The sequence below is a fragment of the Streptomyces sp. NPDC023723 genome (genome assembly GCF_040639815.1).
Classification (GTDB): domain Bacteria; phylum Actinomycetota; class Actinomycetes; order Streptomycetales; family Streptomycetaceae; genus Streptomyces.
Genome location: NZ_JBFAAP010000013.1, coordinates 1 through 56,503, shown reverse-complemented (window position 1 = coordinate 56,503; position 56,503 = coordinate 1). Strand labels below are relative to the sequence as shown.

Genomic DNA, 56,503 nt, shown 5'->3' with positions numbered 1-56,503 from the left:
AGAGCGGTGGACCTCCAACAAGTGATTCCGTTGTTGCCTTTTGGTTACGCGACGGAATCCGATGGAACGGGTTGACCGGGTGTCGAGTCGGAGCGGAAAACGGGGGACGGAGTGTCAGTGGTGCGTGCCACAGTGGGGTGCATGGGAGAGGTGGCGGGGGCGTTGGACGGCAGGGAAGCGCTGGTCGCGGCGGTGCGGGCGGGGGCGCGGGTGAAGTACCTGTGGTTCTGGGGGCACCGCCCGGGTCCGGACGGGCGGGTCGGGGCGGGCTGCCTGAGTCAGTGGTGGCCGTCGCCGTTCACGGTGGGCGGGGTGGCGTACGCGAGCGCCGAGCACTGGATGATGGCCGGCAAGGCACGGCTGTTCGGGGACCCGGAGGCGGAGCGGCGGGTGCTGGCGGCGGGGCATCCCGCCGAGGCGAAGAAGGCGGGGCGGCTGGTGCGGGGCTTCGACGAGGCGATATGGGAACGGGAGCGGTTCGGGATCGTCGTCGAGGGCAGCGTCCACAAGTTCGCGACGGACACGGCGCTGCGGGAGTTTCTGCTGGGTACGGGGGACCGGGTGCTGGTGGAGGCCAGTCCCGTCGACCGGGTGTGGGGCATCGGCCTCGCGGCGACGGACGAGCGGGCGGGCGATCCGGAGCGGTGGCGGGGGGCGAACCTGCTGGGCTTCGCCCTGATGGAGGCGCGGGCGCGGCTGCGGGGTGGGGGGTTGCGGACCGTGCCGAGGTGAGGCCTGCGGCGGCCTGCGCGGGTGGGGCGGGGTGCGCGTAGCGCCTTCGGTTTGGTGGTGGGTCGGGGCCGGGGTGGGGGGTGTCCGTCCTCGGAACGGCGCGGAATCGGTCTCCTACGGGGCTCACCCGTGTCGACGCGCCAACCGCTGCGGGCGAACACCCCCCACCCCGTCCCCTTCCCGCCGTACGCGAGCGCGGGTACGTGCCCACTCGGCGACGGACGAGCACGGGTACTCGCCCACTCGGCGACGGACGAGCACGGGTACTCGCCCACTCGGCGGCGGACGAGCGCGGGTACGTTTCAACCGCAGGCAGCGGGCGGTACTTGGCCGCGTACCCACACCACCGCGGACAGCGCGTGACCGCCCAACTGCCGGCGGCGCGTGACCACCCAACCGCGGGCGACGCGTGACCACCCAACCGCGGGCGGCGCGTAGCCGCGTAACCGCGGGCAATCGTGCCGCCAGGGGCGGCACGGGTGGGCGCGGCGGCACCCGGCCAGCGCCGGGTCGCGTCACGCCCCCCGGCCCACCCCAACGCCGGTGCCCCGTCAGCGCGGGACCAGTGCCCCCGGCCCAACCCCCACGCTCGCCCCAACCCCGCAGACCTACCCGCTCGTGAAGATCAGGGTCGCGAATCCGACCCCCAACACAACCCCGAAAGAACCGCAGATGATGCCGGCCAGCGCCTGGCCGGAGTTGGTGGCCTCGCCCCTGCGCGCCTTCGCCCGGCCGACCGCCCCGAAGACGATGCCCAGCACCCCCGCCAGGATGGCGAACGGCCACATGCAGAAGCCGACGGCCGCGATGATCCCGAGGACGAGACCGGCCGTACCCATCCCGTTCTTCGGCGGCAGCGGCCCCAGGCCCTGCCAGCCGTAGTAGCCCTGCGGCTGCGGACCGACGCCGTAGCCGGGACCGGGACCGGGGCCGGGAGCGATGCCGGGACCGTGGCCCGGGTAGTGGTAGGCACCGGGGTAGCCGTAAGGGAGCCGACCGGGCCCGTCAGGGCTGACCGGCGGCGGGGGGACGACGGGACTTCCCTGGCCACCGTGCCCCTGCACCAGCCCCTGCGCCTGCCCCAGCCCCTGCGCGGGCGGCGCGAACGGGTTGGCCGGACCGGCGGGGCGCACGTCGGAAACCGGCGCGGCGAACGGATCGCCTCCCCCACCCGTATCCGTCCCGGCACCCGCGCCCGCCCCCGACGGCGTCGCCCACGGCTGCGACTGGGGCGGCGGCGCAGGAACCGCGTCGGAAGGCTGGTCCCCCAGGGTGGGTATGGAGGTGACCGTCTGATGGTCCGGCTCGGGGACGGACGGGGACGGCCACGGCGTCGACGCGGGCGGCGTCGCATCATCCGGCACGGGCACCGGCACCGGCGGCGGCCACACCTTGCCGCCCGCGCCCGGCACCGCGTCTCTTCGCCCCGCGCCGGGCGGCGCTGTCGGTCCGTGCGCGTCGGCTTCCGGCGGCTGCGCGTCGTCGGACATGCGCGGGTCCCCTCTGTTCGAACGTGCCGTCATGCTACGGCGCGTACCCGCCCGGCGGACCCCCGGCCTACGATGACCTCCGAGTCACCGATCAGCCGATCACCAGCGCCCCGCCGGACACCACCCGGCCGCCGGGCGCCCCGTTCCGGGGAGGAACCCTTGACCGAGAGCACCGAGAGCACCGAGCGCACCGAGCAAGCCGAGCGCACCGGACAGACCGGGAGCGGCGCGCAGCCGCAGGTCCCCGGTCCCGGCCCGCGCCCCGAGCACCTCGTCACCCCCGGCGTCCCGCGCGACCTGCGCTCCTTCATCGCCGGTCTGCCCAAGGCCGAACTGCACGTCCACCACGTCGGCTCCGCCTCTCCCCGGATCGTCGCCGAACTCGCCGCCCGGCACCGTGACTCCCAGGTCCCCGCCGACCCCGAGGCGCTGGCCGAGTACTTCACGTTCACCGACTTCGCCCACTTCATCAAGGTCTACCTCTCGGTCGTCGACCTGATCCGCACCCCGGAGGACGTCCGGCTGCTGACCTACGAGGTGGCCCGGGAACTGGCCCGGCAGCAGGTCCGGTACGCCGAGCTGACCCTGACCCCGTTCTCCTCCACCCGGCGCGGTATCGACGAGCGCGGCTTCATGGACGCGATCGAGGACGCCCGCAAGGCGGCCGAGGCCGAGTTCGGGACCGTACTGCGCTGGTGCTTCGACATTCCCGGTGAGGCGGGGACGGAAGCCGCCGAGGAGACCGTCCGGCTGGCCACCGACGACCGCGTCCGGCCCGAGGGGCTGGTCTCCTTCGGGCTCGGCGGGCCCGAGATCGGCGTCCCGCGCCCGCAGTTCAAGCCGTACTTCGACCGGGCCGTCGCCGCCGGGCTGCGCTCGGTGCCGCACGCCGGGGAGACCACCGGCCCGGAGACGGTGTGGGACGCGCTCACCTACCTGGGCGCCGAGCGGATCGGGCACGGCACCTCCTCGGCGCAGGACCCGAAGCTCCTCGCCCACCTCGCCGAGCACCGGATTCCGCTGGAGGTGTGCCCGACGTCGAACATCGCCACCCGCGCGGTGCGCACCCTGGACGAGCACCCGATCAAGGAGTTCGTGGACGCCGGAGTGCTGGTGACGGTCAACTCCGACGACCCGCCGATGTTCGGCACCGACCTGAACAACGAGTACGCGGTCGCCGCCCGGCTGCTGGACCTGGACGAGCGCGGTCTCGCCGAGCTGGCGAAGAACGCGGTGGACGTCTCCTTCCTCGACCCGGCGGGCAAGGCCCGGATCGGCGCGGAGATCGACGCCTACACCGCCACCTGGCTCACCCCATGACCGAGATGACCGAGGCGACCGGGGTGCCTGACGTGGCCGGGGTGACCGCCGTGGCGCATCGCGGTGACCCCTACCGGGTGCGCGAGAACACCCTCGCCTCGCTGCGCTCCGCGCTCGCCCGCGGCGCGGACGCGGTGGAGATCGACGTACGGCTGACCCGGGACGGCGTGCCGGTGCTGCTGCACGACGAGACGCTGACCCGGCTGTGGGAGCGGGACCGGCCGCTGTCCGCGCTCACGGCCGCCGAGGTACGGGAGTTGACGGACGGGCGGGTGCCCACGCTGGCCGAGGCGCTCGCGGCGGCCGGCGGGCACCGGCTGATGGTGGACCTGCCCGGCGCGCCCGGCGTCCGGGCGGTCCGGCGGATCGTGGACGTGGTGCGCGAGTGCGGTGCGGGCGACCGGGTGTACTACTGCGCGGGGGCCACCGCCATGCTCGCCGTGCGGGCGGCCGACCCGGCCGCCGAGATCGCGCTGACCTGGACGACCCTGGCGCCGCCCCGGCCCACCCTGCTGGCCGCCGTCCGGCCGCGCTGGCTCAACTACCGCTGGACGCTGGTGGACCGGGCGCTGTCCGAGCGGGTGCACCGGGACGGTTACCTGCTCTCCGTCTGGACGCCCGACACCCGCCGTGCCATGCGCCGGCTGATCGGTCTGGGCGTCGACTCGATCACCACCAACCGGGTCGACGTGCTGCACGCCGTGCGCGCGGCGCCCGGGCGGGCGCTCGAAGGAGCGCACGGCGCGTAAGGAACACGGGCCGGACGGGGTGCGCCCGGTGGGCCGTCGGTAATCGGACAAGGTGCGCGGGACGCGGGGATACGCCCGGGGCGGCACGGGCGACGTCGACGGCACCGGCGGGCGCGGGTACCGGCGATCTCCTGCGCCGGCAGGGAACCGGAACGTCCGCTCCGTATGTGGCTGGTTCGCGGTCCCGAGTCCTTGACCCTGAAATCGCCCGGTGGATACGTTCTGTCGCGAGTCGGACACACTGCGTGTTCGGCTCGGGATTTTCTACGGGTGGGGGGAACTGTGGATGTCGAGGTTCTCGGACATGTGGCGCTACGGGTGGGAGAGGACCGCAGGACACCGAGCGCCCCCAAGGCCCGACAGGTCCTGGCACTCCTGCTGGTCAACGCCAACCGGCTGGTCAGCACGGACGCGCTGATCGAGGAGCTGTGGGCCGAGCGGCCGCCGCGCAGCGCGCTGAGCGCCTTGCAGACGTATGTCTTCCAGGTGCGCCGGCTGCTCGGCGAACTGGTTCCCGGCACCCCGCCCAAGAAGATCCTCGTCACCACGCCGAACGGCTACGAGTTCCGGGCCGATCCGGCCCGGGTGGATCTCCAGCGGTACGAGCGGCACCGGCTGGCCGGGCAGCGGGCGTTCCACGGCGGGGACAACCTGACCGCCGTCGAGCAGTTCCGCGCGGCGCTGCACATCTTCTCCGGCCCGCCGCTGGCCAATGTGCGGCGCGGCACGCGGCTGGCGGCGGAGCTGGTGCGGCTGACGGAGAGCCGTACCGGCGTGCAGGAGACCCGGATCGAGGCGGAGCTCGAACTGGGCCGCCAGCACGAGGTACTCAGCGAGCTCAGCGGACTCGCCTCGCGGCATCCGCAGCACGAGGGGTTCCACCGGCAGTTGATGCTCGCGCTGTACCGGTGCGGCAGGCGCCCGCAGGCCCTGAAGGTGTACGACCGGCTGCGGCAGTCCCTGGTGGCCGAACTGGGGCTGGAGCCGTCGCGCGAACTGCGCACCCTCCAGCAGGCGATCCTGTGCGCGGACCCGGGACTGGACGCCGCCGGCGACCGCAGCCCGCTGCGGCCGGCGGTCCCGACCCGCTGACCGGGCCGCCACGGGCCGCCCCCGCCACCGCCGCGTCCGGTGGAACTGCGCATCGCCGGTCAACGTGTCCTCCTCGGTGCCGTCACCGACGACGGTGGCAGGCGGCGCTCGGCGCCGGGTGAAGGCGGGGGCAACCCGGGGGCAACCCGGGCGAGACCGGCCGCGGAGGCGGCGTTGCCCGTCCCACGAGCCGCCGGTGGTGGCCTGGTGGGCGACCCACGACGCGACGGAGGCCGGCGCCATGAACCTCGACGACGTCCCGCACCGCACCGCCGCACCGCGCTGGGCGACCTTGCGGGAACTCGTGACGGACGCGGCGTCCCGGTACGGGGACCGGGAGTTCCTGCGCTGCCCGGACCGGACGCTCTCCTTCCGGGCGGCCGACGCGTACGGTGCCGACCTGGCGCGGAAGCTGGCCGGGCACGGCGTCCGGCCCGGCGACCGGGTGGCGATCCTGCTGGGCAACAGTGCGGACTGGCCGCTGAGCTGGCTCGGCGTCGTCAAGGCCGGTGCCGTCGCGGTGCCGGTCGACGCCCGCTGCGGCGCCTTCGACCTGCGGCACGTCCTGCACGACTCCCGGGCCGCCCTGGTCCTGACCGCCCCCGGCCTGGCGGCGCTCGCCCACCGGGCGGCGGGCGGCCTCGGCCGGCCCTGCGCGGTCCGCACCCTGCCCGGCCTGGACGCCGACGGCCGCCGCGGCGACCTCCCCCGCCTGTCCGCCCGTACCGACGCCACGGTGGGCCTCCAGTACACCGCCGGCACCACGGGCTTCCCGAAGGCGTGTGTCCTCAGCCACGACTACTGGCTGCGCACGGCGTGGGGGATCGGCGCCGGAGCCGGACTGCGCCGCGCCGACGTGGTCCTGACCACGCAGTCCTTCGCGTACGCCGGTCCGCAGTGGCAGACCGTGATGTGCCTGATGGCCGGGGTGCCGCTGGTGGTCCTCGAACGTTTCTCGGCCGCCGGGTTCTGGGACTCGGTGCGCCGGCACGGGGCCACCGTGACCCATGTCGTGGGCGGCATGCCGACGCTGCTGTACAAGCAGCCGCCGCGCCCCGCCGACCGCGACCACGCCCTGCGGCTGGTGCTGTGCTCCGGCATCCGGCCCGAGCGGCACCGGGAGTACGAGGAGCGCTGGGGCGCCGCCTGGCGGGAGCTGTACGGGTCCACCGAGAGCGGGCTGGACCTGATCTCGCCGGTGGGCGAGGAGAGCGCCGTCGGCAGCGGGGCGCTGGGGCGGGCGCCGGCCGGCAAGCGGGTCGTCGTCGCGGACGAGCGCGGGGAGCGGGTGCCGCCGGGTGCGGCCGGGGAGATCCTGGTGCGCGGCAGGCCGATGATGAAGGGCTACTGGAACGGCGCGGAGGCCACCGCCCAGGTGTTCCGCGGCGGCTGGTACCACACCGGCGACCTGGGCGTCGCGGACCCGGCCGGACGGGTACGGCACGCCGGGCGGCTCACGGAGGTGATCCGGCGCGGCGGCGAGCAGATCGCCCCGGCCGAGGTGGAAGCGGTCCTGGAGGCGCATCCGGCGGTGCTGGCGGCGGCCGTCGTCGGCATCCCCGACCAGTTGTCCGGCGAACTGCCCAAGGCGTTCGTCCGGTTGCGGCCCGGCACCCCGCCCACCGCGCCGACGGCCCGGTCCCTGCTGGCGCACGCCCGCCGGCGGCTGGCCAGGCCCGAGGTCCCGGCCTACCTGGAGTTCGTCGGCTCCTTCCCCACCACGGCCTCGGCCCGGGTGCGCAAGCATCTGCTGCTGCGGCCCGGCGACGACCAGCGCGGCGGGGCGTTCAGCGCGGCGGCGGACGGGTGGGTGTGAACGCCGGGGCGCGGCCCGAGGTCACCGCCGACCTCGCGGTCACCGTCGTGAACCAGGTCGCCGTCGTCACCCTCGACCGGCCCGCGAAGCTCAACGCCCTGACCCGGGCGATGCGCCGGGACCTGGCGGCCCTGCTGCGCCACTACGGCGACGGGCGGCAGGTGCGGGGCGTGATCCTCACCGGGCGGGGGCGGGCCTTCTCCGCCGGACCGGAACTGCGCGAGGCGACCGGACCGGCCGCAATCCGGACGGCCCGGACGGGCCGGACTGCCGGGACCGCTGGGACGGCCGGGGCAGCCGGGGCAGCCGGGACCACTGGAACGGCCGGGACCACCGGCACCGCCGGACCACCCGGGACGGCCGGGACCACCGGACCACCCGGGACCACCGGAACCACCGGGACAGCCGGATCGGGATCGTCGACCCCGATGGACTTGTCCGCCGAGATGGACCTCTTCAACGCCGTCACCCTGGCCGCGCTGGCCGCCGAGGTCCCGGTGGTGGCCGCCGTGGGCGGTCTCGCCGTCGGCGGCGCGGCCGGACTGGCGCTGAGTCTCGACGCCCGCGTCGGCACCGCGCACGCGGCGTTCGCCTGGCCGGAGAACGGCCTCGGGCTGACCGTGTCCAACGCGGCCAGCCTGTTCCTGCCCCGGCTCACCGGCGGCGCCCAGGCGCTGCGCCTGGTCATGGAGGGCGCCCGGGTCGACGCCCTGCGGGCGTGGCGGCTCGGCCTGCTCGACGAGCTCGTCGGCCCCGACGACGACCTGGTTCCGGCCGCCGTCCGGCTGATCCACCGCTGGACGCCGCCGGGCTCGTCGGCCGCCGCCCACCTGCGGCTGCTGCGCCCGTCGCCGCACGCGGTGCGCCGGGCCATGCGCCGCGAGCGGGCCGCCCTCGCGCGGGCGGTCCCACCCGCGTGAGGACGCGCCGTTTCCCGGGCGGCGCCGCCGCTCATCCCTCCAGCGACGTCATCACATGCTTCACCCGCGTGTAGTCGTCGAACCCGTAGGCCGAGAGGTCCTTGCCGTACCCGGACTTCTTGAAGCCGCCGTGCGGCATCTCCGCGACCAGCGGGATGTGCGTGTTGATCCACACGCAGCCGAAGTCCAGCCGCCGGGACATCCGCATCGCCCGCCCGTGGTCCTTCGTCCACACCGAGGAGGCCAGCGCGTAGTCGACCCCGTTGGCCCACTCCACCGCCTGCTCCTCGTCCCGGAACGCCTGCACGGTGATGACCGGTCCGAAGACCTCGTGCTGCACGATCTCGTCGTCCTGCTTCAGCCCGGAGACGACGGTCGGCGCGTAGAAGAACCCCTTCTCGCCGACCCGGTGACCGCCCGCCTCGACCTTGGCGTGCGCGGGCAGCCGCTCGATGAAGCCGGTGACCTGCTGGAGCTGGTTCGGGTTGTTCAGCGGGCCGTACAGCACGTCCTCGTCGTCCGGCTGCCCGGTCTTCGTCTCGGCCGCCGCCTTCGCCAGCGCGGCCACGAACTCGTCGTGGATCGCCTCGTGCACCAGCACCCGGGTGGCCGCCGTGCAGTCCTGCCCGGCGTTGAAGAAGCCCGCCTCCGAGATGCCCGCGACGGCGCCCGCGATGTCGGTGTCCTCGAAGACCACGACCGGCGCCTTGCCGCCCAGCTCCAGGTGGACCCGCTTCAGGTCCCTGGACGCCGACTCGGCGACCGCCATGCCGGCCCGCACCGACCCGGTGATGGAGGCCATCGCCGGCGTCGGGTGCTCGACCATCAGGCGGCCGGTGTCGCGGTCGCCGCAGATGACGTTGAAGACGCCCTTGGGCAGGATCGCGCCGATGAGCTCGGCGATCAGGACGGTGGAGGCCGGAGTGGTGTCGGACGGCTTCAGCACCACCGTGTTGCCCGCCGCCAGCGCCGGCGCGAACTTCCACACGGCCATCATCATCGGGTAGTTCCACGGCGCGACCTGCGCGCAGACCCCGATCGGCTCGCGGCGCACGAAGGAGGTCAGGCCCTCCATGTACTCGCCGGCCCCGCGCCCCTCCAGCATCCGGGCCGCGCCCGCGAAGAAGCGGATCTGGTCGACCATCGGCGGGATCTCCTCGGTGCGGGTCAGCCCGATCGGCTTGCCCGTGTTCTCCACCTCGGCCGCGATCAGATCCTCGGCCCGCTCCTCGAACGCGTCCGCGATCTTGAGGAGGGCCTTCTGCCGCTCGGCCGGGGTGGTGTCCCGCCAGGCCGGGAAGGCCGCCGCGGCGGCCGCCATGGCCGCGTCCACGTCCGCCTGCCCGGACAGCGGCGCGGTCGCGTACGCCTCGCCCGTGGCGGGGTTGACCACCTCGGTGGTCCGTCCGTCGGCGGCGTCCCGGAACTCGCCACCCACGTAGTTGCGTAGCTTGCGCACTGCCGGCCCTCCAAGAACTGGATATGTCCAATGGCTGAGACACCCACACTAATCGGACGGCCGACGTTTTCAACACCCCCACTCCCCTACTGGTTGCGAAATCCGCAGACTGAGACCTCATAGACAACGGATTTCATCGATACGACCTTGCGGAACCGTCGATCCGTCGTGCACAGTGAAGCCGTGGCCAGTCGAAGCGCAGACCAGAAGGGCGCCCGCGAGTCCCGGACCGGCGGTCCCCAGTTGGACGCCGTCTCCCTCGCGATCGTCGAACAGCTCCAGGAGGACGGCCGCCGGCCGTACGCCGCCATCGGCAAGGCCGTCGGCCTGTCCGAGGCGGCCGTGCGCCAGCGCGTGCAGAAGCTGCTCGACCAGGGCGTGATGCAGATCGTCGCCGTCACCGACCCGCTCACCGTGGGCTTTCGCCGGCAGGCGATGGTGGGCGTCAACGTGGAGGGCGACGTGGAGTCGGTCGCCGACGCGCTGGCCGCGATGTCCGAGTGCGAGTACGTCGTGATGACCGCGGGCTCCTTCGACCTCATGGTGGAGATCGTCTGCGAGGACGACGACCACCTGCTGGACGTCATCAACAAACGCATCCGGGCCGTCCTCGGCGTGCGCTCCACCGAGAGCTTCGTTTACCTGAAGCTCAAGAAGCAGACCTACATGTGGGGAACCCGATAACCGTGACCACCGACAGCGCCAAGGATCTCAGCAAGGCCGCGTACGACCACCTGTGGATGCACTTCACCCGCATGTCGTCGTACGAGAACGCGCCCGTCCCCACCATCGTCCGTGGCGAGGGCACCCACATCTACGACGACAAGGGCAAGCGCTACCTCGACGGCCTCGCGGGCCTGTTCGTGGTCCAGGCCGGGCACGGCCGCACCGAGCTGGCCGAGACCGCCATGAAGCAGGCCCAGGAGCTGGCCTTCTTCCCCGTGTGGTCCTACGCCCACCCGAAGGCCGTGGAGCTGGCCGAGCGGCTGGCCCACGAGGCCCCCGGCGACCTGAACAAGGTCTTCTTCACCACCGGCGGCGGCGAGGCGGTGGAGACCGCCTGGAAGCTCGCCAAGCAGTACTTCAAGCTGATCGGCAAGCCGACCAAGTACAAGGTCATCTCCCGCGCGGTCGCCTACCACGGCACCCCGCAGGGCGCCCTGTCCATCACCGGCCTGCCCGCTCTGAAGGCGCCCTTCGAGCCGCTGGTGCCGGGCGCCCACAAGGTGCCGAACACCAACATCTACCGCGCCCCGATCCACGGCGACGACCCGGAGGCGTTCGGCCGCTGGGCGGCCGACCAGATCGAGCAGCAGATCCTGTTCGAGGGCCCGGAGACGGTCGCGGCCGTCTTCCTGGAGCCGGTGCAGAACGCGGGCGGCTGCTTCCCGCCGCCGCCCGGCTACTTCCAGCGGGTGCGCGAGATCTGCGACCAGTACGACGTGCTGCTCGTCTCGGACGAGGTCATCTGCGCCTTCGGCCGGCTCGGCACGACGTTCGCCTGCGACAAGTTCGGCTACGTCCCGGACATGATCACCTGCGCCAAGGGCATGACCTCGGGCTACTCCCCGATAGGCGCCTGCATCGTCTCCGACCGGCTGGCCGAGCCGTTCTACCAGGGCGACAACACCTTCCTGCACGGCTACACCTTCGGCGGCCACCCGGTCTCCGCGGCGGTCGGCGTCGCCAACCTCGACCTGTTCGAGCGCGAGGGCCTCAACCAGCACGTCCTGGACAACGAGGGCAACTTCCGCGCCACCCTGGAGAAGCTCCTCGACCTGCCGATCGTCGGCGACGTGCGCGGCAACGGCTTCTTCTACGGCATCGAACTGGTCAAGGACAAGCACACCAAGGAGTCCTTCACCGACGAGGAGACCGAGCGCGTCCTGTACGGCTTCCTGTCGAAGAAGCTGTTCGAGAACGGCCTGTACTGCCGCGCCGACGACCGCGGCGACCCGGTCGTCCAGCTCGCCCCGCCGCTGATCTCCAACCAGGAGACGTTCGACGAGATCGAGCAGATCCTGCGCGCGACCCTGACGGAGGCGTGGACGAAGCTCTGACGATCTTCCTTCTGGAAGATCATCTACGGCCCCGGTGCCGCCCGTTCGAGTGAGAAACGGCGGCCCGGGGCTGTGTGCTGTCCGCGGCCGCCGCGGTCAGTCCCTAGCGTGCCGGTGACGCGGAAACGGATCCAGAACGAGGTGTACGCGCATGGTGGCTCCGCCGGACAACGACGTGATCCGGGCCAGCGCCCTGCACTTCGCGCACCGCGACGGCTCCCCCGCGCTCCAGGGCGTCTCCCTCGGCGTCCGCAAGGGCGAGGTGCTCGCCGTGCGCGGCCCGCGCGGCAGCGGCAAGACCGCGCTGCTGCGCTGCCTGGCCGCACTGGCCCGGCCGCAGCGCGGCGAGGTCTGGTTCGACGGGGTCGCGGTGCACGAGCTGGGCGCGCTCGGCCGGGAGCGGCTGCGCCGCGACCGGTTCGGCTGGATCGACTCCGCCCCGGTACTGGTGCCCGAGCTGAACGTCTGGGAGAACGCCGCCCTGCCGCTGATGCTGCGCGGCACCGGCCGGCGCCGGGCCCGGCAGGCCGCCCTGGAGTGGCTGGAGCGCCTGGACGTCGCCGGGAAGGCCCGGCTGCGCCCGCCCGAGCTGCGGCAGGCGGAGCGGCAGCGGGTGTGCATCGCCCGCGCGCTCGCCGTCGTCCCCTCGGTGCTGTTCGCCGACGAACCGGCCGCGCCGCTGCACCGCGCCGAGAGCGCCCAGGTGCTGCGCACGCTGACCACGGCGGCCCGCTCGCACGGCGTCACCGTCGTGCTCGCCGACCAGGGCCCGCGCGACGCCGCCCTCGCCGACCGTACGGTGACGCTGCTGGACGGTCGCCGGGTGCGGACCCTGCACCTGCCCCCGGAGCCCGCGGCCGGCTCCGGTCCCGCCGCGACGGAAGGCCGGGCGGCGTGCTCGCTCTCCGCCTGACCCGCGCCGCGGGACTCGCCGTCCAACTGCGCCGGCTGCTGGTGGTGGCCGCCGCCGCGGGCACCTGCTTCCTGCTGCTGTGCTCGCTGGGCCACGCGCTGACCCACCCGGACACCGCCGGCGGCTCCGCCCTCCGGCTGGCCTGGTGCGCGGCGCCGCTGGCCGCCACGGTGTACCTGGCGGTGGCGGTGGCCCGTACCGACCCGGGCACCCGGCCGCGTACCGGACTGTCCGCGATCGGCCTCGGGCCCGGCCGGCTGATGGCCGTCTCGGCGGCCACCACGGCGGCGGCCGGCACCCTCGGTGCGCTCGTGGCGCTGCTGCTCTTCCTCCAGCTGCGCGGCGACCTGACCGGCCGGCCCGCCGGCGGCGCCCTCGCCGACACCTACGCCGTGGGTCTGCCGCTGCCGCTCCCGGCGGTCCTGACCCTGCTGGCGCTGGTCCCGGCGGCGGCGTCGGCGGCGGTGGCGGTGACACTGCGCCCGAGCGAGGGCCGACCCGCCCCGGCGGGCGGCACGGGACGGCGGTACGGCCGCTTCGGGGCGTACGGCCTGGCCGCGCGGGAGAGCTTCGGGACGTACGGCCGCTTCGGCGCCCGCCGGGCAGCGACGCCGGCCGGCAGCCCGGCCGCGACCATGACGGCCACAGCCACGGCCACCGCCACAGCCTCGGGCACGGCACCGGACACGGCATCGGGCACGGCATCGGACGCTGCGAGTGCCGCCCCCGCCGCCCTCCCCCGCCCCGCCACCGCCGGCCTCCCCTGGGGCGTCGCCGTGCTCGCCGCCGGGCTGGCCGCGGAGACGATGGCGGACCGGGCCGGCGGCACCGGCGGCCCCTCCGCCGGTGTCCTCGCCGGCTGGGCGCTGACCGCCCTCGGCCTGGCACTCGCCGGCCCCGGCCTCACCCAGCTGTGCGGGCGCCTGCTCCAGGCGGTCCGGCCGGGTGCGGTGCGGCTGCTGGCCGGGCGGGTCCTGATGGAGGAGGCGCACCGCATCGGCCGCCCCCTCGGCGTGGTCTGCGCGGTCGCCTCGGCGGCGTACGCGGCGACCGCGCTGCACGGCGCGGACGGGTCGTCGTTCGGCCCGCTCAGCACCCTCGGGGGCGTGCTGGTGGCGGGCTGCGCGGTGGCCACCTTGCTGACCACGGCCGTGGAGACCAAGCAGGCCCGCGCCGACGCGACCGCCGCGCTGCTGCGGCTCGGGGCACCGGCCACGGTGCTGCGCGGGGCCGCCGCCCTGCGCACCGCGGCGCTGCTCGCGGTGTTCGGCCCGCTGACCCTGGCGGTCGCGGAACTGGCGGCACTGCCGCTGACCCGTTCGTGACCCGCGACGCGCCCCGTTCGCAAAAAAGATCGAAGAAATCTCGTCCGCCCGCGATGAGTTCGGTCCCGGCCCCCGGTCTACCCCTGCGAACGACATGACACCGATGGGAGAGGCCCGCATGTACCAGCAGATGATCTTCGTGAACCTGGCCACCACCGACCTCGACGCCGCCAAAAGGTTCTTCACCGAGCTCGGGTACTCGATCAACGCCCAGTTCAGCGACGACTCGACCGCCTCCATCCCGCTCAGCGACACCATCGTGGTCATGCTGCACACCCCGCAGAAGTACGGCGTGTTCACGAAGAAGGACGTCATCGACTCCCGCAAGAGCAGCGAGGTGCTGCTCGCGCTGAGCGCCGAGAGCCGCGAGAAGGTCGACGAGCTGGTCGACAAGGCGGTCGCGGCCGGCGGCACGGTCACCGGCGAGACCCAGGACCACGGCTTCATGTACGGCCGCGCCTTCGACGACCTCGACGGCCACACCTGGGAGGTCGTGTGGATGGACCCGGCGGCGGTGGAGGGCTGAGCCCCGCCTCTAGCATGAGCGGGTGGATGACATATCGACGCCCGCTCAGCCGTACCACGCCGCCCACGACCGGGAGATCGAGTCCCTCGCCGAGTTCGACGAGGTGCTCGCCCGCGGCGGGAGCCTCGCGCACTACCGGGTCCAGGCCGTCGACCTGACGGACCGTACGGACCCGCTGCTGACCGCCGAGGCGGCCGGCGCCGTCTTCCTCGGCTGCCCGATGGAGGACGCGGCCGCCACCGCCGTACGCGCCGCCGGCGCCCTGGTGTTCCCGCCGGTGCCCGGTCTGCCCTTCGACCCGTACCGCGCGTTCGTCTACTCGCCCGACGAGCTGTACGCCTCCCTGGCCAAGGGCTACGAGGCGACGCCGGACGCGCTGGCCTACGCCTGGTTCCAGCGGACCAGGGCGGACGGCGACATCTTCGCCTCCATGCTGCGCGCCGTGCACGACGACGCCGTCTCCGACGCGGTCGACGAACTCCTCGTCGGCGCCGAGGTGGTGGGTGTCATGGGCGGGCACGCGATGGCGCGCGGCACCGAGGCGTACGCCGGCGCGGCGCGGCTCGGGCGCGAACTGGCCCGGGCCGGCTTCACCGTGGCCACCGGCGGCGGACCCGGCGCGATGGAGGCGGCCAACCTCGGCGCCTACGCCGCCCCGTTCGACGACTCGATGCTGGACGAGGCGCTGCCACTGCTCGCCGCGGCGCCCTCCTTCACGCCGTCCATCGGCGCGTGGGCGGGCGCCGCCTTCGCGGTCCGCGAGCGCTGGCCGGACGGCGGTCCCTCGGTCGGCATCCCGACCTGGTTCTACGGCCACGAACCGCCCAACGCCTTCGCCGCGCACATCGCCAAGTACTTCGCCAACGCCACCCGCGAGGACGGCCTGCTGGCCCGGTCCAACGCGGGGGTGGTCTTCCTGCCGGGCGCCGCCGGGACCGTACAGGAGGTCTTCGACAACGCGACGCCGAACTACTACGAGTCGCGCGGCGAACCCACCCCCATGGTGCTGGTGGACCGGGCGCACTGGACCGAGAAGCTGCCCGCGTGGCCGCTGCTGCGGGCGCTGGCCCGGGGGCGGTCGATGGAGTCGCGGATCGCGCTGGTCGACCGGATCGAGGAGGCGCCGGCCGCGCTGAAACTTATCCGAAGTTAATAAGAGGGCAAAGCCAACGGCCCACGGACGCATATGCGTTGACACTGCCGGTGCACTGCCAATAGACCTGTGAGTCTCCTGGGGCCACGGTGTCGCGGAAGCGTGAAGCAAGCGTGACGTGTGACCACCGGTCCCGGGCAACCCCCCGCATCCAGCATCCGGTAAAGGACCAACGTGCCCCTGCCCATACTCAGAAGTGCGGCGTCCCGCCGTAGCGTTCGTGCCCTCGGTGTGGCGACCGCCGCGGTCGCCCTGGCCGTCGGCGCCGCCGGCAACGCGCTCGCCTGCAACATCGGCGAGTTCAGCGCCGCCGCCACGTGCGACGGCACCAAGGGCGTCATCACCGTCACCGATGTGGACTCCGCCGGTGTCAAGGCGATCGTCACCGTCTTCCGCCAGACCGACGGCGGCGAGGAGAAGGTCGGCGAGCAGGAGGTGAAGGGCTCCAAGAACGGCGAGACCATCACCTTCGCCGAGGACTGGAAGCCGAGCGCGGAGTACCGCGTCCACGTCAAGGCCGCGCCGTACGTCGACGAGGACATCAAGCCGAGCCTCGTCACGCCGGCCACCGCCTGCGGCGGCGGCGAGGAGGAGGAGTCCCCGACTCCGACGCCGTCCGACTCGTCCTCGACCCCGGCCGAGGAGGAGTCCGAGACCCCGGCTCCGTCGACGCCGGCGGCCTCGGAGAGCGAGTCCACCGTTCCGGCGGCGGACACCGCGAGCAACGCGCCGTCGCCCGCGGCCGGTGACTCGAACCTCGCCGAGACCGGCGCCGACTCCAACACCGGCATGATCGCCGGGATCGCGGCCGCCCTGGTCGTGGTCGGCGGTGGCGCGGTGTTCTTCGGCATGCGCCGCCGTGGCGCGAAGGCCGAGAGCTGACGTCACGTCATTTCCTGGTGGTGGCCCGTCCCCCGCACCTGCTGCGGGGGACGGGCCACCGTCATGTCAGCCGGACTTCGCCGTGTCCGGCCGCGAGCGGACGGTCACCCGAGCACGATGATCTCCGCCACGTCGAACTCGACCCCGACCCGCTGCCCGACCTCGGGCGCGGCCCGCAGCGCGCAGGCCGCCTCCAGCCGGGGCGTCTCCGCGTCCCCCTCCGGCTGGAGGCGCACGGCGACATGGGTGCCCTTGAAGGTGCGGGCGGTGACCGTACAGGGCAGCCCCGCGTCGGCGGCGACCAGCCGGACACCGGCCGGGCGGACCAGTACCGGCCGGCCGCCCTGCGCGCTGCCCTCGGGCACCGGCACCTTGCCCCAGGGGGTGTCGGCGGCCGTCCCGGCGACGGTCGCCCCGACGACGTTGTCGAAGCCGAGGAACCGGGCGACGAACGCGTCGGCGGGCCGCTGCCACACCTGAAGCGGCGTGCCCTGCTGGGCGATCCGCCCGTCCCGCATCACCACCACCCGGTCGGCCAGCGCGAACGCCTCACCCTGGTCGTGCGTCACCGCCAGCACCGTGGTGCCCAACCGGCCGAACAGCTCCCGCAGTTCCACCACCAGCCGCTCCCGCAGCGAGCGGTCGAGCTGGCCGAGCGGCTCGTCCAGCATCAGCAGCCGGGGCCGGGCCGCCAGCGCCCGGGCCAGCGCGACACGCTGCTGCTCACCGCCGGACAGCGCGGCCACCGACCGCCGCCCGGCGTCCGGCAGCCCGACCAGCGCCAGCAGCTCCGCGACCCGCTCCTGCTGTTCGGCGCGCGCGGCACCCCGCATCCGGGGTCCGAAGGCGACGTTCCCGGCCACGTCCCGCTGCGGGAACAACTGGTGGTCCTGGAACATCAGGCCGACCTCGCGCCGGTGCGCGGGTACGCCGCTCTGGTCCCGCCCGTCGAGCAGCACCCGCCCGGCGGCCGGCACCTGGAGCCCGGCGACCACCCGCAGCAGCGTCGACTTGCCGCTGCCGCTGGGCCCGAGCACACACACCACCTCGTGCTCGGCCACCTCCAGGTCGACGGCGTCCAGTACGGCCCGCCCGCCGAAGCGGACGGTCACCTCGCGCAGGCTCAGCATGCTCAGAACTCCCCGCTCCGGTCGGTCCGCAGCCGCTCCAGCACCAGCAGGGCCACCGCGCACACCAGCATCAGAATCGTCGAAAGGGCCATCGCCTGGCCGTAGTTCAGGTCGCCGGGGCGGCCCAGCAGCCGGGCCACGGCCACCGGCAGCGTCGGACTGTCGGGCCGCGCGATGAACACCGTCGCGCCGAACTCCCCGAGCGACACCGCGAACGCGAACCCGGCCGCGACCAGCAGCGCCCGCCGCACCATCGGCAGGTCCACCTCCCGCCACACCCGCCAGGGCGACGCCCCGAGCACCGCCGCCGCCTCCCGCAGCCGCCCGTCCACCGCCCGCAGCACCGGCAGCATGGTCCGCACCACGAACGGCACCCCGACCAGCGCCTGTGCCAGCGGGACCAGGAGCCACGAGGAGCGCAGGTCCAGTGGCGGTTCGTCCAGCGCGATCAGGAACCCGAACCCGACCGTCACCGCCGACACCCCGAGCGGCAGCATCAGCAGCGCGTCGAAGCCGCGGACCAGACGGCCCGCGTCCCGCCGGGTCAGCGCGGTGGCCGCGAGCCCGCCGATCACCATGGCGATCGCGGTGGCGGCGACGGCGTACTCGAGCGAGTTGCCGATGGCGTCGATCGGCGGCACGAGGAAGGTGCCGCCGTCCTCGTGGGTGAGCGCCCGGTAGTAGCCGAAGCCGCCGTCGAGCGACCGCCGCACCAGCACCGCCAGCGGCAGCAGGACCAGTACGGCGACGGTGGCCAGCACCCCGGCCAGCAGCCCCCACTGCCCGGCCCCGCGCGGCCGGCGCGCGGTCGTCGAGGCGTCCACCAGCCGCAGCGCCGTCTCCCGCCGCCGTACCGTCCAGGCGTGCACGGCGAGGATCGCGGCGACCGCGCCGAACTGGACCAGGGTCAGCACGGCCGCCGTGGACAGGTCGAACAGCTGCGAGGTCTGCCGGTAGATCTCCACCTCCAGGGTGGCGAAGGCGGGCCCGCCGAGGATCTGCACGACACCGAAGGAGGTGAAGGTGAACAGGAACACCATCAGCGCGGCGGCGGCCACGGCGGGCGCCAGCGCCGGCAGCGTGACCCGCCGCCAGGCGGCGAACGGTGACGCCCCGAGCATCCGGGCGGCCTCCTCCTGCCGCGGGTCGAGCTGCGCCCACAGCCCGCCGACGGTACGGATCACGACGGCGTAGTTGAAGAAGACATGCGCCAGCAGGATCGCCCACACGGTGGTGTCCAGCCGGACGCCCCACAGGTCGTCGAGCAGCCCGCCGCGCCCGACCAGCGCCAGGAACGCCGTACCGACCACGACGGTCGGCAGCACGAACGGCACCGTGACCACGGCCCGCAGCGCCTGCTTGCCGGGGAAGTCCAGCCGGGCGAAGACGTACGCGCCCGGCAGCGCGACCAGCAGGGTGAGCGCGGTGGAGGCCAGCGCCTGCCAGGTGGTGAACCACAGCACGTGCCGGACGTCCGAGGCGGCGACCACCTCGGCGATCCGGCCGAGGTGCCAGCCGCCGTCGTCCTTCAGCCCGCGCGCCACGATCGCGGCCACCGGCCAGGCGAAGAAGACGGCGAAGAACGCCACCGGCATGGCCATCAGCCCGAGCCGCGCGGCGCTCCCCCGGCGCGCGGCCCTCACTGCAGTACGAGCGAGGTCCACGACTTGACCCAGTCGTCCCGGTTGGCGGCGATCTTCGCCGGTGCCATGGTCTCGGGGTCGGTGACGTCCGGCATGTTGTCCGTGTAGACAGCGGGCAGCTTCGCGTCACCGACAACCGGGTTGACGAACATGTTGAGCGGCATGTCCTCCTGGAACTTCTCGCTGAGCAGGAAGTCGAGGAACGCCTTGCCGCCCTCGGGGTTCTTCGCGTTGCTCAGCAGCCCCGCGAACTCGGTCTGCCGGAAGCAGGTGCCGGTCGCGACGCCGGTGGGCGCGGTCTTGGGCTGCGGGTCGGCGTAGACCACCTCGACCGGCGGCGAGGAGGCGTAGGACACGACCAGCGGCCGGTCCCCGCCGGCCTTCTTCCCACCGGCCGACCCGGAGAACTCCTCGTTGTACGCCTGCTCCCACCCGTCGACCACCTTGACGCCGTTGGCCCGGAGCTTCTTCCAGTACGCCGCCCAGCCGTCGTCCCCGTACGCGGCGGCGGTCCCGAGCAGGAACCCGAGCCCCGGCGACGACGTACCGGCGTTCTCGGTGACGAGCAGGTCCTTGTACGCGGGCTTGACCAGGTCGGCGAAGGAGGCCGGCGGATCGATCCCGTGCTCGCTGAAGTACGCCTTGTCGTAGTTGACGCAGATGTCGCCGTAGTCGACCGGCGTGACCCGGTGCCGGCCGGCGTCCAGCTGGTACTGCTCGTCGACCCGGTCCAGGCCGTTCGCCTCGTACGGCTGGAACAGCCCGTTGTCGAGGGCGCGGGAGAGCAGCGTGTTGTCGACGCCGAAGAAGACGTCGCCCTGCGGGTTGTCCTTGGTCAGGATCGCCTTGTTGACGGCCTGCCCGGCGTCGCCGTCCTCCAGGACCTTGACCTGGTACCCGGACTCCTTCTCGAACGCGGCGATGACGCTCTTCGACGCGGCCCACGAGTCATGGCTGACGAGCGTCACGGTCTTGCTGTCCCCGCCCGCCTCGTCGCCGGCCGACGACCCGCACGCGGACAGCGCGACCAGGCCCAGCCCGACGGCCGCCGCGGCCACGCTCTTCTTGGTGATGCTCACTGATTCCTCCTGGGACGTCCAGGAGAAGACGCGGCCCTGCCCGGGTTCCTCGCGGATCCCGGGCAGGGCGCAACAGCTCGAGTGATGACCGATCTCCCTACCCAGAATGACCTGGGCCAGGTTCGGAGGGTCTGCGGCCGGTGCCGCACTCTCAGCGCTGTGGCGCTCCCCTGTCGGAATATTAAGATGTGTTCTTACGTCGGTCAGGTTACCGCTCGCCGGCGGCGAGCTGGCCACACGCCCCGTCGATCTCCTGCCCGCGCGTGTCCCGGACCGTCACCGGCACCCCGTGCGCCGCGATGGCCTCGACGAACGCCTTCTCGTCCGCGGGCCGCGAGGCGGTCCACTTCGAGCCCGGGGTCGGGTTCAGCGGGATGAGGTTGACGTGTACCGGCTTGCCCTTGAGCAGCCGGCCGAGCCGGTCACCGCGCCAGGCCTGGTCGTTGATGTCCCGGATCAGCGCGTACTCGATGGACAGCCGGCGTCCGGACCGCGCGGAGTACTCGAACCCGGCGTCCAGCACCTCGCGCACCTTCCACCGGGTGTTCACCGGCACCAGGGTGTCGCGCAGCTCGTCGTCGGGGGCGTGCAGCGAGATGGCGAGCCGGCACTTGAAGCCCTCGTCGGAGAAGCGGTGGATGGCCGGCACCAGACCGACCGTCGACACGGTGATGCCCCGCTGCGACAGGCCCACACCGTCGGGCTCGGGGTCGGTCAGCCGCCGGATGGCGCCCACCACCCGGTTGTAGTTGGCGAGCGGCTCGCCCATCCCCATGAAGACGATGTTGCTCAGCCGCGCCGGCCCTCCCGGAACCTCTCCGTCCCTGAGCGCCCGCATGCCGTCCACGATCTGGTGCACGATCTCGGCGGTCGACAGGTTCCGGTCAAGACCGGCCTGTCCGGTGGCGCAGAACGGGCAGTTCATGCCGCAGCCCGCCTGCGAGCTGATGCACATGGTCACCCGGTCCGGGTAGCGCATGAGCACCGACTCGACGAGCGTGCCGTCGAACAGCCGCCACAGCGTCTTGCGGGTGGTCCCCTCGTCCGTCGACAGATGCCGTACGACGGTCATCAGCTCGGGCAGCAGCGCCTCGCGGAGCTTCTCCCGCGAACCGGCCGGGATGTCGGTCCACTGCTCCGGTTCGTGCGCGTACCGCGCGAAGTAGTGCTGCGAGAGCTGCTTGGCGCGGAACGCCTTCTCACCGGCCGCGGCGACCGCCTCCTTGCGCTCGGCGGGCGTGAGGTCGGCGAGATGCCGCGGCGGCTTCTTGGCTCCGCGCGGGGCGACGAAAGTGAGTTCTCCGGGTGCAGGCATAGCCCGTCCAGTGTCGCAGACGTACGAAGAGGAGCCCGCCACCCTGTGGACAACGGGCCCCTCGGTGCGCGAACCGCAGGTCAGCCCGAGCCGACGAAGATCACCAACAGCAGCCAGGCCACGGGAGCCGTCGGCAGCAAGGAGTCCAGCCGGTCCATGATGCCGCCGTGGCCCGGCAGCAGCGTGCCCATGTCCTTGATGCCGAGGTCGCGCTTGATCATCGACTCGCCGAGGTCGCCCAGGGTGGCGCTGACCGCGACGGCCAGGCCGAGGAGCAGGCCCTGCCACCAGGCGCCGCCGTCGATCAGGAAGTGCGTGCACAGCGCGCCCGCCGCCATCGCGAAGGTCACCGCGCCGACCAGGCCCTCGCGGGTCTTGCCGGGGCTGATGCGCGGCGCGAGCTTGGTCCGGCCGAAACGCCAGCCGACCGCGTAGGCGCCGGTGTCGCTGACGACGGTCAGTATCAGGAAGACCAGCACCCGCCACGGGCCGTCGTCGGCCGCGAGCATCATGGCGACGAACGTGGCCAGGAACGGCACGTAGAACGCCGCGAAGACACCCGCCGTGACGTCCCGCAGATAGTCCTGCGGCGGCCGCGTCATCCGCCACAGAAGGACGGCGAGCGCGGTGAGCGCCATGGCGATCCACGCGCCGTCGGCGCCCCGCACATACCCGGCGATCACCATCGCCGCGCCGCCGACCGCGAGCGGCACGAGCGGCGCGTGGATGCCCTTGCGCTCGTCCAGCCGCTTGGTCAGCTCCCACAGCCCGACCACGACGGCGACGACGATGACGCCCACGAAGACGGCCTTGACGAAGAACAGCGACGCGACGATCACCGCGCCGAGCCCGACCCCGACCCCTATGGCCGCACCCAGGTCGCGCCCCGCGCTCTTCTTCTGCGGCGGGGGCGCCGGCTGCGGGGCGGCAGGCATGGGCTCCGGATTCTGCGGCGCGGTCGGCGCGGTCGGGTCGCGGAACGAGGGACCGCCCTGCCGGCCGGCCCCCCGGTCGTCATCCTGGTCTGCGCCGAAGTCGGGTACGTCGTCGGGCACGATGGGCATGGGGCGAGTCTGCTGCGCGTACAGCGCATCGTAGGCGGGACCCGCCGGGGCAGCCCCCTGGACAGGTCCCTGCTCGGACGGCCCCCAGTACCCGGCTTGTGGCGGCGCCCCCCAGGAAGAGTCGTTCATCAGACCTCGAGCAGCTCCGCTTCCTTGTGCTTGAGGAGTTCGTCCACCTGCGCGACGTACTTCGCGGTGGTGTCGTCGAGCTCCTTCTCCGCGCGGCGGCCCTCGTCCTCGCCGACCTCGCCGTCCTTGACCAGCTTGTCGATGGCGTCCTTGGCCTTGCGGCGCACCGAGCGGATGGAGACCTTGGCGTCCTCGCCCTTGGCCTTGGCCACCTTGATGTACTCGCGGCGGCGCTCCTCGGTCAGCTCCGGGAACACCACGCGGATGATGTTGCCGTCGTTGCTCGGGTTGACGCCCAGGTCGGAGTCGCGGATCGCCTGCTCGATGTTGCGCAGGGCGGTCTTGTCGAACGGCGTGACCACGGCCATCCGCGGCTCGGGCACGGAGAACGAGGCCAGCTGGTTGATCGGCGTCGGCGCGCCGTAGTAGTCGGCCACGATCTTGTTGAACATCGCCGGGTGCGCCCGCCCGGTGCGGATCGCGGCGAAGTCCTCCTTGGCGACCACGACGGCCTTCTCCATCTTCTCCTCGGCTTCGAGGAGGCTCTCTTCGATCACCACTTGCTCCTGCGTGTCTTGAGTAGGCCCGGCTGCGGTTCCTCGTAGGGGCGGCGGCCGGCTGCGTCGCGTCTTCTTCCTGCACGGTTCCCGACCGGCAGGACATTGTCCATCCCCCGGCCCGGGGGTCAGTTGCGGTCGGACCCGTCGCCCACGAGCGTGCCGATCTTCTCACCCTTGACGGCCCGGGCGATATTGCCGGCCTTCAGGAGTTCGAAGACGACGATCGGGAGCTTGTTGTCACGGCAGAGCGTGACCGCCGTGGCGTCGGCGACCTTCAGGTCCCGGGTGATGACCTCGCCGTAGCCGAGGGCGTCGAACTTGACCGCGTCCGGGTTGGTCTTCGGGTCGGAGTCGTAGACCCCGTCCACCCCGTTCTTGCCCATGAGCAGCGCCTCGGCGTCGATCTCCAGGGCGCGCTGGGCGGCGGTGGTGTCGGTGGAGAAGTACGGCATGCCCATGCCGGCGCCGAAGATGACCACGCGGCCCTTCTCCAGGTGCCGCACGGCGCGCAGCGGGATGTAGGGCTCGGCGACCTGGCCCATGGTGATGGCGGTCTGCACCCGGCAGTCGACGCCCTCCTTCTCCAGGAAGTCCTGGAGGGCGAGGCAGTTCATCACGGTGCCGAGCATGCCCATGTAGTCGGAGCGGGCGCGGTCCATGCCGCGCACCTGGAGTTCGGCGCCGCGGAAGAAGTTCCCGCCGCCGATGACGATCGCGATCTGCGCGCCGTCCCGGACGACGGCCGCGATCTCGCGCGCGATGGCGTGCACCACGTCGGGGTCGACGCCCAGGCCCCCGCCGCCGGAGAACGCCTCTCCGGACAGCTTCAGCAGAAACCGGCCGCTCACTTTGCCGTCATCGCTCTTCTCGGCCTTGGTGGTGGTCATGGAGATCTCGCCTCTTTTACGTGGGTCACACATACGAAGGAGGCCATTGCCGGGGGGTGGGTTCATCCCTGCGCGGCAATGGCCTCCTCGTCAGATCTGCGGTCGTCCGCCACACGCGGGTGCGCGGACGACTGCTGCCGACCCTACCGGGGCCGGGCGTCCGTCGCGGTGCGGACTCAGATGCCGACCTTGATGCGCGAGAAGCGCTTCAGGCTGACACCGGCCTCGTCCAGGACCTTCTGGACCGACTTCTTGTTGTCCAGCGCGTACGGCTGGCCGAGCAGCGTGGCGTCCTTGAAGAAACCGTTGAGGCGACCCTCGACGATCTTCGGCAGGGCGGCCTCGGGCTTGCCCTCGGCGCGGGTGGTCTCCTCGGCGATGCGCCGCTCGGACTCGACGACCTCGGCCGGCACGTCGTCCTTGGAGAGGTACTTCGGCGCGAACGCGGCGATGTGCTGGGCGACACCCTTGGCGATCTCGGCGTTGGGCTTGTCCAGCTCGACGAGGACACCGATCTGCGGGGGCAGGTCGGGCATCGTGCGGTGCATGTAGGCGGTGACGTAGCCGTCGGTGAACTGCGCGAAGCGGTCCAGGACGATCTTCTCGCCGAGGTTGGCGTTGGCCTCGTCGACGTACGCCTGGACGGTCTTGCCGGCCTCGATCTCGGAGGCGAGCAGCGCCTCCAGGTCGGCCGGGGAGGTCTTGGCGACGTGCTCGGCGATCGCGGTGGCGACGGCCTGGAACTTGTCACCCTTGGCGACGAAGTCCGTCTCGCACTTCAGCTCGACGAGGACACCGGAGGAGTTGTCGTCGGCGATGATCGAGACGACCGCGCCGTTCTCGGCGGAGCGGCCCTCGCGCTTGGCGACGCCCTTCTGGCCCTTGATGCGGAGCGCCTCGACGGCCTTGTCGACGCTGCCCTCGGCCTCGTCCAGCGCCTTCTTGCAGTCCATCATGCCGGCGCCCGTGAGCTCACGGAGCTTCTTGACGTCGGCGGCGGTGTAGTTCGCCATGATTCAGGAATCTCTCTCGAAGTCTGAAGATCTACGGGCGGAACGGCGGGGGCTTCGTGGGCCCCCGCCGTTCAGAACCCGAAGGGTGTGAGGGGTCAGGCCTGCTCGGCGTCCGCGGCGGGGGCCTCGGTGGCCGGAGCCTCGGTGGCCTCGGCCGCGGGGGCCTCGGCGGCCGGGGCCTCCTCGGCGGCGGGCGCCTCTTCGGCCGGAGCCTCGGCAGCGGCCTCGGCCGGCTTCTCGGCGTCGGCGGCGGGCGCCTCCTCGGCCTTCTTCTCGCCCTCGAGCAGGTCGCGCTCCCACGCGGCCAGCGGCTCGCCCGCGGCCTTGTCGCCCTTGCCCTCGGTGGCGACACCGGAGCGGGAGATGAGGCCCTCGGCGACCGCGTCGGCGATCACCCGGGTGAGCAGCGTGACGGAGCGGATCGCGTCGTCGTTGCCGGGGATCTTGTAGTCGACCTCGTCGGGGTCGCAGTTGGTGTCGAGGATGGCGACGACCGGAATGTTGAGCTTCCGGGCCTCACCGACCGCGATGTGCTCCTTCTTGGTGTCCACGATCCAGACGGCGCTGGGCACCTTGGACATCTCGCGGATACCGCCGAGGGTCTTCTCCAGCTTGGCCTTCTCGCGCGAGAGCACGAGAAGCTCCTTCTTGGTCAGACCGGACGCGGCGACGTCCTCGAAGTCGATCTGCTCGAGCTCCTTGAGGCGCTGGAGGCGCTTGTAGACGGTCGAGAAGTTGGTGAGCATGCCGCCCAGCCAGCGCTGGTTGACGTAGGGCATGCCGACGCGGGTGGCCTGCTCGGCGATGGCCTCCTGCGCCTGCTTCTTCGTGCCGACGAACATGACCGTGCCGCCGTGGGCGACGGTCTCCTTGACGAACTCGTAGGCGCGATCGATGTACGACAGCGACTGGAGCAGGTCGATGATGTAGATGCCGTTGCGCTCGGTGAAGATGAAGCGCTTCATCTTCGGGTTCCAGCGACGGGTCTGGTGACCGAAGTGGACGCCGCTTTCCAGCAGCTCCCGCATCGTGACGACGGCCATGGCCGTATCTCCTTGAAGTTCTCGGTTGTGCCGCGGATGCCGGACGGCTTCCGCGCCTGACGCCCGCTGTGCGCCGTGCCACTGAGGACCGAGGGGCGCTGACACGAGGCTTGGTGCTGTCTCGTGCCGGGGCGTGCGAAGTCGACCCGGTGACCCGGGTCGCCACCAGAAGTGTACGGGACCCGGGGAGTACCGGGTGACGCCGCTGTCCACAACCGGTGAGTAGTCCACAGGCCCCGGCGGTGACCGGCCGTTCCGGGGACGGTTCTGGCATGCGAGCGAGACGACGGATGCCGCGCGGGCTGCCGCGACGGATGCCTGCGCGGGTGTGGTGGCGGTGGCTGTGGCCGGTGCCGGTGCTTCTCCTGTCCCTGCCGGGTCCTCGGGCGGCGGTACCGGGGGTGGTCACGGCGGCGTCCGACTCCGTGGTCGTCCCGGCCGTCGCCCGGACCTGGCCGACCGGCGGGCGGCCCGCCGTGCTGCGGGGCTGGTCGCCACCGGCGACGCCGTACGGGCCGGGCCACCGCGGGGTGGACCTGGCGGCCGCGCCCGGCGCCGCGGTACGGGCGGTGGCGGCGGGCCGGGTGACGTTCGCCGGGCGGGTGGCGGGCCGGGGCGTCGTCTCGGTGGAACTGCCGGGCACCGGCACGCCACCGCTGCGCACGACCTACGAACCGGTACGGGCCTCGGTGGCCAAGGGCGACGAGGTGGCGGCCGGCGACCCGGTCGGCACGGTGGAGACACCGGGCGCCCACTGCCCGGCCGGCTGCCTGCACTGGGGCCTGCGCCGCGCCGGCACCTACCTGAACCCACTGTCCCTGCTGCCCCCGTGGCTGCTGAACGGCCCCCCGCCCCGGCTGCTGCCGGTGCTGGGCGTACCGCCGCCCTGACCCGCGCCGGGCGGGCACCGGTGCCCGCACCCGTACGCCGAACCAGCCGTGCCAGGGCCCGCCGGAGCCGATCCCGCAGGTCAGGTCCGAGCGGTCCGGCAGGTTCTCGTACGCCGCGACGGTGATCCAGTCGGTACCGGGCGGGTTCATGGCCGCAGGGCGGTGGAGTGGTGGAAGGGAAGCCGACGCGGGTGTCACCACCGCCCACAGGAGACAGCACAGGCGGCACAGGGGGCGGCACAGGCGACGCGGGTGGCAGCACAGGCGGCGGCGCGGGTGGTACCGGGCCGCATCCGGCCCGCCCCGCCCTGGCCCGCCCCCGCCCTGGCCCGCCCCGGCCCGCCCCCGGAGCCCGTCAGCCCCGCACACCCCGCAGCACCATCGACACCGCCGCGTCCGTGATCACCGTCGGATCCTCCGCCGCGCCCAGCTCGATCCGCCGCACCGACGCGTCGACCACGCCCTGGAGCAGCATCGCCGCGAGCCGCGGCTCCCCGTGCCCCATCTCGCCGAGCGCCTCGACGATCATCGCGACCAGTCCGCCGTGCGCCGCCCGGATCTTCTCCCGGGCCCCGGCGTCCAGCTCGCTGGCCGAGATCGCGACCACGGCCCGGTGGCGCCGGTCACCGACCAGTTCCAGTTGCTTGCGCACATAGGCCTCGACCTTGGCGTCCGGGCGCTCGACGGCGGCCATCGCGGCCTCCACCTCGGCCGCCCAGACCGGGAAGTCGACCGCGCACAGCTCCTCCACGACCGCGGCCCGCGACCGGAAGTACTCGTACACGGAGGACCGCGCGAGACCCGTCCGCTCGGCGAGGGCGGGGAAGGTCAGCGCCTCCGTCCCGCCCTCGGACAGCAGGGAGCGTGCCGCGTCCAGCAGGGCGGCACGCTGCATCGACCGGTGCTCGGCCACAGAGGCCGCTCGAATCCTTGGCACGTCAACCACTTTACGGACGCACCGCCCCGGACGGGAGACGCCGCCCCCGTCCGGCCGAGCGGCGCCCCGGCCGGTCGCGGCGGAACCGGCCGGGTCAACGCCCGAATCCAGCCAGTTTCGCGCGCAGTTGCAACACCGATTTGGTGTGGATCTGGCTGACCCGGCTCTCGGTGACCCCCAGCACATTGCCGATCTCGGCGAGGGTGAGTCCCTCGTAGTAGTAGAGCGTGACGACGGTCTTCTCGCGCTCCGGGAGCGTGTTGATCGCCCGCGCCAGGAACCGGCGCAGTTCCCGGTCCTCGGCCACCTCCACCGGATTGTCGGCGGCGGTGTCCTCCAGCGTGTCCATGAGGCTGAGCCGGTCCCCGCCCTCCCCGCCGACGTGCAGCAGCTCCTCCAGCGCCACCACGTTGGCCAGCGACAACTGGCTGAAGACCGAGTGCAGTTCCTCGACCGCGATACCCATCTCGTCGGCCACCTCCCCCTCGGAGGGGGTCCGCCGCAGCCGGGCCTCCAGCGTGGCGTAGGCCCGCTCCACGTTCCGTGCCTTCTGCCGCACCGACCGCGGGATCCAGTCCAGCGCCCGCAGCTCGTCGATCATCGCGCCCCGGATCCGGGTGATCGCGTACGTCTCGAACTTGATCTCCCGGCCCAGGTCGAACTTCTCGATCGCGTCGATCAGCCCGAACACCCCGGACGACACGAAGTCCGCCTGCTCGACGTTGGGCGGCAGGCCCACGCTCACCCGGCCCGCCACGTACTTCACCAGGGGCGAGTAGTGCAGGATCAGCTGTTCCCGCAGCCGTTCGTCCCCCGTCGTCTTGTACGACCGCCACAGCTCGTCGAGCGTCGAGGGGGCGGGCGGCCGCACGCTGCCACCGTCGCGGGCGGCTGGGGGGACCGCCGCCCGTCCGGGCCCGGAGGTGTGCTGGGGCATTCGTCGCCTTGTGCCGTTCTGCCGTGTTCTGGTGCCGTCTGCGGACTGTCGGTCCGCTGTCTGGATGGCGCCTGTCTGCGTGGGGGTCTACAGGGAAGTCTTCGTGAGCGTAGCGTGACTGAGCTGTCGCGGTGCGCGAAGAGAGCGCCCCCGACGGTGCGCAGATACGTTCCGCTTGACGCTCTCCCGATACATCGTGATCGCACAGCGTGATCACTCGAATACCTCAACTACGGGAATTCCCAAGGGCGTAGGGGTTCCCCCGGACGGCCGAACACGCTCGGTCAGCACGGGTCGCGAGCGGCCCGGGCGGAGATCATCGCCTGGCGTGTCAACTTCCAGCCGTCGTCGTGTCGTTCGACGTAACCGAGTGCTCGAAGCTCGTACAGTCTCGCGATCGCGTCGTCCTGCGAGGTCTGGGCGCGGCGCGCGATCCCGGCGGGCGCCGCACTCCCGCGGGCCGGGAGCGCCGCCAGTACCTGCCGGGCGCCGGGCTCCAGCAGGTCGGTGGGGAGCACCGGGCCGCGCCGGTCTGGGGCCAGCTCGCCCATGTCACCGACCAGCTCGACGACCTCGGCGGCGTCGGTGACGAGGACGGCGTCGCCGCGCAGCAGCTCGTGGACACCGGCGGACAGGGCGCTGGTGGCGGGCCCGGGCACCCCCATGGTGTGCCGGCCCAGCCGCCCGGCCGCCCGGGCCGTGACGAGCGAGCCGCTGCGGTGGGCGGCCTCGACGACGACCGTGCCCCGGGTGAGCGCGGCGATCACCCGGTTGCGCAGGATGAACCTGCTCGGTGTCGGGTGCTCTCCGGGCGGCAGTTCCCCGGCCACCAGTCCCTGTTCGGCGATCCTTCTGATCAGCTCGGCGTGGCCGCGCGGGTAGGGCCGGTCGACGCCGCAGGCCAGCACGGCGACGGTGGCCCCGCCGGCCCCGAGGGCGCCCCGGTGGGCGGCGCCGTCCACGCCGTAGGCCCCGCCGGACACCACCACCCAGCCGCGCTCGGCGAGGCCGGCGGCGAGGGTGGCCGCCATGTGCGCCCCGTACGCGGTGCAGGCCCGGGCACCGACCAGGGCGACGGACCGCAGCGCCCACATCCGCAGGCTGGGCCGGCCCCGCACCCACAGCCCCAGCGGCCGGGCGTCCCCGAGGTCGTCGAGCTGCCCCGGCCACTCGGCCTGCCCCGGCGCGACGAACCGCACCCCCGCCGCCCCGGCGGTGTCCAGGTCACGGCGCGGGTCGGCCCGTTCGGCGCGGGCCCGCAGTCCCGCCCAGCGCCGGTCGGTCACGCCCGGCAGGAGCGGCCCGCCCGTCCGCAGCCGCCGAGCCACCTCCCGGACTCCGTGTTCGCGCACCCAGCGTCCGCCGGTCTCGTCGCCGGGTTCGACGACCCGGGTGAGGAAGACCCGGTCGAGCAGTTCCTCGCCCCACTCTGCTCCGGTCGCCCCGCCCCGCTCCTCGTCCGCGCTCACGTCATCGCCCCGATCGTCATGGGCGTGCCGCGCGGCACGCCGGTGCGCAGTTGCAGGGCCAGGGCCACGTCGCCGGCGTCCGGCCGGTCGTGTCCGACCAGGTCGGCCACGGTCCAGGCGACCCGCAGCACCCGGTCGAGACCGCGGGCGGTGAGGGCGCCCCGGTCCAGGCTGTGTTCCGCCTCGTCGAGCGCGCCGGGCACGGCGTACCAGCGGCGGCGCAGCTCGCGTCCGGGGACTTCGCTGTTGGTGCGCCAGGGGGTGCCGGCGAGGCGGGCCGCGGCCCGTTCCCTGGCCGACCGCACCCGGTCGGCGACCGTGGCGGTGGACTCGCCGGGGGTGCCGCACGCGGCCAGCCCGGCGCGGGTGACGCGGTCCACCTCGACCCGCAGGTCGACCCGGTCCAGCAGCGGTCCGGACAGCCGGGCCTGGTAGCGGCGGATCACCGAGGGCGGGCACTCGCAGAACTGGTCCTTGAGCGAGAAGCGCCCGCAGGGACAGGGGTTGGCGGCGAGCACCATCAGGAACCGGGCGGGGAAGCGCACGACGCCGGCGCTGCGCGCGATGACGACGTGCCCGCTCTCCAGCGGCTGGCGCAGCGCGTCGAGGGCCTGGCTGCTGAATTCTGGGGTTTCGTCCAGAAAAAGCACACCTCGATGCGAGAGCGACACGGCGCCGGGCCGGGCGATGCCCGGGCCGCCGCCGACCAGGGACTGCATGGTCGCGGAGTGGTGCGGTGCGCAGTAGGGGGCGGTGTCGATCAGCGGCCTGCTCATGGGCAGCAGGCCGGCCACCGAGTGCACCGCCGTCACCTCCAGCGACTCCTGGCGGGTGAGCGGGGGCAGGATCGCGGGCAGCCGCTCGGCGAGCATCGTCTTGCCGGCGCCGGGCGGGCCCTCCAGGAACAGGTGGTGGCCGCCGGCCGCGGCGATCTCCACGGCGGTGCGCGCCGCCGGCTGGCCCACCACGTCGGCGAGGTCGTGGTCCTGGTCGGCCGGTCCGGCTCCGTGCATCCCGGTGGCCGGGCCGGTGCCCGGCGCCCGCAGTCCGGACAGCAGGGGGTCGGGCCGGCCCTGCTGCTCGGGTTCCTCGTCCGGCACGGGTTCGTCGGCGAGCACGGCGATCAGCTGGCGCAGGCTGCGCACCCCGAGCACGGAGACGCCGGGCACCAGGGACGCCTCGGCGGCGGCGCTCTCGGGCACCACCACCTGTTCGTACCCGGCGTCCGCGGCGGCCAGCACCGCCGGGAGGATGCCGCGTACCGGCCGGATCCGGCCGTCAAGACCCAGCTCCCCGATCATGACGATGTCGGCGAGCACCCGGGGGTCGATCCGCTCCGCGGCGCCGAGGACGGCCGCCGCCACCGCGATGTCGAATCCGCTGCCGCTCTTGGGCACGGAGGCCGGGCTGAGCCCCACGGTGAGTTTCTTCTGCGGCCACTGGACGCCGGAGTTGACCACCGCGGCCCTGACCCGGTCCCGGCTCTCCGTCAGGCTCTTGTCGGGCAGCCCCACCAGGGTGAAGGCCGCGACGCCGGGTTCCAGGTCGGCCTGGACCTCGACGACCACGCCGTCGACTCCGGCCAGGGCCACCGAGCAGGTACGGGCGAACGCCATCACGCCACCCCCCGCGCGTGCTCGACGACGGGCGCGCCGCGGCGTGGCAGCAGCACACCCACCAGGTCGATGCGGACGCCGCCGGGCGGTGCCCCGCCGTGCGACTGGATCCAGCTCTGGGCCAGGTCGCGCAGCCGCTGCGACTTCTCCGGGGTCACCGCGGCCATCGGGTGCTCGAAGGAGCCGGCCCTGCGGGTCTTCACCTCGCAGACCACCAGGACGTCCCCGTCCCGGGCCACGATGTCGATCTCTCCGGTCCGGCCGCAGCGCCAGTTGCGCTCCACGACCTCCATGCCGGCCTCGGCCAGCCTGCGGGCGGCGAGCGTCTCGCCGTACCTGCCCATCGCACTGCGTGCGTTCATGTCGGCACCACCTCCGGTGCCAACGGTCACCCGGACCGGCCGACCATGTTGATCATGGTGGGTTACTCACCGGTTGTGGAAAACTCCATCACCCCTGCGGGTGTATCGCGGGGCGCGGACCGGGTGCGTCACCCGCCCGGCAGCTCCAGGTCGCTCTTGTTCAGCTCCTCGATGTTCACGTCCTTGAACGTGAGAACCCGGACCTGCTTTACGAAGCGGGCCGGCCGGTACATGTCCCACACCCAGGCGTCCGCCATGGACACCTCGAAGAACACCTCGCCCTGGACCGAGTGCACCTGCATCTCGTAGTCGTTGGTCAGGTAGAAGCGCCGCTCGGTCTCGATCACGTATTTGAACAGACCGACGACGTCTCGATACTCCCGATAGAGCTTCAGCTCCATCTCGGTCTCGTATTTCTCGAGGTCCTCGGCGCTCATGGCATGTTCCCCTTCAGCCGTGCGATCCCACCATTGTGCGCCAGGTCCGTGAGCCGCTAGACGATTTCGGTGTCAAGGGTCACCGGCCCGGCCGGTGGACCCTCGTCGAGCAGCGTGCGCAGCAGCTCGGCGAGTCTGGTCGGATACACCGTCTCATGGGCCCGGTCCAGTTCCCGGCACGTCCACCAGCGTGCTCCGGCCACGCTGCGCCGCTCCAGCTCGGTCAGTGCGGTGGCGGCGGTCGCCGTCTGGGTGGTGCGGGCCAGGTAGTACCACTCGTCCTGGTCCCAGCGGCGGCCGGCGAACGGGAAGGAGCAGCGGCGCCGCCACAGCACCGGTCCGAGGTCGACCTCGGTGATGCCGGTCTCCTCGGCGAGTTCCCTGCGGGCGGCCTGCTCGCGGGTCTCGTCGCCCTCGACGCCGCCGCCCGGGGTGAACCACCAGTCGTCGGCGGGATCGTCCGGCTCGTGGCCGTGCAGCAGCAGGATCCGGTCCGCGGGGTCGAGGAGCACGATCCGGGCCACCTTGCGCAGGCCGCCGGTGTAGGTGTCCGGGGCGGGCACCGGCAGGCCCGGGCCCTCGGCCGCGGGGCCCGCCTCAGCCGGCATCGGCCGGCCCCGTCCGGGCCCGGGAGCGGGCCGCCCGCTTGGCCACCGGCCCGTACGCGGCCCCGGCGAGGATCAGCACCACCCCGCCGGTCACCGCCCACATGACGAGGCGCAGCGGCCCTGGTTCGGACAGGGCGCCGAGTTCGGCGAAGCCGGTCGGACGGGGCAGCATGCCGTCCAGCGGCCAGACCACGGCGTCCACCCGGGCGTCCACGGCGGAGCGGGCCACGGTGCCGCCGGCCGCGTCGGTCAGGTGGGCGGTGGAGTCCAGTGAGGTGCGGCGTTCGTCGCCGAGCAGGAACAGGCGTCCCGCGGGGACGGTGACACCGGCGAAGTGGCTGCTCTCGGCCGCCGTTCCGGCCGGCAGGTACGGCTCGGCAATCTCCTTGCCGTTGACCTTCAGCTTGCCGTCCTGGCAGCAGGAGACGGTGTCGCCGCCGACCGCGACCACCCGCTTGACCATGGGGGCGTTGGCCCAGGCCGCGTCCTTGAAGACGACCACGTCGCCGCGGCGCACCTCGCTGCCGTCGACGCGCTGCGCCAGTATCCGGTCGCCGACGCCGATGGTCGGGGTCATCGAGTCGGTGGGCACGGTGTACGGCCGGTAGACCACCGCTGCCCAGCCGAACCCGCCGAGGAACAGCACCAGACCCAGCGCGACGGCCAGTCCGGACAGTCTCTGCCCGGTCCGGCCGCCCGCCGGGCTCGTGGTCGTGGCGCCCCCGCGCGGGGCCGTACCTGTCGTGCTCTCGCCACCCATGGATCCGCACCCTACCCGGCGGTACCCGGGGAGGTCAGCCCCGGCAGCCCCCGTGGAGCCGGCCCCGTGGATCCCCGGGAGCGGGTGTCCCTCAGCGCGTCCCGCCGACGTGCGCCCGCCGACGCCGCCACAGGACGAACGGCACGGCCCCGGCGAGGGCCAGGCCCTGGGGTGCCACCGACAGGGCACCGGCCGCCGACGACTGGTCGTTCAGCGCGCTCTGGTCGAAGGTGTCCGGCACCGGCAGCGTGCTCCAGTGGTTGACCGGCCAGGCGACGACGATGGCGCGCCCGATGACCTCGTCCACCGGGACCATGCCGTTGTTCTTGTCGGACGCGTTGTACCGGGAGTCCCGCGAGTTCTGCCGGTGGTCGCCCATCACCCAGAGGTAGCCCTCGGGCACCTTGACCTTGAACTGGCCGCCCTGGTCGTCGACGCTGCACGGGGTGTTGCCGGCGTAGACGTACGACGACTCGTCCAGCGCCGTGCCGTTGACCTTGAGCGGGCCGGTCCCGTTGCACTCGACGGTGTCGCCGCCGACGCCGACGACCCGCTTGATCAGGTCCTTCTCCTCCGCGGACGGCATCAGGCCGACCCAGCTGAGGACCGTCTGGAGGGCGTTCGGCTCGGCCACCGGCTCGCCGGCCAGCCAGTCGGCCGGGTCGTGGAAGACGACGACCTCGCCGCGCTCGGGCTCGGAGCCGAACCAGGGCGTGAGCTTGTCGACCAGCACCCGGTCACCCATGGTGAGGGTGTTCTGCATCGACGCGGAGGGGATCGAGAAGGCCTGCACCAGGAACGTCTTGATCACCAGCGCGAGCACCAGCGCGATGACGATCAGGATGGGCAGCTCCTTCCAGAAGGAGCGCTGTTTCCTGGCCGGTTTGGCGGGCGGGGGCGACTCGCCGCCCGGCCGCCGGCCACCGATCCCGTTCGGGCCGTGCGGACCGCCCGGGCCGTCCGTCACCGCGCCGCCGTCCGGGTCCGGCCCGGCGTCACTCCGGGGGTCCGGGGCACCGTCCGCCGTCGGGGGGGCCGCATCCACGGGGCGCCCGCGGTCCTCCTCGCCACCGTGTCCGGACCGTGCGCCCACCGCCACATCCCCCACGCCAACTCCTTACTCCGTGCCGCCGCCTGCCCCGCGCGCGGTGCAGGCCCACCACTCCCATAACGAGCGGGAGTTCCGCAGGGCTCGGGAGCTGGATCATCTCGTTCGAATCTTCGGGGGCCACACTATGCGACCGGGCGGGGGCGGCGGTCGTTCCGGCGCCCGCGTCGGCCACGGAGGCGAAGGTCTTCGGCTCCTCCAGGGTGCTCCAGTGCCCGAACGGCCAGGCGATCACCATGGCCCGGCCGACCACCTCGTCCACGGAGACCGTGCCGGAGTCGGTGTCCTGGTGGTAGCGGGAGTCGGCGGAGTTGGCCCGGTGGTCGCCCATCACCCACAGCCGGCCCTCGGGGACGGTCACGTCGAACCGGGTGTCGGACGGGGTGTTGCCGGGATAGAGGTAGTCGTCCTCCTCCAGGGGCACGCCGTTGACCGTGATCCGGCCCTGGGTGTCGCAGCACTTGACCCGGTCGCCGCCGACTCCGACGACCCGTTTGATCAGGTCCTTCTCGTCGTCGGACGGCAGCAGGCCGATGAAGACCAGGGCCTCCTTGACCTGCTTGACGACAACGGGGTCGTCCTTCGTACTGGTCTGCTCGTCCTGGAGCCAGCCGCCGGGGTCGCGGAAGACCACCACGTCCCCGCGCTCGGGCTCGGAGCCGAACCAGGGGGTCAGCTTGTCCACCAGTACCCGGTCGCCGATCCGGATGGTCTGCTCCATCGAGCCCGACGGGATCACGAAGGCCTGCACCAGGAATGTCTTCAGCACCAGCGCTATCACCACGGCGACCCCGACCAGGAGCGGTATCTCCTTGACGGCGCCGCGCCGGCGGCGCCGCTTGACCTTGCGCTGGAGCTTGCGCCGCTCGGCCCGGCTGCGGCCGCCGCCGGACCGGCCGGCCGGTCGCCGGGAGCCGGTCGGCAGCAGGTCCTCGGCGGGGCTGCTGGGCGCCCCGCGGGGCTTGCCGCGGCTACCCATCCGCGTGCTCGCCGTCGGGTACCCGGGCGTAGGCACCGGGCCGGTCGAAGCCGGTGAGGTGGCCGAAGGGCCAGACGATCCAGTCGGCGCGGCCGATCACGTCGTCCACCGGGACCATGCCGCCGCCGGGTGAGCCGAGGTGGTCGCGGGAGTCGCTGGAGTTCGCGCGGTGGTCGCCGAGGACGAAGAGGGTGCCGTCCGGCACCTCGACGTCGAAGCGGACCGTGGAGGGGCTGTTCCCGGGGTACAGGAAGGCCGACTCGTCGACCGACCGGCCGTTCACCTGGACCCTCCCCTTCTCGTCGCAGCAGACCACGTGGTCCCCTCCCACGCCCACGACCCGTTTGATGTAGTCACCGGTGCCGAAGGTCCCGGTGCCGTCGAACACCACGATGTCGCCCCGCTGCGGCCCGGCACCGAAACGGTACGCCAACTTGTTTACGAGAACGCGGTCGCCGATCCTCAATCCGCGCTCCATGGAACCGCTGGGAATGCGGAACGGCTGGAGCACGAAGGCGGAGAGCAGCAGCAGGAACACCAGGCAGACCAGCAGGGTCAGGGTGATCCGTCCGCCGGGCACCCAGCCGGCGACGGTGGCCGGATACGCGGAACGCGACCGTCCCTCCCGGGCCGCCGCGTCCGGGCGGTGCCCGGGTTCGCAGGGGTGGGAGGAGCGGTCGCGCTCCGTCGGCTGTGCTTCGGTGTCCATCGGGGCCAGATGTTATCCGGCTCCGGTAAGAGCCCTGTCAGGCAAGGCCCTCGTCAGCGCGCTCAGCTGTCGCGCTTCTCCTTGATCTTCGCGGCCTTGCCGCGCAGCTCGCGCAGGTAGTACAGCTTGGCGCGACGGACGTCACCGCGGGTGACCAGTTCGATCTTCTCGACGATCGGGGTGTGCACCGGGAAGGTGCGCTCGACGCCGACGGAGAAGGAGACCTTGCGGACCGTGAAGGTCTCGCGCACGCCGGAACCCTGGCGGCGGATCACGACGCCCTTGAACTGCTGCACACGGGAGCGGTTGCCCTCGATGACGCGGACGTGCACGTTGACCGTGTCGCCCGGGCGGAAGGCCGGGATGTCGGTGCGCAGCGACGCGGCGTCGACGGTGTCGAGCAGGTGGGACATTTCGTCTGCTTTCCTCGCTGATGCCACAGGTCATCAGCGGAAACTAGGTATTTCGATGAGTGAGTGCCGTGCGAGCCGGGCGGGCGTCGTCTCCCCCTGTGGCAGGGGCGCACGCCGGTCGGGCGCACAACAGCCGCCTATTCTTCCACGCCGGGCGCCTTGCGCCAAAATCGGCCGTACGGCTCCCCGGCCGGGTCCGGTTCCCAGCCCAGGATGGAGAGCATCTCCCGGTCCTTCTTGTCGAAGCCCTCGGGGTCGGCGGCCTCGATCAGGTCGGGCCGGTGGGCGGTGGTGCGCTTCAGCGCCTCGTCGCGGCGCCAGCGGGCGATCTTCCCGTGGTGGCCGCTGAGCAGCACGTCCGGGATCTCCCGGCCGCGCCAGTCCGGCGGCTTGGTGTACACGGGGCCTTCCAGGAGGTTCGCCATCGCGCCGGGCGCGAAGGAGTCGTCCTGGTGCGACTCGGCGTTCCCCAGCACCCCGGGCAGCAGCCGGGCCACCGCCTCGGTGACGACCAGGACGGCCGCCTCGCCGCCGGCCAGCACGTAGTCGCCGATGGACACCTCGTAGACGTCCATCCGGGTCGCGTACTCGTCGATGACGCGGCGGTCGATGCCCTCGTAGCGGGCGGGGGTGAAGACCAGCCAGGGGCGCTCGGAGAGGTGGACGGCGAGTTCCTGGGTGAAGGGCCGGCCGCTGGGCGTGGGCACGATCAGGGCGGGCGCGCGGGAGCCGGTCTCGTAGCCGTCGGCGAGCACGGTGTCCAGGGCGTCGCCCCAGGGCCCGGTCTTCATCACCATGCCGGGACCGCCACCGTAGGGGGTGTCGTCGACGGTGTTGTGCCGGTCGTACGTCCAGGCGCGCAGGTCGTGCACATGGACGTCGAGCTGGCCGCGCGCGCGTGCCTTGCCGACCAGGGAGACGTTCAGCGGTTCCAGGTACTCGGGGAAGATCGTGACGACGTCGAGCCTCATCACGACTCCTGCGCGGACGCGTCGCGCGACGAGGCGATCTCGGCCCGGTCGTCGATCAGGCCGGGCGGCGGATCGATGACGGCCCGCTGCTGCTCCAGGTCGATCTCGGTGACGATCTCGGAGACGAACGGCACGTACACCTCGCTGCCGTCCGGCCGCTCCACCACGAACAGGTCCTGGGTCGGCAGGTGGGAGATCTCGGTGATCCGGCCGACCCCGGTGCCGTCGGTGAGGACCACGTCGAGGTCCATCAGCTGGTGGTCGTAGTACTCGTCCTCCTCCTCGGGCAGCTCGGCGGGGTCGACCTCGGCGATCAGGAGGGTGTTGCGCAACGCCTCGGCGCCGGTGCGGTCGGTGACGCCCTCGAAGCGCAGCAGGAGCCGGCCGCTGTGCACGCGGCCGGTGGCGATGGTGAGCGGCCCGGTGGCGGCGGGGTCGGTGGCCAGCACGGCGCCGGGCGCGAGCCGCAGCTCCGGTTCGTCGGTGCGGACCTCCACGGTGACCTCGCCCTTGATGCCGTGGGCGCGGCCGATGCGAGCGACTACCAGCTGCACGGTGCTTGATCTCCTGTCGGAACTGCGGCGAGCCGGGGGCGGCTCGGGACGACTGCGGCGGCGTGCGGCCAGGGGCCGGGGCCGTACCAGGACCACCACCGCGGTGACGGCTTTCGCGCATACGACTGCGGGCCGGGGACGGCCGATGAGCGGCCTTCCCCGGCCCGAGCCGGTGCTGCGTTGCGCGACGTCAGCGGACGTGGTCCACGTCGACGAGGTCGACACGGATGCCGCGGCCGCCGATGGCGCCCACGACGGTGCGCAGGGCGCGTGCGGTGCGGCCGTTGCGGCCGATCACCTTGCCGAGGTCGTCGGGGTGCACCCGGACCTCGAGCACCCGTCCGCGGCGCAGGTCGCGCGAGGCGACCTGCACATCGTCAGGGTTGTCGACGATGCCCTTCACGAGGTGCTCGAGAGCCTCCTCGAGCATGCTCAGGCCTCGGACGAGGCGGACTCGGCGGCAGCCTCGTCCTTCTTGTCGGCCTTCTTCTTCTGGGTGATGGCCTCACCCTTGCCGTCGTCCTCGCCACCGAACGCCTCGAAGGACGGACGGGCCGGCTTCTCGGCGGCCACCAGCAGCGGAGCCGGGGCGGGCTCGCCCTTGAACTTCTGCCAGTCGCCGGTCTTCTTGAGGATGGCGAGCACGGGCTCGGTCGGCTGGGCGCCGACACCGAGCCAGTACGCCACACGCTCGGCGTCGACCTCCATCACCGACGGGTTGTACGTCGGGTGGTACTTGCCGATCTCCTCGATGGCCCGGCCGTCACGGCGGGTACGGGAGTCGGCGACGACGATGCGGTAGTGAGGCGAACGGATCTTGCCCAGACGCTTCAGCTTGATCTTGACTGCCACGGGAGTGGGTTCTCCTGGAATTGACGTGGGTTGGGCACGGCGGAGATGCCGCGTGGGGTTGCGGTACCCGAGTGCCCGACGGACGCGTCAGCCGGAGGAGAGAGGGGTCCTGTGCGGCTGTCGAGTACAGCTAGCCATTGTGCCACACCCGGCGGGGCGCTTCCGGCCACGGGGGGACGGCCGGAAGCACCCGGCGTTCTCAACCCGCCGCGGCGCCCACCACCTCCGGGATCCGGAACGGCTTGCCGCAGCCGCCGCAGACGATCGGGGCCTGGGCGAGGACGGACGGGACGACCCGTACGTTGCGCCCGCAGTCGCAGACCGCCTTGACCCGCACACCGCCCCCGGAGGAGCCGTGCCGGGCGGCCGGGCCGCGGAAGGTACGGACGGAGTCGGTCGCGGTCGCCGCCGTGTGCGCCTTCAGTGCGCGCTGGAGGCGCTCGATCGTCGGGCGGTAGCGGCGCTTGGCGTCGGGAGTGAGCGTGACCAGGGAGAAACCGCTGCTCGGGTGCGGCTCCTCCGGATGGTCCAGGCCCAGCTCCTCGGCGATCGCGAGGAATCTGCGGTTGTGGTAACGGCCGGCACGGGATGTGTCGCGGACGCCGCGCGCGGCGGCGACGCCGTGGACTGCCTCATGGAGCAGTCGTTCGAAGGAGAGCTCGTGCCCGCAGGCGGACGACGACTCTCCGATCAGGGACTCGGGCGCGGCAAGATCGGGCAGCTCGGGGTGGTGCCGCTGAATATCGGCCCACGCCTGCGCCAGCTCTGCGGCGAGAACAGGTGGTGTCGTGCTCACGTAATGGCAACGAGCCGGGGTGCCCCTGTGTTCCTATTCCGGGGCATCCCAAATAATTTGCTCGTACCCGTCAGTATCCGTTGATGCGTTACGACGACGACGGGTGCGCTGATCTGCGGAGAAGCCTCACAGCTCATACCAAGGTGGTGCGTAGCCCACCGTACGCACCGGCGGGTAGGCCGCGTCCAGGTGCCGGGGTGCGTGGGGTGTGCGCGGGCGCAAGAGACCTTTCGGCCGCCCTCGCGCCGGAGGGGTGTCCCTCAGTATGCCCGGGCGATGACGGTCAAGTTACCTGGTGCGTCACCGGCGTTCGGCACCGCCCCCGACCGCCGGCCGGACACCGTGCGCCGCCCGGCCGCCGGTCGCCGCTCGTGGACCTTGACCGGAATCGTCCCGTCGACGCGCCGCGGTGCCTTTCGGTTACCGGAATGTGAAATCTCGCCATGTTCCCGGGGATCGGGCCAAACCGGGGCCCTCTACCACTGGACGCCACGGCGAGCCCGGAGTTTCCTGGCATACGGGGGGAGCGCGAGCGCAACTCACGGGGGCCTGTATGCGAAGCGATTCGGCACAGCGGCAACTCTCGGCGATTGGGGCGCTTACCTATGACACCTACGCTCGTGCGGCAGAACCTGCCTCACGCGGGTCCGAAACCCCGCGTGGACCTGCGTGCACGCGCGCGTGACTGGTCCGAGATCCAGGAGCGGATGCTCGTACCGCTCTACGAGGCCGTCCACGAGCGGCTGGCGGTGGGGTCCGGCACCCGGCTGCTCGGCCTGGGCTGCGGCTCCGGACTGGCCCTGCTGATGGCCGCCTCCCGGGGTGCGGCGGTCACCGGTGTGGACGCCGGCCGGGCCGAGCGGCTGGCCCTCGCGCGCGACCGGCTGCTGCCGCGGGCGTGGGCGGCGCCGGCCCCCGGCGGCGCCCACCTGGTCGACGGCTCGCCCCGGGACGTGCGGCACGCGCGCGTACCGGCGTTCGGCCTGGTGACGGCGTTCGAACCCATCGGCTGCCTCGCGGGCGACGCGGAGGACCTGGTCGGACTGCTCGCGGAGGCGGCCCCGCTCGCCGAGCGCGGGGCGTCCGTGGTGCTGGCCGGCTGGGGGCCGCCGGAGCGCTGCGCCACCTCGTCCGTGCTGCGGGTCGCCACCAAGCTCGCGGAGCCGCTGCGCAGTCCGGGCGGCTGGCGGCCCGCCCGCCGGGACGACCTGGAGGAGGTCGCCCAGCGGGCCGGCCTGGTCCCGGACGGCTCGGGCCGGGTGGCCTGCCCCTTCGGGTACGCCGACGCCGACAGCGCGCTGCGCGGCCTGCTGTCGACCGGCCTGTTCGACGCGGCGATCGGCGCGACCGACCAGGCGCAGGTGGACAAGGAGGTCAAGGAGGCGCTCCATCCGCACCAGCGGGCGGACGGCACGGTGTGGATGCCGAACGTCTTCAGGTACCTGATCGCCCGCGTCCCCTGAGCGTCAGCTCTCCTTGTCCCGGACCGGACGGGTGATCCCGGCGATCCGGTAGGCGTCCGGCTCGTCCAGCGTCTCGCTCGCCAGCAGCGCCTCGGCCAGCGCGTCGAGCTGCCCGCGGTGGTCGCGCAGCTTGCGGCAGGCCTCCTGGTAGCAGGCGTCGGCGACCCGCCGCATCTCGCCGTCGATGGCGTCCAGGGTCCCCGGGGCGGCCGCCAGTCCGTACGCCTGCTGGGCATCGTCCGGCAGCGCGGACAGGCGGCCCACCTGCTCGCTCATGCCCCAGCGGCCGACCATGCCGCGCGCGATCCGGGTGACCTGCTCCAGGTCGCTCTCCGAGCCGGTGGTGATGACGCCGTAGACGACGTGTTCGGCGGCCATGCCGCCGAGTGCGCCGATGATCCGGCCGCGCAGGTACTCCTCGGTGTACGCGTACTTGTCCGAGTCCGGCGTCGACAGCGTGACGCCGAGCGCCCGGCCGCGCGGCACGATGGTGATCTTGCGGACCGGGTCGGCGCCGGGCTGGAGCATGCCAAGCAGCGCGTGCCCGCTCTCGTGGTAGGCGGTGCGCCGCCGCTCCTCCTCGGGCATCACCAGCGGCCGTTCCGCGCCGAGCTGCACCTTCTCCAGGGCGTCGGACAGGTCGGTGCGCGTCACCCGGTCCTGCTGCCGCTTGACGGCGAGCAGGGCGGCCTCGTTGGCCAGGTTGGCGAGTTCGGCGCCGGTCATGCCCGGGGTGGTGCGGGCCACCTGCTCCAGGTCCACGTCGGCGGCGAGCGGGATCTCGCGGGTGTGGATGCGCAGGATGGCCGCCCGGCCGGCGCGGTCGGGCGGCGCGACGGTGACCACCCGGTCGAAGCGGCCGGGGCGGGTCAGGGCCGGGTCGAGGATGTCGGCGCGGTTGGTGGCGGCGACGACGATCACGCCCTCGGCGCCGGAGAAGCCGTCCATCTCGGTGAGGATCTGGTTCAGCGTCTGCTCGCGCTCGTCGTGGCCGCCCATGCCGGAGCCGCCGGCCCGGGCCCGGCCGATGGTGTCGATCTCGTCGATGAAGATGATCGACGGCGCCACCTTGCGCGCCTCGGCGAACAGCTCCCGCACCCGGGAGGCGCCCACCCCGACGATCATCTCGATGAACTCGGAGGCCGAGGCCGAGAAGAACGGCACCCCCGCCTCCCCCGCGACCGCCCGCGCCAGCAGCGTCTTGCCGGTGCCGGGCGGCCCGGACAGCAGTACGCCCCGGGGCATCTTGGCGCCCATCCTGCGGTAGGCGTCCGGGTTCTTCAGGAAGTCGACGACATCGCTCAGCTCGCCCTCCACCTCGTCGATGCCGGCCACGTCCGCGAAGGTGGTGCGCTCCTGGCCGGGCTCCAGCTCGACCGGCCTGGGCGGCGCCTTGCGGCCCAGCATGCCGCCCGCGCCGCCGCCCAGCGCCCCGCGCATCCGCCGCGCGACGAACACCCACAGCACGACGATGATCAGCATCGGCGCCAGCGAGATCAGCAGGTTGGCGAGGGTACTGCGGTGCTGGACGACCGGTTCGGCGGTCACCGTGACGTTGTTCTTGGTCAGCTCCGCCCACAACTGGTCGTCCGCGAACGTCGGCCGTTCGGTCTGGAACTTGGTGTACGTCCCGTCGCCCTCGGGGTTGTCCCGCTTCTTCCGCAGCTGCCCCTGGATCGCGTCGCCCTTGGCGTAGATCTTGCTGACGTTGCCCTCGTCGACCTGCTTGCTGAACTCCGTGTAGGAGATGGCCGGCTCGTCGCCGCCGTCGAAGAACGACAGCACCAGGTTGGCGATGAGATAGACGACCAGCGCGGTCAGCACCAGGCTCCACCAGCCCCCGCGCGGCCGCCGGCCGCCGCCGGACCGCTTCGGCGGCTCGTCGGGCGTGCCCTCGGTACGCCAGGGCGGCTCGGCGGCCTTGCGCGGCGGGGAGGGATTGGTCATACCCGGACGTTACGACAGGAAAGCCGCGTACGCCCGTGCGTGTACGTCACCGGGGGCACCCCCCGATGACGTACGTACGGCGGACCGTCAGCCCATGAACTTCTTGAACTCGTCCGGCAGCTCGAAGTCCTTGCCGCCCTGCTGCGGCAGGTTGAACGCGCCGCCGTTCTCCGCGGCGGCGGCGCGGCGGGCCGCCTCCTCCTGCTCCTGCTGCTTGCGCTTCATCGGGTTGCCGGAGCGCTGCTTGCCCTTGGCCTTCTTCTGCTGCTTCTTCTGCCGGCCCGGACCGCCGCCCATGCCCGGCATCCCCGGCATGCCGGGCATCCCGCCGCCCTGGGCCATCCGGGACATCATCTTGCGGGCTTCGAAGAACCGCTCGACCAGGTTCTTCACCGCGCTGACGTCGACCCCGGAGCCCTTGGCGATCCGGGCCCGGCGCGAGCCGTTGATGATCGTCGGCTCCTGGCGCTCGGCCGGGGTCATCGACTTGATGATGGCGGCCGTGCGGTCCACGTCCCGCTCGTCCAGGTTGTTGATCTGGTCCTTGATCTGCCCCATGCCGGGCAGCATGCCGAGCAGCTTGGAGATGCTGCCCATCTTCCTGACCTGCTCCATCTGGGCCAGGAAGTCGTCCAGGGTGAAGTCCTGGCCCTTCTTGGACGCCAGCTTGGAGGCCATCTTCTCGGCCTCTTCCTGACTGAACGTCTTCTCCGCCTGCTCGATCAGGGTGAGCAGGTCACCCATGTCGAGGATGCGGGAGGCCATCCGGTCCGGGTGGAAGGCGTCGAAGTCGTCCAGCTTCTCGCCGTTGGAGGCGAACATGATCGGCTTGCCGGTCACCGAGGCGATCGACAGGGCGGCGCCGCCGCGGGCGTCGCCGTCCAGCTTGGAGAGGACCACGCCGTCGAAGCCGACGCCGTCGCGGAACGCCTCGGCGGTGTTGACGGCGTCCTGGCCGATCATCGCGTCGACGACGAAGAGGATCTCGTCGGGACGGACGGCGTCCCTGATGTCCGCGGCCTGCCGCATCAGCTCGGCGTCGATGCCGAGGCGGCCGGCGGTGTCGACGATGACGATGTCGTGCACCTTGGCCTTGGCGAACTCGATGGAGTCCTTTGCGACCTTGACCGGGTCACCGACGCCGTTGCCCGGCTCGGGGGCGTAGACCGCGACGGCGGCCCGCTCGGCGACGACGCTGAGCTGGTTGACGGCGTTGGGGCGCTGGAGGTCGGCGGCGACCAGCAGCGGCGAGTGGCCCTGCCCCTTCAGCCAGTGGCCGAGCTTGCCCGCGAGGGTGGTCTTGCCGGCGCCCTGGAGACCGGCCAGCATGATCACGGTGGGCGGGTTCTTGGCGAACCGGAGGCGGCGGGTCTCGCCGCCGAGGATCGTGACCAGTTCCTCGTTGACGATCTTGATGATCTGCTGGGCCGGGTTGAGGGCCTTGGAGACCTCGGCACCGAGGGCGCGTTCCTTGACGTTCTTGATGAACGCGCGGACGACGGGGAGGGCGACGTCGGCTTCGAGGAGCGCGATGCGGATCTCGCGTGCCGTGGCGTCGATGTCCGCCTCGCTGAGGCGCCCCTTGCCGCGGAGGTTTTTGAAAGTCGCGCTGAGGCGGTCGGAGAGGGTATCGAACACGGTGGCGTCGGTCCTCGGGGTCGGAGTCGTTGTGGGCTGCTCTCCAGAGTATCCGGCCCCGGGAGCAATTCGTCCCCGCCCGCTGGGTACAGCGGACGGGGACGAGAACCCCGCACCAGCGGGGACAACGCCTTGCGGACCTCGGCGCCGAGCGAACGCTCCGGATCATCGCCGCACCGGCGGGGTCGCCCGGTTGAACGCGCGGGACGCCGCGGGTCACCCGCGCAGCAGTTCCTCCAGCTTCCGTGCCACCGACACCGCCTCCCCCTCCGGCAGCGGAGCGCCCGTCGCTCCGGTGACGTAGAAGGCGTCGACGGCGTTCGATCCCAGGGTCGACGCGTGGGCGCTGCGGACCCGTACGCCCGCCTCCTCCAGGGCCCGGCCGATGCGGAACAGCAGCCCGGGGGCGTCCTGGGCGCGGACCTCGATGACCGTCGCGGAGCGGGAGGCGGCCGGGGCGACCGTCACCCGGGGCGGGGGCGCGATCACGCCCCGGCGGCGCGGGTAGGCGGCGTCGCGCTCGGCGAGCCGGGCGGCGATGTCCAGGGAGCCGTCCAGCGCCCGGACCAGGTCGGCGCGGAGCCGGGCGGCCTGCGGCAGCGAGCCGTACTCGGCGGCGACCCGCCAGTCCAGCAGCAGCGCGGAGCCGTCCACGCCGTCCGGCAGCGGCAGGGAGCGCAGCTCGGCGGTGCGCACGGTCAGCCGGTGCATGGCCAGGATGCCGGCCACGGCGGGCAGCACGCCGGTCTGGTCGGGGACGGCGATCAGCAGTTCCACGCCGAGCGGTTCGTGCGCGCCCGTCTGTTCGTCCTCCGCCTCGGCCGGTGCCTCGGTCTGCGCCCGCAGCGACAGCACCGGGCCGCCGGTGCGGAACGCCTCCAGGGCGAGCCGCTCCTGCTCGGCGGTGGGCGCGGCGGCCTCCGGGTCCTCCATCAGGTCTCCGGAGAGCACCGCCGCGACCCGCCCGACCAGGTCGGCGACGAGCGAGCCGCGCCAGGCGGACCAGGCGGCCGGGCCGGTGGCCAGGGCGTCCGCCTCGGTGAGGGCGTGCAGCAGTTCCAGGGTGCTCTGGCTGCCGACCGCCTCGGCGACCGCGCGCACGGTGGCCGGGTCGTCCAGGTCGCGCCGGGTGGCGGTCTCCACCAGCAGCAGGTGGTGGCGGACCAGGGTGGCGAGGACGGCGGCGTCGGCGTGGTCGAAGCCGATGCGGACGGCCACGTCCTTGGTGATGATCTCGCCGGCCACCGAGTGGTCGCCGGGCCAGCCCTTGCCGATGTCGTGCAGCAGGGCGGCGACCAGGAGCAGGTCGGGGCGGTGCACCCGGCGGGTGAACGAGGCGGCGCGCACCGCCGTCTCGATGAGGTGCCGGTCGACGGTCCACACGTGCACGGCGTTGCGCTGCGGGCGGCAGCGCACCCGCTCCCAGTCGGGCAGCAGCCGGGTGATCAGCCCCTCGGCCTCCAGCGCTTCCCAGACCTCGACGGTGGGCCGGCCGGAGCCGAGCAGGGTGACGAGCTGCTCGCGGGCCTCGGCGGGCCAGGGCGAGGGCAGCGGGCGCACGGTGGCGGCGAGGCGGCGCACGGCGTGCAGGGAGAGCGGGAGACCGGCCTGCGCGGCGGCGGCCGCGGCGCGCAGCGGGAGTACGGGGTCGCGTTCGGGGCGGGCGGCGCGGGCGAGCCCCACCTCGCCGTCCTGCTCGACGACGCCCTCGGCGAGCGGGGAGCGCTCGGGGGCGGGTTTGCCGCCGCCCAGCATGGCGCGCAGCCGGGGTCGTACCGACCGCGCGCGCAGCACGCGCCCCACCTCGCGCCAGGTGACGTCGCTGGCGTAGGAGACGAGGCGGGCGGACTCGTACACCTGCCGGAGCAGGGTGTCGGCGTCGAGGAGGCCGAGTTCGGCGGCGACCTGGTCCTGTTCCTGGAGGGCGAGCCGGTCGGTGGCGCGGCCGGTCACCAGGTGCAGGGCGTCGCGGACGTCGAGGAGCCGGCGGCGGGCCTCGGCCAGGCCCTCGCGGGGGGCGTCGGCGAGCCAGGAGGCGGCGACGGCGCGCAGCGCGGTGGCGTCGCGCAGTCCGCCGCGGGCCTCCTTGAGGTCGGGTTCCAGGAGGTACTGGAGCTCGCCCTGGCGTTCGGCGCGCTCGGCGCACAGTTCCTGGAGTTCGGGCAGGCGCTTGGGGGCCTGGTTGCGCCAGTCGGCGAGGATCGTCGTGCGCAGGGCGGCGGTCAGGCCGAGGTCGCCGGCGAGGTGCCGGGCGTCCAGCAGGCCGAGGTGGACCTTGAGGTCCTCGCCGGCCGTTTTGCGGGCCTCGGCGGGCGTGCGGACCGAGTGGTCGAGGGCGAGGCCGAGGTCCCAGACCGGGTACCAGAGGCGGTCGGCGAGGGCGGCGACCGCCTTGTCGTCGCCGCCGTCGTGCAGCAGGAGCAGGTCGAGGTCGCTGCGCGGGGACAGTTCGCCGCGGCCGTAGCCGCCGACGGCGACCAGCGCCACGCCCCGCAGGCCCAGTCCCTCGGCGCCGGAGTCGAAGAGGCCGGTGAGCCAGTCGTCCGTCAGTTCGGAGAGGGCGGAACGGCGCGGCGGCCCGGACCGCGCCCCCTCGGTGAGGAGGCGCAGCCGGGCCGCCGCGTAGCCGCTGGGTCCCGAGTCCTCTGCTTCTTTCGTCACGTCCGTACTCGTCACCCAGCGACTCCTGTTCGTCTGTCGTGTCAGAGGCGACCGGGTCAGAGCGCGTCCGGGCCGCGCTCGCCGGTGCGCACCCGCACGGCCGTCTCGACGGGGACCGCCCAGACCTTGCCGTCACCGATCTTGCCGGTCCGGGCCGCCTTGACGACGACCTCGATGAGCTGTTCGGCGTCGTCGTCCTCGACCAGCACCTCGATGCGGATCTTGGGCACCAGGTCGACGGTGTACTCGGCGCCCCGGTAGACCTCGGTGTGGCCGCGCTGCCGGCCGTAGCCGCTGGCCTCGGTGACGGTCAGGCCCTGCACTCCGAAGGTCTGGAGGGCTTCCTTGATCTCGTCGAGCCGGTGCGGCTTGACGACGGCGGTGATGAGCTTCATGCGTCCACCTTCTTGCTCTCGGCGCCGGCGACGGGGGCGGGGGCGGCGGCCGTGCGGGCGGCACCGCCGCCGGCGCCGCTGAAGTCGTATGCGGTCTCGGCGTGCTCGGCCTGGTCGATGCCGGCCACCTCGGCGTCCTCGGAGACCCGCATGCCGATGGTCTTGTCGAGCAGGAAGGCGAGGACCGCGGAGACCACCAGGGAGTAGGCGAGGACGCCGAAGACACCGGCGCACTGCTTCCAGAACTGGTCGAGGCCGCCGCCGTAGAAGAGGCCCGCGACGTCGGACTGGCCCTTGCCGGTGGCGAAGAAGCCGATCAGCAGGGAGCCGAGGACACCGCCGACGAGGTGGACGCCGACGACGTCGAGGGAGTCGTCGTAGCCGAACTTGTACTTGAGGCCGACCGCCATGGCGCAGACCACACCGGCGATCAGGCCGATGGCGATGGCGCCGAGCGGGGAGATCGCCCCGCCGGACGGGGTGATGGCGACCAGGCCGGAGACCGCGCCGGAGGCGGCGCCGAGGGTGGTGAAGGCGCCGTGCCGGATCTTCTCGTAGGCGAGCCAGCCGAGGATCGCGGCGGCGGTGGCGACCTGGGTGTTGACGAACATCAGCGCGCCGACGCCGTCGTCGTTGCCGAGCCAGGAGCCGGCGTTGAACCCGAACCAGCCGAACCACAGCAGACCGGCGCCGAGCATGACCAGCGGCAGGCTGTGCGGGCGCATCGGGTCCTTCTTGAAGCCGACCCGCTTGCCGATGACGAGGATCACGCCGAGCGCCGCGGCGCCGGCGTTGATGTGCACGGCGGTACCGCCGGCGAAGTCGATCACGCCCAGTTCGAAGGCCCAGCCGCCCGCGCCCCAGACCCAGTGGGCGACCGGGAAGTACACGACCGTGACCCACAGGGCGATGAACAGCGCCCACGCCGAGAACTTCACCCGGTCCGCGAGGGCGCCGCTGATCAGGGCCGGGGTGATGATCGCGAACATCAGCTGGAAGACCATGAAGACGAAGACCGGGATCGTGTACCCGTCCCACAGCTCGGTCAGGCCGATGTTGCTCAGGCCCACCCAGTCGGAGTTCCAGCCGACGACCGAGCCGGAGTCCGTGCCGAACGCCATGGAGAACCCGTACAGCACCCACAGGACGGTGACGATCCCGAGGCTGATGAAGCTCATCATCAGCATGTTCAGGGTGCTCTTGACCCGGACCATGCCTCCGTAGAAGAAGGCCAGACCCGGCGTCATGAGCATCACCAGGGCGGAACAGATGAGCATGAACCCTGTGTTGGCGGCAGACAGCGTCGGCGTGTCTGCGGCAAGGGTGATGGCTGGTGCCATCGGCGTCTCCTCGTCGTTGGTACGGCCCCGTGCGGGCGGAAGCCTGAGCGGAATGAGGGGTGGGCCGGTTATGCGCCATGAGACTGGCGCAGCGCGGTTTCGTTGGGCGCCCCTCGTTGTTTCGCGGCCGTGACGAAGAGGTCGTGCGTGTTACGCGTCGGTGAACTGCCTGATCTCCGCGCGGGCGATCGTTATCGTGGCGCAACCTGTACAGGCCGACCGCGACCGGTCCTCCGGTGACCTGGCGTGGGGGGAGCCGAGTCGGGCAGTTCGGGAGGGCCGGCCGCGGCCGGGGTTCTGGGGGATTCCTGGGTCTCAGACCGCCTCGGCGGTCTCCGGGAGTTCGGCGGCGAGCAGTTCGGTGAGGTCGACGACCTCGGCCAGTTCGCCGAAATCGCGTACGGCCGTGTCGACGGTTTTGCGGATGCGGGTGTTGACGCGTTCGGAGCGGACCTTCTTGGCGGTGCGGATGGCTTCGGTGGCCAGGGCGGTGCTCTGCTCGGGCGCGCGCCGCAGCAGGTGCACGGTGGCCAGGCCGATCAGGTTGAGTGCGTACGACCGCTGGTGTTCGTCGTCCTCGGCGAACAGTTCGACGGCCCGGCTCATCAGCGGCTCGGCCAGCGAGGCGTAGGCGGGGCTGCGGCCGGCCACGTAGGCGAGGTCGCGGAAGGAGTGGCTGTTCTCGCCGTGCAGTTCGGCCTCGGAGAAGAAGCGGATCCAGTCGGGGTCCGGTTCGTCCCACTCGGTGGCCTCGGCGAAGATGTCCTCGGCCATCCGCACCGCCCGTTTGGTCCGGCCGGGCTGCCCCATGTTGGCGTAGGCGCGGGCCTCCATCGCATACAGCATGGACTGGGTGCGCGGGCTCGCGCAGTCCCGGCTGCCGTACTGCGCGAGATGGATCAGTTCCAGCGCGTCGTCGGGCCGCCCGAGGTGGATCATCTGGCGGCTCATGCTGGACAGCACATAGGAGCCGAGCGGCCGGTCACCGGCCTCCTTGGCGGCGTGCAGGGCGAGCACGAAGTACTTCTGCGCGGTGGGCTGGAGCCCGACGTCGTACGACATCCAGCCGGCCAGCTCGGCCAGCTCGGCGGCGACCTTGAACAGCCTGGCGCGGGTGGCCCCGGGCTGGGGTTCCTGGAGCAGGTCGGTCACCTCGTGCAGCTGGCCGACGACCGCCTTGCGGCGCAGGCCGCCGCCGCACTGGGCGTCCCAGCGCCGGAACATCACGGTGGTGGACTCCAGCAGGTCCAGCTCGGGCCTGGACAGCCGCCCGCGCGCGCGCCCGGCGGGCATCGGCTCGGGCTCCGGCGCGGGCGGGGGCGTGGGCGTGGGCACCAGCCAGCGCTGCATGGGTTCGATGAGGGACGGGCCCGCGGACAGCGCCAGCGAGGTCCCGAGGAAGCCGCGCCGCGCCAGCATCAGGTCGCTGCGCGAGAACTCGCTGAGCAGGGCCACCGTCTGCGGGCCGGTCCAGGGCAGGTCGACACCGGTCGCGGAGGGGGCCGGGCGGCCGGCCCGCAGGCCCAGGTCCTCGACGGAGACGACGAGGCCGAAGCGCTCGGAGAACAGCTCCGAGAGGATCTTCGGGATCGGCTCGCGCGGGTTCTCGCCGTCCAGCCAGCGGCGGACCCGGGAGGTGTCGGTGGAGATGTGGTTGGCGCCCAGCCGGCGGGCCCGGCGGTTGACCTGGCGGGCCAGCTCGCCCTTGGACCAGCCGCTGCGCACGAACCAGGAGGTGAGCAGCTCGTTGGGGCGCTTGTCGGCGGGGCCGGGGGGTCCGACGTGTCCAGCGCTCGTTCCGCCACCACCGTTGCCGCTCACTGGAACGCCCCCATCCCTCAAGACCGCTTGCCGCCGAGTGCGCCAAGCCCTATCAGAATGCCGGTGTTCGGACCGTCCGTCCCACGCTTGTCACTCTTCGAACGGAAACCCGAGTTGCCTCCGGCATACCCACACGCGCAGTTGCCCGCCAGCTTCATGCACACAAAGTAATCCTACGATCACGCGTGCGGCCATGGCGATTCCAGAAGCGCCACCATTCGCCACCCCTTCGGATGAACACAGGGCGTCACGCTCGCGATTCACTTGACATAAGCCACTTGAGAGTGGGTGTGACGGAGCACGACAGGGGCGTGCGTCGCCGGGCACACCACCCCGGGTGCTTCCAGGCGCCGTCTGAAACGCTCGGCACTGGGGAGGTGGAAACACAGAGTCACCACGCGCGCCCGCATCGTAACCACCGGTGCGCCGAACCCGTTGGAGGGGGCATGGGCTTCACGATCGGCAGCAGTCTCGGCAGCAGTCGGGGGATCCGCGACCTCCGGTCCGCAGCGCGGCGCCGCGGCCGCTGGTCGGAGTGCACGGCGGTGGCCGAGTTCACCGGGCTGTGCGGATGGGACGTGGTGCCGGGGGCGCGGGCCGCCGCGGGTGCCTGCTCCTGCGGACGCGGCGACTGCCCGGCCCCGGGGGCGCACCCGCTGGACTTCGCGCCGGAGGTGCCCGCCGGGTCGACGCTGGGCGAGGTGAGCGAGGCGTGGGCGCGGTTCCCGGGCGCCGCGGTGCTGCTGCCGGTCGGCCGGACCTTCGACGTGATCGAGGTAGCCGAGCCCGTGGGCTGCCGGGCGCTGGCCCGGCTGGAGCGCATGGGGCTGCCGGTCGGCCCGGTCACCGCCACCCCGCAGGGCCGCGCCCACTTCTTCGTCGCCCCTGGCGCCGCCGCCGAACTGCCCCGGCTGCTCTACCGGATGGGCTGGGACGCGCCGTCCGCCCTGGACCTGCGCGGCCTTGGCCGGGGTGCGTACATCACCGCCCCGCCCTCCGACCGCGGCGGCCGGGGCCCGGTGCGCTGGCTGCGCCCGCCGGCCCTGGACTCGGCGGTCCACCCGCCCCAGGCCCGCTTGCTGCTGGGCACGCTGGCGTACGTGGCGCACCGGTCGCGGGCGTAGACCCGCAGCCCGCCCGCAGCCCGCAGCGCGCAGCGCGCAGCGCGCAGCAGGGTCCCGTACGCCGGAAGCGCCCGTCCCCGAGGGGGTCGGGCGCTTCCGCGCGGATGGAGAGGAACCGTTCAGTCACCGATAACCGTTCAGTCACCGATGAGCGCGTCCACGAACGCCCCGGGCTCGAACGGCGCCAGGTCGTCGGCGCCCTCGCCCAGACCGATCAGCTTGACCGGTACGCCCAGCTCACGCTGGACGGCGACGACGATGCCGCCCTTGGCGGTGCCGTCCAGCTTGGTGAGGACGATGCCGGTGATGTCCACGACCTCGGCGAAGACCCGGGCCTGGATGAGGCCGTTCTGTCCGGTGGTGGCGTCGAGCACGAGCAGCACCTCGTCCAGCGGGGCGTGCTTCTCCACCACCCGCTTGACCTTGCCCAGCTCATCCATGAGGCCGGTCTTGGTGTGCAGCCGGCCGGCGGTGTCGATGAGGACGACGTCGGAGCCGGTCTCCTTGCCCTCCTTGACCGCGTCGAAGGCGACCGAGGCCGGGTCGCCGCCCTCGGGGCCGCGCACGGTGTGCGCGCCGACCCGCTCGCCCCAGGTCTGGAGCTGGTCGGCGGCGGCGGCCCGGAAGGTGTCGGCGGCGCCGAGCACCACGCTGCGGCCGTCGGCCACCAGGACCCGGGCCAGCTTGCCGGTGGTGGTGGTCTTGCCGGTGCCGTTGACGCCGACGACCATGACGATGCCGGGCTTGCCGGCGGGCGGCTCGGTCTTGACCGCGCGGTCCATCTCGGGGCCGACCAGCGTGATCAGCTCTTCGCGCAGCAGGCCCCGCAGTTCCTCGGGGGTGCGGGTGCCCAGCACCCGGACCCGCTCGCGCAGCCGCTCGACCAGTTCCTGGGTGGGCTGCACGCCGACGTCGGCGGTGAGGAGGGTGTCCTCGATCTCCTCCCAGGTGTCCTCGTCGAGGTGCTCCCGGGAGAGCAGCGTGAGCAGGCCCTTGCCGAGCGCGCTCTGCGAACGGGAGAGGCGGGAGCGGAGCCGGACCAGCCGGCCGGCGGTGGGCTCGGGCACCTCCAGCTGAGGTACTTCGAGCTCTTCGACGACGGGCGGCTCGGCGACGGTGGCGCCGCCGCCGTCCGGGAGGTCGACCTCCTCTATCGTCCGGCGCGTTTCGTCGCGCGGTGTCTCGGCCTCGTCGCCGACGTGCGGTTCGGCCGGAGGGGCGGTGATGTCGGGGGCGGCGGGCGGCGGCTTCGGCAGCTGCTTCTGGCGGCGGCTGCCGACGACCAGCCCGCCGATCGCGCCGATCACGACCACGGCGATGACTACAGCAAGGATGACGATGTCCATAACGGCTCCAGTATCAGTCATGGGGCCCGCCGGTCACGGTCCCGCGGCACACCTGTCTTGGCGCTTCCTCCAAGAGACAAAGGCCGCCGGCGGGGCGAGATGGGAGCAAAGTACGATGACCGGGCCGCAGTGACGCGGGTAGATCCCCGACCGCCGCCCCCCTCCCCCACGAGGCGCGGGCCCCTTGAGGCACGGACCCCCACATGAGCGAAACCGCCGTCGCGACCGCCGGCGCCCTGGAGACCCGCGGCATCGAGCAGGTGCCCGATCACGAGCGCACCGCCCGCGTCCGCGGGCTGCTCCCGACCTGGGTCGGTGCCAACATCAGCGTGCTGCTGCTCACCATGGGCGCGAGCCTCGTCGTGACGTACCGGCTCGGCTTCTGGCAGGCGCTGATCGTCGCGGCCTGCGCGCCGGTGGTGTCGTACGGCCTGGTGGGGCTGATCGGCATCGCGGGCAAGCGGGGCGGGGCGCCGGGGATGGCGCTGTCCCGGGCGGTGTTCGGGCAGCGCGGCAATCTGCTGCCCGGTGCGCTGATCTGGGTGGCGCGCTGGGGATGGGAGACGATCAACGCGGTGACCGGCGCGTACGCGCTGCTGTCGGTGCTGGACATCCTGTTCGGGGTGCGGGCCAACCCGCTGCTGGACCTGGTGACGCTGCTGGCCTTCGTGGTCGCGACGTTCGCCATCTCGGGGCTGGGCATCAACGCGGTGCAGCGGTGCAACAAGTACGCGGCCTGTCTCTTCGGCGCCTTCTCGGTGCTGGTGCTCGGCCATCTGGTCGCCGACACCGACTGGTCGGCGGTGTTCGGCCGGTCCGGCGGGCCCGCGGCCGCGGTGATCACCGGGACCGGTCTGATCGCGGCGGGCGGCGTGAGCTGGATTCCGACGGCCCCGGACTTCACCCGCTACCTGCCGCGCACCGCGTCGGCGAAGGGGATCGTGGGCGTGACGGTGGGCGGTGCGGCCCTCGTCGTGCTGCCGATGGTGCTGATGGGCGCGGTCATGGCGGTCGCCACGCCGGACCTGGCCGCGGCGGCCGACCCGGTCGCCTTCCTCGGGGAGATCCTGCCGACCTGGATCGCGGTGCCGTATCTGCTGATCGCGCTGGTCGGCATGTTGCTGATCAACGCGATGTCGATGTATTCGGCGGGGTTCACCGCGCAGACCCTCGGCTTCCGGGTGCCGCGGCACTGGGCGGTCTCGGTGAACGCGGTGATCTCGCTGGTCCTCGGCGGGGTGCTGATGCTGGCGGCGACCAGTTTCCTGGGTTCGTTCACCGCGTTCCTGTCGCTGCTGGCGGTGGCCTTCTCGGCCTGGGTGGGCGTCTTCGGCGCGGACATGCTGCGCCGCCGGGAGTACGACGGCGCGGCCCTCGCCGACACCGGGCGCACCAGCGCGTACTGGTACCGGGGCGGCTTCTCCCCGGCCGCGGTGACCGCCTGGGCCGCGGGTCTGGCGGCGGGCCTGCTGTTCACCACGTCGAACTGGTTCACCGGCCCGCTGGCCGGCAACAACGTGGTCGGTGAGTACGGCCTCGGCTGGGTGGCGACGATCGTGCTCTCCGGCCTGCTGTACGCGGTACTGCCGAAGCCGGCGGTGACCGTCCCGGCGGAGCGGGGCGAGGACCCCGAGCCACTGGCCGTCTGATCCGCCGGGCGGCGCCGGTCGCGGGGCGGTGTCCACGGGTCCCGGCCGCGTCGACCGGCCGGGACAGGAACGACGTACCGCCCCGGTGCGCGCGTCTTCGTGCGACGCGGCGGACCGGGGCGGTACGTCTGTGGGGGGTGTCGAGGAGCGGGCAGCGGGGACTTGGCCCGGCTCCTCGAGTTCAGGGGCCTCGGTACGAGGCTCAGCCCATCTCCTCCAGTGCCTTGCCCTTGGTCTCCTTGACGAACTTCAGGACGAACGGGATGGAGAGCGCGGCGAAGACCGTGTAGATCACGTAGGTGCCGGAGAGGTTCCAGTCGGCCAGTGACGGGAAGCTCGCGGTGATGGCCCAGTTGGCGATCCACTGGGCGCAGGCGGCGACGCCCAGGGCAGCGGCGCGCAGCCGGTTGGGGAACATCTC

At 72.6% G+C, this 56,503-nt stretch carries 53 protein-coding genes and 1 riboswitch; of the genes, 17 read left to right on the top strand and 36 right to left on the bottom strand.

Annotation, left to right across the window (positions count from 1 at the left end):
- Positions 1-141: 141 nt before the first annotated feature.
- Positions 142-732: an NADAR family protein gene (locus AB0G32_RS16910; RefSeq protein ID WP_361163262.1), complete on the top strand. Its 591-nt coding sequence runs from the start codon at positions 142-144 to the stop codon at positions 730-732.
- Between the two features lie 608 nt (positions 733-1,340).
- Here AB0G32_RS16910 and AB0G32_RS16905 read toward each other — a convergent pair.
- Entirely contained in the window at positions 1,341-2,222 is an 882-nt protein-coding gene (locus AB0G32_RS16905; protein WP_361163260.1) for a hypothetical protein, read from the bottom strand.
- Between the two features lie 297 nt (positions 2,223-2,519).
- Here AB0G32_RS16905 and AB0G32_RS16900 point away from each other — a divergent pair, with 297 nt between their 5' ends.
- From AB0G32_RS16900 to AB0G32_RS16880, 5 genes are all read left to right on the top strand, one after another.
- The gene (locus AB0G32_RS16900) at positions 2,520-3,542 is read left to right on the top strand and encodes an adenosine deaminase (protein WP_361163437.1); all 1,023 of its coding nucleotides are present in this window, start codon (positions 2,520-2,522) and stop codon (positions 3,540-3,542) included.
- Positions 3,539-4,291 carry a glycerophosphodiester phosphodiesterase gene (locus AB0G32_RS16895; protein ID WP_361163258.1) on the top strand — a complete coding sequence of 251 codons (753 nt, stop codon included), beginning with the start codon at positions 3,539-3,541 and terminating at the stop codon, positions 4,289-4,291. Before AB0G32_RS16900 ends, AB0G32_RS16895 begins: the two co-directional genes overlap by 4 nt.
- 318 nt (positions 4,292-4,609) lie before the next feature.
- Entirely contained in the window at positions 4,610-5,383 is a 774-nt protein-coding gene (locus tag AB0G32_RS16890; protein ID WP_361163256.1) for an AfsR/SARP family transcriptional regulator, read from the top strand.
- A 241-nt stretch (positions 5,384-5,624) separates the two neighbouring features.
- Positions 5,625-7,199, top strand: coding sequence for an AMP-binding protein (locus AB0G32_RS16885; protein ID WP_361163254.1), 1,575 nt, complete (start codon positions 5,625-5,627; stop codon positions 7,197-7,199).
- Positions 7,196-8,119, top strand: a complete 924-nt coding sequence (locus AB0G32_RS16880; RefSeq protein WP_361163252.1) for an enoyl-CoA hydratase-related protein — start codon at positions 7,196-7,198, stop codon at positions 8,117-8,119. The genes AB0G32_RS16885 and AB0G32_RS16880 overlap by 4 nt, the downstream gene beginning before the upstream one ends.
- 31 nt (positions 8,120-8,150) lie before the next feature.
- Here the strand turns inward: AB0G32_RS16880 and AB0G32_RS16875 are convergent, their stop codons facing one another.
- On the bottom strand, positions 8,151-9,578 hold the full coding sequence (locus tag AB0G32_RS16875) for a gamma-aminobutyraldehyde dehydrogenase (RefSeq protein ID WP_361163250.1): 1,428 nt from the start codon (positions 9,576-9,578) through the stop codon (positions 8,151-8,153).
- A gap of 168 nt (positions 9,579-9,746) precedes the next feature.
- On the opposite strand from AB0G32_RS16875, the gene AB0G32_RS16870 reads away from it, so the two are divergent.
- The 7 genes from AB0G32_RS16870 to AB0G32_RS16840 all read left to right on the top strand — a co-directional run bounded on the left by AB0G32_RS16870 (position 9,747) and on the right by AB0G32_RS16840 (position 16,437).
- Positions 9,747-10,262 carry an Lrp/AsnC family transcriptional regulator gene (locus AB0G32_RS16870; protein ID WP_361163248.1) on the top strand — a complete coding sequence of 172 codons (516 nt, stop codon included), beginning with the start codon at positions 9,747-9,749 and terminating at the stop codon, positions 10,260-10,262.
- A gap of 2 nt (positions 10,263-10,264) precedes the next feature.
- A complete protein-coding gene (locus AB0G32_RS16865; RefSeq protein ID WP_361163246.1) occupies positions 10,265-11,638 on the top strand; it encodes an aspartate aminotransferase family protein in 1,374 nt (457 codons plus the stop codon).
- A 151-nt stretch (positions 11,639-11,789) separates the two neighbouring features.
- On the top strand, positions 11,790-12,551 hold the full coding sequence (locus tag AB0G32_RS16860) for an ATP-binding cassette domain-containing protein (protein WP_361163244.1): 762 nt from the start codon (positions 11,790-11,792) through the stop codon (positions 12,549-12,551).
- Complete coding sequence (locus AB0G32_RS16855; protein WP_361163243.1) at positions 12,533-13,876, top strand: hypothetical protein; 1,344 nt, start codon at positions 12,533-12,535, stop codon at positions 13,874-13,876. The genes AB0G32_RS16860 and AB0G32_RS16855 overlap by 19 nt, the downstream gene beginning before the upstream one ends.
- Positions 13,877-13,994: 118 nt before the next feature.
- Positions 13,995-14,402 (top strand): VOC family protein, encoded by a 408-nt coding sequence (locus AB0G32_RS16850; RefSeq protein WP_361163435.1) that lies wholly within the window; start codon positions 13,995-13,997, stop codon positions 14,400-14,402.
- A 22-nt stretch (positions 14,403-14,424) separates the two neighbouring features.
- Complete coding sequence (locus AB0G32_RS16845; protein WP_361163241.1) at positions 14,425-15,555, top strand: Rossmann fold nucleotide-binding protein; 1,131 nt, start codon at positions 14,425-14,427, stop codon at positions 15,553-15,555.
- Between the two features lie 180 nt (positions 15,556-15,735).
- The gene (locus AB0G32_RS16840) at positions 15,736-16,437 is read left to right on the top strand and encodes an LAETG motif-containing sortase-dependent surface protein (protein WP_361163433.1); all 702 of its coding nucleotides are present in this window, start codon (positions 15,736-15,738) and stop codon (positions 16,435-16,437) included.
- Between the two features lie 104 nt (positions 16,438-16,541).
- Here the strand turns inward: AB0G32_RS16840 and AB0G32_RS16835 are convergent, their stop codons facing one another.
- The 9 genes from AB0G32_RS16835 to rpsB form a co-directional block, all read right to left on the bottom strand.
- The gene (locus AB0G32_RS16835; RefSeq protein ID WP_361163239.1) at positions 16,542-17,567 is read right to left on the bottom strand and encodes an ABC transporter ATP-binding protein; all 1,026 of its coding nucleotides are present in this window, start codon (positions 17,565-17,567) and stop codon (positions 16,542-16,544) included.
- 2 nt (positions 17,568-17,569) lie between these two features.
- A complete protein-coding gene (locus tag AB0G32_RS16830) occupies positions 17,570-19,168 on the bottom strand; it encodes an iron ABC transporter permease (RefSeq protein ID WP_361163432.1) in 1,599 nt (532 codons plus the stop codon).
- Positions 19,169-19,206: 38 nt separating this feature from the next.
- A complete protein-coding gene (locus tag AB0G32_RS16825; protein ID WP_361163237.1) occupies positions 19,207-20,289 on the bottom strand; it encodes a thiamine ABC transporter substrate-binding protein in 1,083 nt (360 codons plus the stop codon).
- Positions 20,290-20,365: 76 nt separating this feature from the next.
- Positions 20,366-20,471: riboswitch (TPP riboswitch) on the bottom strand.
- Positions 20,472-20,497: 26 nt separating this feature from the next.
- Positions 20,498-21,604, bottom strand: coding sequence for a 23S rRNA (adenine(2503)-C(2))-methyltransferase RlmN (rlmN, locus tag AB0G32_RS16820; protein ID WP_361163235.1), 1,107 nt, complete (start codon positions 21,602-21,604; stop codon positions 20,498-20,500).
- An 80-nt stretch (positions 21,605-21,684) separates the two neighbouring features.
- The gene (locus AB0G32_RS16815; RefSeq protein ID WP_361163233.1) at positions 21,685-22,797 is read right to left on the bottom strand and encodes a phosphatidate cytidylyltransferase; all 1,113 of its coding nucleotides are present in this window, start codon (positions 22,795-22,797) and stop codon (positions 21,685-21,687) included.
- Positions 22,797-23,354 (bottom strand): ribosome recycling factor, encoded by a 558-nt coding sequence (gene frr, locus AB0G32_RS16810; RefSeq protein WP_361163231.1) that lies wholly within the window; start codon positions 23,352-23,354, stop codon positions 22,797-22,799. Before frr ends, AB0G32_RS16815 begins: the two co-directional genes overlap by 1 nt.
- 128 nt (positions 23,355-23,482) lie before the next feature.
- A complete protein-coding gene (gene pyrH / locus AB0G32_RS16805) occupies positions 23,483-24,244 on the bottom strand; it encodes a UMP kinase (protein ID WP_361163229.1) in 762 nt (253 codons plus the stop codon).
- 176 nt (positions 24,245-24,420) lie between these two features.
- A complete protein-coding gene (gene tsf / locus AB0G32_RS16800; protein ID WP_361163227.1) occupies positions 24,421-25,257 on the bottom strand; it encodes a translation elongation factor Ts in 837 nt (278 codons plus the stop codon).
- Positions 25,258-25,352: 95 nt separating this feature from the next.
- The gene (gene rpsB, locus AB0G32_RS16795; RefSeq protein ID WP_361163225.1) at positions 25,353-26,300 is read right to left on the bottom strand and encodes a 30S ribosomal protein S2; all 948 of its coding nucleotides are present in this window, start codon (positions 26,298-26,300) and stop codon (positions 25,353-25,355) included.
- A gap of 272 nt (positions 26,301-26,572) precedes the next feature.
- On the opposite strand from rpsB, the gene AB0G32_RS16790 reads away from it, so the two are divergent.
- Positions 26,573-27,190: a peptidoglycan DD-metalloendopeptidase family protein gene (locus AB0G32_RS16790; protein WP_361163223.1), complete on the top strand. Its 618-nt coding sequence runs from the start codon at positions 26,573-26,575 to the stop codon at positions 27,188-27,190.
- A gap of 355 nt (positions 27,191-27,545) precedes the next feature.
- Here AB0G32_RS16790 and AB0G32_RS16785 read toward each other — a convergent pair whose 3' ends face one another.
- The 17 genes from AB0G32_RS16785 to AB0G32_RS16705 form a co-directional block, all read right to left on the bottom strand.
- Complete coding sequence (locus AB0G32_RS16785; RefSeq protein WP_361163221.1) at positions 27,546-28,103, bottom strand: helix-turn-helix domain-containing protein; 558 nt, start codon at positions 28,101-28,103, stop codon at positions 27,546-27,548.
- 118 nt (positions 28,104-28,221) lie between these two features.
- Positions 28,222-29,064 carry an RNA polymerase sigma factor WhiG gene (gene whiG, locus AB0G32_RS16780; RefSeq protein ID WP_361163219.1) on the bottom strand — a complete coding sequence of 281 codons (843 nt, stop codon included), beginning with the start codon at positions 29,062-29,064 and terminating at the stop codon, positions 28,222-28,224.
- Between the two features lie 284 nt (positions 29,065-29,348).
- A complete protein-coding gene (gene dprA / locus AB0G32_RS16775; protein ID WP_361163217.1) occupies positions 29,349-30,533 on the bottom strand; it encodes a DNA-processing protein DprA in 1,185 nt (394 codons plus the stop codon).
- Complete coding sequence (locus AB0G32_RS16770) at positions 30,530-32,149, bottom strand: YifB family Mg chelatase-like AAA ATPase (protein ID WP_361163215.1); 1,620 nt, start codon at positions 32,147-32,149, stop codon at positions 30,530-30,532. The genes dprA and AB0G32_RS16770 overlap by 4 nt, the downstream gene beginning before the upstream one ends.
- Positions 32,149-32,511 (bottom strand): YraN family protein, encoded by a 363-nt coding sequence (locus AB0G32_RS16765; protein WP_361163213.1) that lies wholly within the window; start codon positions 32,509-32,511, stop codon positions 32,149-32,151. Before AB0G32_RS16765 ends, AB0G32_RS16770 begins: the two co-directional genes overlap by 1 nt.
- A gap of 128 nt (positions 32,512-32,639) precedes the next feature.
- Positions 32,640-32,948: a DUF2469 domain-containing protein gene (locus AB0G32_RS16760; protein WP_003965949.1), complete on the bottom strand. Its 309-nt coding sequence runs from the start codon at positions 32,946-32,948 to the stop codon at positions 32,640-32,642.
- Between the two features lie 56 nt (positions 32,949-33,004).
- Positions 33,005-33,556 carry an NUDIX hydrolase gene (locus AB0G32_RS16755; RefSeq protein WP_361163211.1) on the bottom strand — a complete coding sequence of 184 codons (552 nt, stop codon included), beginning with the start codon at positions 33,554-33,556 and terminating at the stop codon, positions 33,005-33,007.
- The gene (lepB, locus tag AB0G32_RS16750; RefSeq protein ID WP_361163209.1) at positions 33,546-34,316 is read right to left on the bottom strand and encodes a signal peptidase I; all 771 of its coding nucleotides are present in this window, start codon (positions 34,314-34,316) and stop codon (positions 33,546-33,548) included. Before lepB (AB0G32_RS16750) ends, AB0G32_RS16755 begins: the two co-directional genes overlap by 11 nt.
- 91 nt (positions 34,317-34,407) lie before the next feature.
- Positions 34,408-35,424, bottom strand: coding sequence for a signal peptidase I (gene lepB / locus AB0G32_RS16745; protein ID WP_361163207.1), 1,017 nt, complete (start codon positions 35,422-35,424; stop codon positions 34,408-34,410).
- On the bottom strand, positions 35,312-36,403 hold the full coding sequence (gene lepB, locus AB0G32_RS16740) for a signal peptidase I (protein WP_361163205.1): 1,092 nt from the start codon (positions 36,401-36,403) through the stop codon (positions 35,312-35,314). Before lepB (AB0G32_RS16740) ends, lepB (AB0G32_RS16745) begins: the two co-directional genes overlap by 113 nt.
- Positions 36,396-37,112, bottom strand: coding sequence for a signal peptidase I (gene lepB / locus AB0G32_RS16735; protein WP_361163203.1), 717 nt, complete (start codon positions 37,110-37,112; stop codon positions 36,396-36,398). Before lepB (AB0G32_RS16735) ends, lepB (AB0G32_RS16740) begins: the two co-directional genes overlap by 8 nt.
- Positions 37,113-37,174: 62 nt before the next feature.
- The gene (gene rplS, locus AB0G32_RS16730) at positions 37,175-37,525 is read right to left on the bottom strand and encodes a 50S ribosomal protein L19 (RefSeq protein WP_350833003.1); all 351 of its coding nucleotides are present in this window, start codon (positions 37,523-37,525) and stop codon (positions 37,175-37,177) included.
- A gap of 137 nt (positions 37,526-37,662) precedes the next feature.
- The gene (gene trmD / locus AB0G32_RS16725; RefSeq protein ID WP_361163200.1) at positions 37,663-38,496 is read right to left on the bottom strand and encodes a tRNA (guanosine(37)-N1)-methyltransferase TrmD; all 834 of its coding nucleotides are present in this window, start codon (positions 38,494-38,496) and stop codon (positions 37,663-37,665) included.
- A complete protein-coding gene (rimM, locus tag AB0G32_RS16720; protein ID WP_361163198.1) occupies positions 38,496-39,050 on the bottom strand; it encodes a ribosome maturation factor RimM in 555 nt (184 codons plus the stop codon). The genes trmD and rimM overlap by 1 nt, the downstream gene beginning before the upstream one ends.
- 190 nt (positions 39,051-39,240) lie before the next feature.
- Positions 39,241-39,480, bottom strand: a complete 240-nt coding sequence (locus tag AB0G32_RS16715) for an RNA-binding protein (RefSeq protein ID WP_031100565.1) — start codon at positions 39,478-39,480, stop codon at positions 39,241-39,243.
- 2 nt (positions 39,481-39,482) lie between these two features.
- Positions 39,483-39,902 carry a 30S ribosomal protein S16 gene (gene rpsP / locus AB0G32_RS16710; protein ID WP_361163196.1) on the bottom strand — a complete coding sequence of 140 codons (420 nt, stop codon included), beginning with the start codon at positions 39,900-39,902 and terminating at the stop codon, positions 39,483-39,485.
- 199 nt (positions 39,903-40,101) lie between these two features.
- A complete protein-coding gene (locus AB0G32_RS16705; RefSeq protein WP_361163194.1) occupies positions 40,102-40,698 on the bottom strand; it encodes a hypothetical protein in 597 nt (198 codons plus the stop codon).
- Positions 40,699-41,303: 605 nt separating this feature from the next.
- Here AB0G32_RS16705 and AB0G32_RS16700 point away from each other — a divergent pair.
- Positions 41,304-42,161 (top strand): SAM-dependent methyltransferase, encoded by an 858-nt coding sequence (locus AB0G32_RS16700; RefSeq protein ID WP_361163192.1) that lies wholly within the window; start codon positions 41,304-41,306, stop codon positions 42,159-42,161.
- 3 nt (positions 42,162-42,164) lie between these two features.
- On the opposite strand, the gene ftsH is transcribed toward AB0G32_RS16700, so the two are convergent.
- The 6 genes from ftsH to AB0G32_RS16670 form a co-directional block, all read right to left on the bottom strand.
- Positions 42,165-44,108: an ATP-dependent zinc metalloprotease FtsH gene (ftsH, locus tag AB0G32_RS16695; RefSeq protein WP_361163190.1), complete on the bottom strand. Its 1,944-nt coding sequence runs from the start codon at positions 44,106-44,108 to the stop codon at positions 42,165-42,167.
- Positions 44,109-44,195: 87 nt separating this feature from the next.
- Positions 44,196-45,746, bottom strand: a complete 1,551-nt coding sequence (gene ffh, locus AB0G32_RS16690; protein ID WP_361163188.1) for a signal recognition particle protein — start codon at positions 45,744-45,746, stop codon at positions 44,196-44,198.
- A 216-nt stretch (positions 45,747-45,962) separates the two neighbouring features.
- Entirely contained in the window at positions 45,963-48,422 is a 2,460-nt protein-coding gene (locus AB0G32_RS16685) for a [protein-PII] uridylyltransferase (RefSeq protein ID WP_361163186.1), read from the bottom strand.
- A 41-nt stretch (positions 48,423-48,463) separates the two neighbouring features.
- A complete protein-coding gene (locus tag AB0G32_RS16680) occupies positions 48,464-48,802 on the bottom strand; it encodes a P-II family nitrogen regulator (RefSeq protein ID WP_320781195.1) in 339 nt (112 codons plus the stop codon).
- A complete protein-coding gene (locus tag AB0G32_RS16675; protein ID WP_361163184.1) occupies positions 48,799-50,142 on the bottom strand; it encodes an ammonium transporter in 1,344 nt (447 codons plus the stop codon). Before AB0G32_RS16675 ends, AB0G32_RS16680 begins: the two co-directional genes overlap by 4 nt.
- A 315-nt stretch (positions 50,143-50,457) precedes the next feature.
- A complete protein-coding gene (locus AB0G32_RS16670; protein WP_361163182.1) occupies positions 50,458-51,963 on the bottom strand; it encodes a hypothetical protein in 1,506 nt (501 codons plus the stop codon).
- A gap of 446 nt (positions 51,964-52,409) precedes the next feature.
- Here AB0G32_RS16670 and AB0G32_RS16665 point away from each other — a divergent pair, with 446 nt between their 5' ends.
- Positions 52,410-53,087, top strand: coding sequence for a bifunctional DNA primase/polymerase (locus tag AB0G32_RS16665; RefSeq protein WP_361163180.1), 678 nt, complete (start codon positions 52,410-52,412; stop codon positions 53,085-53,087).
- Between the two features lie 137 nt (positions 53,088-53,224).
- Here AB0G32_RS16665 and ftsY read toward each other — a convergent pair whose 3' ends face one another.
- Positions 53,225-54,433 (bottom strand): signal recognition particle-docking protein FtsY, encoded by a 1,209-nt coding sequence (ftsY, locus tag AB0G32_RS16660; protein WP_361163178.1) that lies wholly within the window; start codon positions 54,431-54,433, stop codon positions 53,225-53,227.
- A 203-nt stretch (positions 54,434-54,636) separates the two neighbouring features.
- Between ftsY and AB0G32_RS16655 the strand changes: the two genes are divergently transcribed.
- Positions 54,637-56,082 (top strand): cytosine permease, encoded by a 1,446-nt coding sequence (locus AB0G32_RS16655; protein WP_361163176.1) that lies wholly within the window; start codon positions 54,637-54,639, stop codon positions 56,080-56,082.
- 202 nt (positions 56,083-56,284) lie between these two features.
- Here AB0G32_RS16655 and AB0G32_RS16650 read toward each other — a convergent pair.
- The coding region (locus AB0G32_RS16650) for an MFS transporter (protein WP_361163174.1) at positions 56,285-56,503 on the bottom strand (219 nt) is incomplete at its 5' end.

What these genes read in the sequence shown, in the direction of transcription:
- rplS (WP_350833003.1), bottom strand. Translation starts at nt 37,525, where the DNA reads ATGTCCCACCTGCTCGACACCGTCGACGCCGCGTCGCTGCGCACCGAC.
- lepB (WP_361163209.1), bottom strand. Translation starts at nt 34,316, where the DNA reads ATGGGTGGCGAGAGCACGACAGGTACGGCCCCGCGCGGGGGCGCCACG.
- AB0G32_RS16680 (WP_320781195.1), bottom strand. Translation starts at nt 48,802, where the DNA reads ATGAAGCTCATCACCGCCGTCGTCAAGCCGCACCGGCTCGACGAGATC.
- ftsH (WP_361163190.1), bottom strand. Translation starts at nt 44,108, where the DNA reads ATGACCAATCCCTCCCCGCCGCGCAAGGCCGCCGAGCCGCCCTGGCGT.
- rlmN (WP_361163235.1), bottom strand. Translation starts at nt 21,604, where the DNA reads ATGCCTGCACCCGGAGAACTCACTTTCGTCGCCCCGCGCGGAGCCAAG.
- AB0G32_RS16905 (WP_361163260.1), bottom strand. Translation starts at nt 2,222, where the DNA reads ATGTCCGACGACGCGCAGCCGCCGGAAGCCGACGCGCACGGACCGACA.
- AB0G32_RS16765 (WP_361163213.1), bottom strand. Translation starts at nt 32,511, where the DNA reads ATGAACGCACGCAGTGCGATGGGCAGGTACGGCGAGACGCTCGCCGCC.
- AB0G32_RS16850 (WP_361163435.1), top strand. Translation starts at nt 13,995, where the DNA reads ATGTACCAGCAGATGATCTTCGTGAACCTGGCCACCACCGACCTCGAC.
- AB0G32_RS16835 (WP_361163239.1), bottom strand. Translation starts at nt 17,567, where the DNA reads ATGCTGAGCCTGCGCGAGGTGACCGTCCGCTTCGGCGGGCGGGCCGTA.
- AB0G32_RS16830 (WP_361163432.1), bottom strand. Translation starts at nt 19,168, where the DNA reads ATGGCCATGCCGGTGGCGTTCTTCGCCGTCTTCTTCGCCTGGCCGGTG.
- AB0G32_RS16665 (WP_361163180.1), top strand. Translation starts at nt 52,410, where the DNA reads ATGGGCTTCACGATCGGCAGCAGTCTCGGCAGCAGTCGGGGGATCCGC.
- AB0G32_RS16755 (WP_361163211.1), bottom strand. Translation starts at nt 33,556, where the DNA reads ATGCCGGCTGAGGCGGGCCCCGCGGCCGAGGGCCCGGGCCTGCCGGTG.
- pyrH (WP_361163229.1), bottom strand. Translation starts at nt 24,244, where the DNA reads ATGACCACCACCAAGGCCGAGAAGAGCGATGACGGCAAAGTGAGCGGC.
- AB0G32_RS16885 (WP_361163254.1), top strand. Translation starts at nt 5,625, where the DNA reads ATGAACCTCGACGACGTCCCGCACCGCACCGCCGCACCGCGCTGGGCG.
- AB0G32_RS16675 (WP_361163184.1), bottom strand. Translation starts at nt 50,142, where the DNA reads ATGGCACCAGCCATCACCCTTGCCGCAGACACGCCGACGCTGTCTGCC.
- ftsY (WP_361163178.1), bottom strand. Translation starts at nt 54,433, where the DNA reads ATGGACATCGTCATCCTTGCTGTAGTCATCGCCGTGGTCGTGATCGGC.
- whiG (WP_361163219.1), bottom strand. Translation starts at nt 29,064, where the DNA reads ATGCCCCAGCACACCTCCGGGCCCGGACGGGCGGCGGTCCCCCCAGCC.
- AB0G32_RS16760 (WP_003965949.1), bottom strand. Translation starts at nt 32,948, where the DNA reads ATGAGCGCCGAGGACCTCGAGAAATACGAGACCGAGATGGAGCTGAAG.
- AB0G32_RS16790 (WP_361163223.1), top strand. Translation starts at nt 26,573, where the DNA reads ATGCGAGCGAGACGACGGATGCCGCGCGGGCTGCCGCGACGGATGCCT.
- AB0G32_RS16815 (WP_361163233.1), bottom strand. Translation starts at nt 22,797, where the DNA reads ATGAACGACTCTTCCTGGGGGGCGCCGCCACAAGCCGGGTACTGGGGG.
- AB0G32_RS16700 (WP_361163192.1), top strand. Translation starts at nt 41,304, where the DNA reads ATGACACCTACGCTCGTGCGGCAGAACCTGCCTCACGCGGGTCCGAAA.
- lepB (WP_361163205.1), bottom strand. Translation starts at nt 36,403, where the DNA reads ATGGGTAGCCGCGGCAAGCCCCGCGGGGCGCCCAGCAGCCCCGCCGAG.
- AB0G32_RS16860 (WP_361163244.1), top strand. Translation starts at nt 11,790, where the DNA reads ATGGTGGCTCCGCCGGACAACGACGTGATCCGGGCCAGCGCCCTGCAC.
- trmD (WP_361163200.1), bottom strand. Translation starts at nt 38,496, where the DNA reads ATGAGGCTCGACGTCGTCACGATCTTCCCCGAGTACCTGGAACCGCTG.
- AB0G32_RS16655 (WP_361163176.1), top strand. Translation starts at nt 54,637, where the DNA reads ATGAGCGAAACCGCCGTCGCGACCGCCGGCGCCCTGGAGACCCGCGGC.
- AB0G32_RS16895 (WP_361163258.1), top strand. Translation starts at nt 3,539, where the DNA reads ATGACCGAGATGACCGAGGCGACCGGGGTGCCTGACGTGGCCGGGGTG.
- tsf (WP_361163227.1), bottom strand. Translation starts at nt 25,257, where the DNA reads ATGGCGAACTACACCGCCGCCGACGTCAAGAAGCTCCGTGAGCTCACG.
- AB0G32_RS16910 (WP_361163262.1), top strand. Translation starts at nt 142, where the DNA reads ATGGGAGAGGTGGCGGGGGCGTTGGACGGCAGGGAAGCGCTGGTCGCG.
- AB0G32_RS16770 (WP_361163215.1), bottom strand. Translation starts at nt 32,149, where the DNA reads ATGGCGTTCGCCCGTACCTGCTCGGTGGCCCTGGCCGGAGTCGACGGC.
- rpsB (WP_361163225.1), bottom strand. Translation starts at nt 26,300, where the DNA reads ATGGCCGTCGTCACGATGCGGGAGCTGCTGGAAAGCGGCGTCCACTTC.
- lepB (WP_361163203.1), bottom strand. Translation starts at nt 37,112, where the DNA reads ATGGACACCGAAGCACAGCCGACGGAGCGCGACCGCTCCTCCCACCCC.
- AB0G32_RS16715 (WP_031100565.1), bottom strand. Translation starts at nt 39,480, where the DNA reads ATGCTCGAGGAGGCTCTCGAGCACCTCGTGAAGGGCATCGTCGACAAC.